Origin of the sequence: Brevundimonas sp. UBA2503, from assembly GCF_002341485.1 — a bacterium.
In the GTDB taxonomy this organism is placed as follows: Bacteria; Pseudomonadota; Alphaproteobacteria; order Caulobacterales; family Caulobacteraceae; genus Brevundimonas; species Brevundimonas halotolerans.
In genome coordinates this window covers 111,418-155,653 of the sequence record NZ_DDOD01000008.1, presented here as the reverse complement: position 1 = coordinate 155,653, position 44,236 = coordinate 111,418, and the positions used below count along the sequence as shown (strand labels likewise).

At 66.2% G+C, this 44,236-nt stretch carries 40 protein-coding genes, 1 other RNA gene and 1 pseudogene; 21 read left to right on the top strand and 21 right to left on the bottom strand.

Annotated features, from left to right (window positions below):
* Window positions 1–1,495 (top strand): asparagine synthase-related protein (locus B4K74_RS03440; RefSeq protein WP_286691761.1); only part of this gene is annotated, 1,495 nt, incomplete at its 5' end.
* Here the strand turns inward: B4K74_RS03440 and B4K74_RS03435 are convergent.
* The 9 genes and pseudogenes from B4K74_RS03435 to B4K74_RS03395 form a co-directional block, all read right to left on the bottom strand.
* Window positions 1,496–1,639 carry a hypothetical protein gene (locus tag B4K74_RS03435; RefSeq protein WP_286691760.1) on the bottom strand — a complete coding sequence of 48 codons (144 nt, stop codon included), beginning with the start codon at window positions 1,637–1,639 and terminating at the stop codon, window positions 1,496–1,498. It abuts the gene before it with no gap.
* A 23-nt stretch (window positions 1,640–1,662) separates the two neighbouring features.
* Window positions 1,663–1,929 carry a PqqD family protein gene (locus tag B4K74_RS03430; protein ID WP_286691759.1) on the bottom strand — a complete coding sequence of 89 codons (267 nt, stop codon included), beginning with the start codon at window positions 1,927–1,929 and terminating at the stop codon, window positions 1,663–1,665.
* Window positions 1,930–1,985: 56 nt separating this feature from the next.
* Entirely contained in the window at window positions 1,986–2,699 is a 714-nt protein-coding gene (locus B4K74_RS03425; protein ID WP_286691758.1) for a hypothetical protein, read from the bottom strand.
* Between the two features lie 68 nt (window positions 2,700–2,767).
* Window positions 2,768–4,021 carry a 2OG-Fe(II) oxygenase family protein gene (locus tag B4K74_RS03420; protein ID WP_286691757.1) on the bottom strand — a complete coding sequence of 418 codons (1,254 nt, stop codon included), beginning with the start codon at window positions 4,019–4,021 and terminating at the stop codon, window positions 2,768–2,770.
* A 14-nt stretch (window positions 4,022–4,035) separates the two neighbouring features.
* Window positions 4,036–4,956 (bottom strand): hypothetical protein, encoded by a 921-nt coding sequence (locus tag B4K74_RS03415; protein ID WP_286691756.1) that lies wholly within the window; start codon window positions 4,954–4,956, stop codon window positions 4,036–4,038.
* Entirely contained in the window at window positions 4,946–6,034 is a 1,089-nt protein-coding gene (locus B4K74_RS03410) for a 50S ribosomal protein L11 methyltransferase (RefSeq protein WP_286691755.1), read from the bottom strand. The genes B4K74_RS03415 and B4K74_RS03410 overlap by 11 nt, the downstream gene beginning before the upstream one ends.
* A 165-nt stretch (window positions 6,035–6,199) precedes the next feature.
* Window positions 6,200–6,884: pseudogene (locus B4K74_RS03405) on the bottom strand (IS6 family transposase).
* Window positions 6,885–7,036: 152 nt separating this feature from the next.
* Window positions 7,037–7,783, bottom strand: coding sequence for an anti-sigma factor family protein (locus tag B4K74_RS03400; protein WP_286691754.1), 747 nt, complete (start codon window positions 7,781–7,783; stop codon window positions 7,037–7,039).
* The gene (locus B4K74_RS03395; RefSeq protein ID WP_286691753.1) at window positions 7,780–8,283 is read right to left on the bottom strand and encodes an RNA polymerase sigma factor; all 504 of its coding nucleotides are present in this window, start codon (window positions 8,281–8,283) and stop codon (window positions 7,780–7,782) included. Before B4K74_RS03395 ends, B4K74_RS03400 begins: the two co-directional genes overlap by 4 nt.
* A 90-nt stretch (window positions 8,284–8,373) precedes the next feature.
* Between B4K74_RS03395 and B4K74_RS03390 the strand changes: the two genes are divergently transcribed.
* From B4K74_RS03390 to B4K74_RS03380, 3 genes are all read left to right on the top strand, one after another.
* Window positions 8,374–9,684 carry a S8 family serine peptidase gene (locus B4K74_RS03390; RefSeq protein WP_286691752.1) on the top strand — a complete coding sequence of 437 codons (1,311 nt, stop codon included), beginning with the start codon at window positions 8,374–8,376 and terminating at the stop codon, window positions 9,682–9,684.
* 88 nt (window positions 9,685–9,772) lie between these two features.
* Window positions 9,773–10,390 (top strand): hypothetical protein, encoded by a 618-nt coding sequence (locus tag B4K74_RS03385; protein ID WP_286691751.1) that lies wholly within the window; start codon window positions 9,773–9,775, stop codon window positions 10,388–10,390.
* A 290-nt stretch (window positions 10,391–10,680) separates the two neighbouring features.
* Window positions 10,681–11,298, top strand: a complete 618-nt coding sequence (locus B4K74_RS03380) for a transporter (RefSeq protein ID WP_164461941.1) — start codon at window positions 10,681–10,683, stop codon at window positions 11,296–11,298.
* Between the two features lie 133 nt (window positions 11,299–11,431).
* Here B4K74_RS03380 and B4K74_RS03375 read toward each other — a convergent pair whose 3' ends face one another.
* The 3 genes from B4K74_RS03375 to B4K74_RS03365 are packed head-to-tail and all read right to left on the bottom strand — an operon-like array spanning window position 11,432 to window position 17,182.
* Complete coding sequence (locus B4K74_RS03375) at window positions 11,432–12,775, bottom strand: hypothetical protein (protein WP_286691750.1); 1,344 nt, start codon at window positions 12,773–12,775, stop codon at window positions 11,432–11,434.
* The gene (locus tag B4K74_RS03370; protein WP_286691749.1) at window positions 12,756–15,818 is read right to left on the bottom strand and encodes a TonB-dependent receptor domain-containing protein; all 3,063 of its coding nucleotides are present in this window, start codon (window positions 15,816–15,818) and stop codon (window positions 12,756–12,758) included. Before B4K74_RS03370 ends, B4K74_RS03375 begins: the two co-directional genes overlap by 20 nt.
* 38 nt (window positions 15,819–15,856) lie before the next feature.
* Window positions 15,857–17,182, bottom strand: a complete 1,326-nt coding sequence (locus tag B4K74_RS03365; RefSeq protein WP_286691748.1) for a dicarboxylate/amino acid:cation symporter — start codon at window positions 17,180–17,182, stop codon at window positions 15,857–15,859.
* A gap of 268 nt (window positions 17,183–17,450) precedes the next feature.
* Here B4K74_RS03365 and B4K74_RS03360 point away from each other — a divergent pair, with 268 nt between their 5' ends.
* Together B4K74_RS03360 and B4K74_RS03355 are read left to right on the top strand one after the other, a co-directional pair.
* Complete coding sequence (locus tag B4K74_RS03360; RefSeq protein WP_286691747.1) at window positions 17,451–19,256, top strand: sensor histidine kinase; 1,806 nt, start codon at window positions 17,451–17,453, stop codon at window positions 19,254–19,256.
* Entirely contained in the window at window positions 19,253–20,593 is a 1,341-nt protein-coding gene (locus B4K74_RS03355; protein WP_286691746.1) for a sigma-54-dependent transcriptional regulator, read from the top strand. Before B4K74_RS03360 ends, B4K74_RS03355 begins: the two co-directional genes overlap by 4 nt.
* Before the next feature lie 6 nt (window positions 20,594–20,599).
* Here the strand turns inward: B4K74_RS03355 and B4K74_RS03350 are convergent, their stop codons facing one another.
* Window positions 20,600–22,816 (bottom strand): outer membrane beta-barrel family protein, encoded by a 2,217-nt coding sequence (locus B4K74_RS03350; RefSeq protein ID WP_286691745.1) that lies wholly within the window; start codon window positions 22,814–22,816, stop codon window positions 20,600–20,602.
* 275 nt (window positions 22,817–23,091) lie between these two features.
* Here B4K74_RS03350 and katG point away from each other — a divergent pair, with 275 nt between their 5' ends.
* A complete protein-coding gene (gene katG, locus B4K74_RS03345) occupies window positions 23,092–25,299 on the top strand; it encodes a catalase/peroxidase HPI (protein ID WP_286691744.1) in 2,208 nt (735 codons plus the stop codon).
* A 61-nt stretch (window positions 25,300–25,360) separates the two neighbouring features.
* Here katG and B4K74_RS03340 read toward each other — a convergent pair whose 3' ends face one another.
* Window positions 25,361–26,509, bottom strand: coding sequence for a JmjC domain-containing protein (locus B4K74_RS03340; RefSeq protein ID WP_286691743.1), 1,149 nt, complete (start codon window positions 26,507–26,509; stop codon window positions 25,361–25,363).
* A gap of 83 nt (window positions 26,510–26,592) precedes the next feature.
* Between B4K74_RS03340 and B4K74_RS03335 the strand changes: the two genes are divergently transcribed.
* On the top strand, window positions 26,593–26,949 hold the full coding sequence (locus tag B4K74_RS03335) for a nuclear transport factor 2 family protein (RefSeq protein WP_123287412.1): 357 nt from the start codon (window positions 26,593–26,595) through the stop codon (window positions 26,947–26,949).
* Window positions 26,950–27,013: 64 nt separating this feature from the next.
* Window positions 27,014–27,382 (top strand): hypothetical protein, encoded by a 369-nt coding sequence (locus B4K74_RS03330; RefSeq protein ID WP_123287415.1) that lies wholly within the window; start codon window positions 27,014–27,016, stop codon window positions 27,380–27,382.
* 6 nt (window positions 27,383–27,388) lie between these two features.
* On the opposite strand, the gene B4K74_RS03325 is transcribed toward B4K74_RS03330, so the two are convergent.
* From B4K74_RS03325 to B4K74_RS03310, 5 genes are all read right to left on the bottom strand, one after another.
* Window positions 27,389–28,210, bottom strand: coding sequence for a TIGR00282 family metallophosphoesterase (locus B4K74_RS03325; RefSeq protein ID WP_123286033.1), 822 nt, complete (start codon window positions 28,208–28,210; stop codon window positions 27,389–27,391).
* Between the two features lie 28 nt (window positions 28,211–28,238).
* Complete coding sequence (locus tag B4K74_RS03320) at window positions 28,239–28,784, bottom strand: 5-formyltetrahydrofolate cyclo-ligase (protein ID WP_286691742.1); 546 nt, start codon at window positions 28,782–28,784, stop codon at window positions 28,239–28,241.
* A 104-nt stretch (window positions 28,785–28,888) separates the two neighbouring features.
* Window positions 28,889–29,049, bottom strand: a non-coding RNA gene (ssrS, locus tag B4K74_RS13515) — 6S RNA.
* Between the two features lie 82 nt (window positions 29,050–29,131).
* Window positions 29,132–29,446: a cell division protein ZapA gene (locus tag B4K74_RS03315; RefSeq protein ID WP_123286035.1), complete on the bottom strand. Its 315-nt coding sequence runs from the start codon at window positions 29,444–29,446 to the stop codon at window positions 29,132–29,134.
* A complete protein-coding gene (locus tag B4K74_RS03310; RefSeq protein ID WP_123286036.1) occupies window positions 29,446–29,706 on the bottom strand; it encodes a hypothetical protein in 261 nt (86 codons plus the stop codon). The genes B4K74_RS03315 and B4K74_RS03310 overlap by 1 nt, the downstream gene beginning before the upstream one ends.
* Window positions 29,707–29,850: 144 nt before the next feature.
* On the opposite strand from B4K74_RS03310, the gene tkt reads away from it, so the two are divergent.
* Both tkt and purT read left to right on the top strand, forming a co-directional pair.
* Window positions 29,851–31,800 carry a transketolase gene (gene tkt / locus B4K74_RS03305; RefSeq protein WP_286691771.1) on the top strand — a complete coding sequence of 650 codons (1,950 nt, stop codon included), beginning with the start codon at window positions 29,851–29,853 and terminating at the stop codon, window positions 31,798–31,800.
* Window positions 31,797–32,996, top strand: a complete 1,200-nt coding sequence (purT, locus tag B4K74_RS03300; RefSeq protein ID WP_286691741.1) for a formate-dependent phosphoribosylglycinamide formyltransferase — start codon at window positions 31,797–31,799, stop codon at window positions 32,994–32,996. The genes tkt and purT overlap by 4 nt, the downstream gene beginning before the upstream one ends.
* 16 nt (window positions 32,997–33,012) lie before the next feature.
* Here the strand turns inward: purT and B4K74_RS03295 are convergent, their stop codons facing one another.
* A complete protein-coding gene (locus B4K74_RS03295) occupies window positions 33,013–33,735 on the bottom strand; it encodes an EF-hand domain-containing protein (RefSeq protein ID WP_286691740.1) in 723 nt (240 codons plus the stop codon).
* 125 nt (window positions 33,736–33,860) lie between these two features.
* Here B4K74_RS03295 and B4K74_RS03290 point away from each other — a divergent pair, with 125 nt between their 5' ends.
* From B4K74_RS03290 to fba, 9 genes are all read left to right on the top strand, one after another.
* Window positions 33,861–34,604: a response regulator gene (locus tag B4K74_RS03290; protein ID WP_286691739.1), complete on the top strand. Its 744-nt coding sequence runs from the start codon at window positions 33,861–33,863 to the stop codon at window positions 34,602–34,604.
* Window positions 34,601–36,094 carry an ATP-binding protein gene (locus B4K74_RS03285; RefSeq protein ID WP_286691738.1) on the top strand — a complete coding sequence of 498 codons (1,494 nt, stop codon included), beginning with the start codon at window positions 34,601–34,603 and terminating at the stop codon, window positions 36,092–36,094. Before B4K74_RS03290 ends, B4K74_RS03285 begins: the two co-directional genes overlap by 4 nt.
* A gap of 102 nt (window positions 36,095–36,196) precedes the next feature.
* A complete protein-coding gene (gap, locus tag B4K74_RS03280) occupies window positions 36,197–37,204 on the top strand; it encodes a type I glyceraldehyde-3-phosphate dehydrogenase (protein WP_286691737.1) in 1,008 nt (335 codons plus the stop codon).
* 20 nt (window positions 37,205–37,224) lie between these two features.
* Entirely contained in the window at window positions 37,225–37,638 is a 414-nt protein-coding gene (locus B4K74_RS03275; protein WP_286691736.1) for a hypothetical protein, read from the top strand.
* Window positions 37,639–37,929: 291 nt separating this feature from the next.
* A complete protein-coding gene (locus B4K74_RS03270) occupies window positions 37,930–38,283 on the top strand; it encodes an endonuclease domain-containing protein (RefSeq protein WP_286691735.1) in 354 nt (117 codons plus the stop codon).
* Between the two features lie 47 nt (window positions 38,284–38,330).
* Window positions 38,331–39,527, top strand: a complete 1,197-nt coding sequence (locus B4K74_RS03265; protein ID WP_286691734.1) for a phosphoglycerate kinase — start codon at window positions 38,331–38,333, stop codon at window positions 39,525–39,527.
* A gap of 82 nt (window positions 39,528–39,609) precedes the next feature.
* Window positions 39,610–41,589: a hypothetical protein gene (locus B4K74_RS03260; protein WP_286691733.1), complete on the top strand. Its 1,980-nt coding sequence runs from the start codon at window positions 39,610–39,612 to the stop codon at window positions 41,587–41,589.
* 62 nt (window positions 41,590–41,651) lie between these two features.
* On the top strand, window positions 41,652–42,134 hold the full coding sequence (locus tag B4K74_RS03255; RefSeq protein ID WP_286691732.1) for a hypothetical protein: 483 nt from the start codon (window positions 41,652–41,654) through the stop codon (window positions 42,132–42,134).
* Between the two features lie 80 nt (window positions 42,135–42,214).
* On the top strand, window positions 42,215–43,297 hold the full coding sequence (gene fba / locus B4K74_RS03250; protein ID WP_286691731.1) for a class II fructose-bisphosphate aldolase: 1,083 nt from the start codon (window positions 42,215–42,217) through the stop codon (window positions 43,295–43,297).
* On the opposite strand, the gene B4K74_RS03245 is transcribed toward fba, so the two are convergent.
* Window positions 43,298–43,933 (bottom strand): DUF2799 domain-containing protein, encoded by a 636-nt coding sequence (locus B4K74_RS03245; RefSeq protein ID WP_286691730.1) that lies wholly within the window; start codon window positions 43,931–43,933, stop codon window positions 43,298–43,300.
* 106 nt (window positions 43,934–44,039) lie between these two features.
* Between B4K74_RS03245 and B4K74_RS03240 the strand changes: the two genes are divergently transcribed.
* Window positions 44,040–44,236: S4 domain-containing protein (locus B4K74_RS03240; RefSeq protein WP_286691729.1), on the top strand; the 197-nt coding region annotated here is incomplete at its 3' end.

Genomic DNA, 44,236 nt, shown 5'->3' with positions numbered 1-44,236 from the left:
GGGTCACGAGCGATGGGGCGTCGAGGCTGCGACCCGCCTGGCCGGGGAATGGACGCTCGTACGCTGGGATGAACGCGCGCGCACCCTGACCCTGTTGATGTCCGAGTGCGCGCGCGACACCTGCTATTTTGCGGCCTCCGGGGGGCGTGTCGCTGTTTCGGCGGAACTGGTTCGTCTGACACGCCTGCCCTGGGTGGACGGGACCTTCGACCGGGATGCCGTGATCCGGACCATGGGCCGACATTCTTTGCGAGAGACCCTCGGCGACCGCTCGATCATCAAGGGGGCGCGGCAACTTCAGCCCGGTACGAGCGTCACGCTTCGCTGCGACGGGATGACCCGCGCGATCGCGACGCCTCATCCTGCACCGGCGTTGATCGATATCAGTTTCGAGGAGGCGATGCGGGAAGTCGAGACTCTGCTACGCCGGATCGTGCGGAGTCGGCTGGCGGGCCCAGTGCAGGCGGCGTTCCTGCTCAGCGGGGGGCTGGATTCCAGCCTGCTAGCCTGGCTCGGAGTCGAGGAGCGGCTCCCTCACCAGACCTTGCATTTCCTGTCATCGGCTGCCCCGGCTGGAAGCGGCATCAAGGACGAGACTGGCTGGGCGCAGCTCGTGGCAGACCATCTGGGGGCCTCCCTGACCCACGTGTGCCCTGCCCCCGACGCAGAGGTCTATGCGCCATCCGCGCAAGTGCTGGCGGAATGGGAGGCCCCCGTGCCCTCGCCCCGACACTACCTCTACCGGGCGTTTGAGGATGCCGCCGCAGCGTGTGGCTCTACCGTTCTGGTGGATGGGCTTTACGGCGAGCTATCGGTCACCAGTCATGGTTTCTTCCTCGAGCAGAACCCGTCTTGGCCTCACAGGCTAGTGCGATCTGTGCGAGGCGGCCTGGGAGCGGCTTTGCACGGGCCCGAAGCGCAAATCGCCAAAAACTTCCATGTGCAACTGTCCCGGTCGGCCCTAGCCGACATGGCCAAGATCACGACCGGAGGGGATCAGGCTCGTCAGCTCCTTCTGCCGGATGAGCCGTTTGGCTTCGAGCCCGGCTGGGAGAAGAGTGCGCTCCAGCCCACATCAACGGGGCACAGGGGGGTTCGGCTGGTCTACCCGCTCCGCGATCGGCGGCTGCTCCGCCTGGTCGGCACATTTCCAGCCGCATTCGCGCGCCACGATGGAGCGCCGCGATCCATGGCGCGCGCCCTGCTGAAGGGACGCCTTCCCGACACCATCGCGTTTCGAGAGTGCAAGATGCCGTTCTCGCCGACCTGGCCGATCATGATGCAGGACCAAGCCCCCGCCGCACGCGCGCTAATAGCGGCGCAGCGTGAAGCGGGGGCGGGAGAATGGCTGGACCTTGAGTGGCTGGACCGAAGCCTGGCCCAGGTGGCAAGCCAAACGACCGTCAGCCCTGGCCTGTCCTACAGGGTCCAGGCCACTGCGCTTGCTGCAGAATTCTTCCGCTGGTGGAGCGAAAGGGCAGCCGGGGAACCGTGATCAGGACAGCGTGCAGTCTACAAAGCGTCCGCCGTCACCGCCGCGCCCGGGGAAACCTTTGGTTTCTTCGACGGCCAGTTCGGAAACTTCGGGCTCAACCCACTCGCGGCGGGCCTCACCAGCGGTTTTTTTTATCTCAGTCATGGTTGTTCTCCCAGTCCAGGTTGTCAGGCGGCTTCTTCAACAAGCTCAAGCGACTGCATTCGATCCATTAATGAGGAAACTGATTGCTCGCTGGTCTTGAGGTCCACGTCGAAAATGCGGGTCATCGCTCCGGCCAGGGTGCCTTGATCACTCGGTTCTTCAAGCAGGTGCCAAGCCTCGGCAGCCGTGGCGTTCAACGCTATGTAGCGTCCGCTCTCGACGTTGATCATCACGAAGTGGTCTTCGACCTGGGTCCCTACCCAGTCGTCGCGACGCTTCCAACGCTTCATGTCGCCCTCACTCCGACCTCTAGGCAATGTCCGAAGTAATCACATAGCCAAAGCTCTTATCCTGTCAATCGAAGACTCTTCGCGATACGGGCCAAGGGATTGATAGCCGCTGCCTCAATTCCCAAGAGCCCGAGTATCCGGGGTCGGTGACGATGGCGAAGCAGAGCCGTCAGGGCAACCAGGCCGACTGCGTTACGCGCGCCGCCATCAGGCTCGATCAACTGCCCCATGGCCACTGGACATTCGCGTAATTGTTGTCCGACCGGCGTCGGCAGGAAAACGCGAGGGTCGTCCGGTCCGCTCGCCCTGCTGAAAACGCCGCCAGGCAGGCCGCTCGCCAGGACGCGGTCACCTTCAAGCCGCAGCCGGACTGAATCATCGGCGATGGCGTAAGCTCCGCTGCGGAGCGCCTTGACTAGGCGCGACGACTTTCCACTACCGGAATCACCTAGAATCAGCCATCCTGGGCCATCGACTGAACCAGAGGCCGCTGCGGCGTGGAGCACGGTATCGCCGCGCGCCCAGAGCAGGACAGGAAGGGCGGTCGCGACCAGCATTGCTGCGATCAGCGTCTCGTCCGCGCCCCTTTCCGGAGAGATCGTGATTCGTCGTCGGTCAGTGATCGTGTAGCGCGCCAAGTTTGGCATGGTGAAATCGAATCGATCCACGTCCCTGACACGGTATGGACCCCACGCGACAGTTTCAGGCCACGGCGGCGGCGTCCCGTAGTCCACTTCGACATCTACCGGCGCATCAGTCGTCGCGGCCATGGCACCGGGGATGGGCACCACGGTCCGGATGTTCAGGCCGTATCCGACGCACCGCATCGCCGAGCCCTTCAGCCGCGCTGAATGTCGAAGGCCAGGCAAATCCGGCGACCCTCGCTGCCGTGGGCAAAGGTGCGGTGGTAGGTATGTGAAGGAAACAGAAGCAGCATACCGGGTTTTGGTCGGATCAGGGTCTCTCCGAACTGGCGCGAGGCCTCCTGCCCGACGAGGTGTTCGGGCAGGCCGAAGGCGATGCAGCCCTCCCGGCCAGAACCGGATCTCACAGCAGCGGGGACGTCAACGTAATAGACGCCACTCATCCACCCTCCTTGGTGCACATGCCATTCTTCATAGCCTTCGGCGTCCGTCAGGACACACCAGTTATGAAGCATGCCCCTTTCGGGTCGCGCATTGGTCCAGGTTGAGGCCTGCTCCTCGAGGCGTGAGACTTGGTCAATCACTGCACGACGGATTTGCTCCTGCAGTGCGGGAATGGCGACGGACGAAGCGAAAGCAGGCTGATCGACCCGCCAGGTCTTGGTCGACGCCGTTCCGTACCGGTCAAAGCGAATATCGGGGTGACGCGTCAGTTCAGCACGAACGTCGGCATTTAGCGCCGCTAGGTCGGGCCAGCCAGGGGGCGCGGCAAGAAACTCCCGGTGGAGGAAGCGGTCCAGACCGACGGCTTCCCGCGCGTCGTCAATTCGACCTTGCGTCGCGAGCGCCAATACCCGTGCGACCAGGAGTCTCGAATGGCCGACTCCCGCCTCCAGGAGACGATCAGCCGTGTCCAGCGCGTCCTGCGTCGCGCCGGCTTGTAGATCAAGCGCCGCCAGACGCTTGTAAACATTGGTGTTCGAAGGGTCCGCCTCGAGAGCAGCGCGAAGCGTGGTCCTGGCTTCCTCTATCCGGCCCTGCCGGATCAGGGCCTTGCCGAGGGCGGCCTGTGCTTCGGCGCGCTGAAGCGGCTGCACAGTGAGAGCCACAGCCCGGCGGGCCATCTGCTCGGCAGCATGGTCGTCCTCCGGCGTTTCCTTCGAAATGTGGCATTCGGCAAGCATGATGCCCCACTCAGCCTGGGGGGCGTCCCGCATCAGCTGGCTGTAGAGGTCCAGTGCCTCGTCGAACTGGTCCTGGATGAACAGCAGCAGAGCCAGTTTGGCTCGTAATGGAATGGACCCGGGATTAACCGCAACGCCTTGGCGCAGCAGCGCGACCTCAAGCGACTTGGCCAAGGAAATAGGCGGTTCGATGTCGAGACTGAATTCACGCACGAGGAATGCATCACCGATGCTGAGGCCTCTGTCCACTGCCATGTCGCTCATCTCCCGGGCGGCGCTCACTGCCCGAGCCGGTGGGAAATGATCGAGCCGAAGCGGGCCATCACTCTCTCGGCCTTTTCTTCGACTGGCATCATGGACGGATCTGTCGCTGCTGGGGCCGTGAAGATGACAATGCGGGGCGCGGCATGAAGCAGCGTAGCCGAGCGCTCTCGCCCGAAGGGCAGAGCTTGCATCCATTGCGGACGAAACAGTTGGCGCGCCAGCATCTCGCACGCATGAGCCGGCCCCGAAGGGATGGGCGGGTCGCCAAGAACAACCATCGCCGCCAGCGGAACCAGACGGTCGGGGTCAACCGAAACCGCCCGCTGCAAAAGTTTGTCGTCCCCGGGCATGCCAGAGGGAGACACCATCCGGATGGCGTGACGTCCCGGTTGCAGCATCGGCTCGCCAGGTCGGGCCATGGTCATCATGGCCGTGAGATCATCCGAGACCAACCGTCCTCCACGCTCGACAAGTGCATGACACAATGTCGACTTACCCGCCCCGGAGGGGCCGACCACCATGATCGCCCGCCCCCCGATCTCGACCGAAGAGCCATGCAGCGGGACCAACCCCCGCCACGCCAGGATGATGGCGGCTACGGTGCCGTAAAAGGCGCTCGGCATCTCATGCCCATGCGGACACCACCAATCGACACGGCCCGCCCCGAAAGTGTCGAACACGGCGTCCCTGAATCGGAAACGCGCGCCATCGGCAAACACCACGCCGTTGTTGACGACCCGTCCGCCAGCCCTGTCGCAAAGATTCTCGACGCGCCTCACCTGCACATCAGCGGGCCCCGATTCCTTATCCGGCCGAAACTGGACAAGCGGATGATCGGACGACCACCGGAGGCCGAACGCCTGTGCGACGAACAGCTCCCGCGATGGATCCGAACGGTCGACGCGGCGAGCGCGCAGGGACCGGTCAGCCAACATGGAGCCGGGCGACATCAAGCGTGAGCAGCATACCCCGATGCCGCAAGGTCACATCCACGCGTTCTCCTGCCGCTGTCTCAATGGGCGATGGCAGGCGTCTGAAGGACACGCCCCAACTGGACCCGTCGTCGTGCGGCGACGGCGCGTTCTCGTAGATTTCATCGGGTCCGAACTGGATCGATATCCATTGCATCACTGCATCAATCCGTCCGCCCGTCGAGGTCAGGGAGACGGTCTCCGAGGCCGGCCCGAAGGGTGGCGACCGGTCGTAGTCCATGCTGAGCGCAGAGACGGGCTCGGAGCACATCTCCACCTTGTGCATCTGCCCTCGCCGGATCCATCGTTCCGGCTCCTGCAGCAAGTCGAACGCCGAAAGATCGAAACCCTCCACGTCACCGAGTGTGCGACGGTCACGCTCGCGATTGTCGCGCACCAGCGCGAGACGCACGCAGGCGCGCCCGGGGACGGAGCGTGCACCGGGCTTCAGCAGCCTCGCTCGCGCATCGCTGAGCGAGTGGGTTACGCCCTCGTCGAACAACTGGGGACCAAAGATTTCGTGAATCACCAGATCGGCGGGCTCCGCCAAATCACCGGGGATACTCAGATCTGTCGAAGACTTGGCCACAACGCGTATACGTTCCGACAAGCCGTTGCGGCGTATGATTTCTGTCGCTGCGGCAGCGATCATGGGCTTGGCCTCGCAGGTCACGACCCGGGCGCCGGCTCTCGCGGCAATCATGGCCAGCAGGCCCGCTCCGCATCCGATCTCGAGGACCGTCATACCCGGCCGAACAGCCGCCTCAATGGCCCGGGCGTATGCACGATTGCGATTGCCGTCCAGGAGCATCGTCCGGTGGAACGACTGAACCCCCTGCGCCAGCGCGCCCCGGACGGCCATGTCCACCGCAAGACTGTCAGGTGCCGCCGCGACAGCTCCCTCCCCGACCGCCAGCGCATCCTCCAACAGGCCCCTCTCGCGAAGCAAGCTGCAAAGCATCGCCATCTCTTCGGGGCGTCCCCGTACGGCCGGATATCGGTCGAGGATATCCCCGGTCTTTTCGCTCATGATCATGGTCATTGTCAGCTTATAGGGCACCTGTTCACGATCGCGCCAGCGCTCCTGCGAGCACAACAGGGTTGAGAACTCACACCTGCCCTTCCGACGACGAGAGCGAGCCAAGCTCCGCTTCCGGTACTGACAGTTAACTCCACCAAGTCGAGAAGTGCCCTTCCCTGCCGACAATCATGCGACTGCGGCCGCCCAGGCGTTCGCCGCCTCGACTCGAAGACGCCGAAGGCTTGGTCTGCTGATCAGGTGACGCTGGATGTTGAAGGTGATGTAAATCGCCGCGTGGGTGGTGAGGAATCTCCGGGCTGAGGCTTGGGATTTGAACCCCTGCTGTTGGCGTTCTCGTCGTCGGATCGGCAGGTGGGAGTTCTCAGCTCGGTTGTTCTCCCGGAGCCGGCCCCGGCCCGTGCAGATGCCTCAGATTCAGCTGTTCCAGAACTGCGCCGTACGACGCTAGGCCGTCGGTCGTGATCGTCTCCGGATCGACCGGCTGATTGTGCAGGAGGCGGTTCAAGCGTCTGATCGCCGCCTCTGTGTGCCGCCGGCGCTGGACCACGAGGTCCAGGACCTCGCCTTCGTCGTCGACTGCCCGCCACAGATACATCCGCTTGCCGCCGATCCAGCAGACCATCTCGTCCAGGTGCCAGCGAGGCGAAGGGCCCGGCCGGCGCCGCCTCAGACGCCGGGCGATCAGCGGCCCGAACTTGATGGTCCAGCACCGGGTCGTCTCATAGCTAGCCTTGATGCCCCGCTGCGCCAGCAGCTCCTCGACGTCTCGAAAACTGAGGCTGAAACGAAAGTACACCCACACTGCGTGGCGGATCACGTCAGCCGGAAGCCGGTGAGGTTTGAACGAAATAGTCTTCGCGAAAAATCACCCCCGACAGCGGCTTACGCCGACATTGCCGGAGACCTTTTAGCGTTGGCCTGACAGCACCGACTGACAGCACCGGTGAGTTCAACGAATCCCGACGGACAGTTGCCGGACTGACAGCCCCGCTCGGCCGGCCGTCAGTTCGCGGGGACCCGATCTGTTGGCCAGCCGGCATCGCGGGCCGCTGCCTCATCGAGGGGGGCGAGTGTCTCCGCGCTCACCATCTCATCAACCGTGTCGAGCACGGGTCCGGGGAGTGCCGATCCGGCTTGTCGCACCTCCGGGCCTGCGTCCGGGACCGGAGCCATGACCACGATCTGCCATGCCTGGCCGCTCCGGCACGCCAGACCAGCCAGTCCCGCAGCGCGCGCCTCGAACGTCCGGCACCAACGCGCGTCCTGATCCTGGAAGGTCAGGCCGACAGAACGACCTTCAGCGTCTGGCCCTTGGGCGGCGAGGCGCGTGTCCAGCACCCTCAAGAGGTCGCCATCGACCACAGTTCCGCCGGGCGCCATCAGCGCTCGGGCCGCGCGGCCTTCCAGACCCGAGGCCAGCAGCATTCCGCCGACGAATGCGGCAGTGACCAGGCCGGCCCATACCGCCGTACGTTGCGGGAGGGTGAATGTGTTTAGCGCCGCGCCCGCACGGGCGACCCAGCTCGCGGGTTGCCGAGCGGCGGATATCCGGGCTGCCAGGGCGAGGTCACGCGGGTCGGCCACACAGGGAAAGGCGTCTCGGGCCACAGTGTTCAGACGCCGAAGGCTCTCCGCGCGCCTCGTCATGGAAGGGCTGGCGTCTATGAGGGCCTTGATACGGTCAGCCTCCGCAGGCGGGAGCTCTCCGTCGATCCATGCCATCAGGATCTTGTCGTCCAGCTGGGTCATCCGGAAATCTCCTGACTGGACAATGTTTCAACAAGCGCCAGCCGTCCCCGTACCAGGCGGCTCGTCAAGGTTCCGACCGGTATTCCGAGAACCTTGGCGGCCTCCGCATAGGTCAATCCTTCGATCAGCACGAGCGCGACGGCATGCCTCTGGTCGTCAGGTAGACGATGAATGGCATCGCGCATCGCCATCGCGTCGGCGCGCGCGTCCTCATCTGCGATGGACCTGTCCGGGGCTCTGTCGTCGGTCTCACTACTTGGCGAAAGTATGCGAGACCAGCGGCGTGCCGACCGACCGTGATCGATAGCGATACGTCTCATGATCGTGAAAGCCCAGCTGTCGAGGCGCGTCCCCGGCCGGAAGGTATGGCGGCTGGCCAATGCCCGCTCGACGGTCTGCTGGACAAGGTCCTGCGCATCCGCATCCTCGGACCGCACCACGCGGGCAAATCGACGGAGGCGCGGAAGAAGGTCCACAAGTCCATTCTGAAACTCGTCCAATCGATTTCCCCGGCCATGGTGGATGAAACGAGCGAACCCTGTCGTTTCATCCCATAGTATAATCATGAGGCCGCATTCCGGAGCCAACAAATGGAGGATCTGAAGATGGGCGAGCAGTTTTGGCGGGTTCTGGCCGCATTGCTGACGGTCGTCCTCATGGCGCTGTCGCCGCCTGCTATGGCCCAGATTCCGGGCTTGTCGCGGTCGATTCCATCCCTGCCGCCACTGGGCGGAGATGGCATGCCTCCCCTGGCCGACACGGACCACTACGTCCGCGGAATAGTGGACGAAGCACTGCAGGCACCGCGCCGTCTGACACGCCTCGCCCGAAGGTCCGACCGGCGGCTGGACGTCGACCCGAATGGCTGGCCCGTCGTTGCCCGTGAGATTGTGGTGATCGACCTGGGCACGCGAGCCCGGCCGACGATCTTGGCAGCCGGCTATGTGATTGTTCGCGAGGAGCGGCTGGAGGCCCTGGGGATCACCTCGACCGTGCTGGCCCCGCCCCGACGGATGTCGCTGGACGAAGCGATGGAAATGCTTGAGCAGATGAATGTCGAGGCATCCGTCGGCTACAACCATATCCACGCGCCCGCAGGAGCCATCGCCGGTTCACCCTACGGGGGCCTGGCTCCTGCAGGCGTGATGCCTGTTCGCCCTAGGCTCGGATTGATCGATTCCGGCGTAGATCCTTCCCATCCCGCGCTCGCCGGATCGCCGATCGCCCAGCGCGGGTTTGCTGGCCCACCCAGGATGGGCGCACACGGCCTCGCCGTTGCCTCCCTGATGGTTGGACAAAGTGGCAGTTTTCGAGGGGGTGCACCCGGCGAGGCCTTGCTCGTCGCGGACATCTACGGTGGACAGTCGACAGGGGGCGCATCCACGACGCTGGCGCGGGCCCTCGACTGGCTCGTCTCGGAAGGCGTCCCGGTCATCAACATCAGTCTCGTAGGGCCGCGCAATGCCCTTGTAGAACGCGCCATAGCAAGGGCACAGGCTCTGGGGGTGACCATCGTAGCCGCCGTGGGTAACGACGGACCTGCCGCCGCCCCACTGTATCCGGCCTCGTACCCCGCCGTCATCGGTGTGACCGCCGTGACAGGTCGCAACAGCGTCCTTCCGGAAGCGGCCCGAGGGCCTCAGGTCGACTTTTCCGCGCCCGGTGCCGACATGGCCGCTGCGACGCAAGCGGGCGGATGGACCACGGTGCGGGGCACCTCCTTCGCCGCTCCGATCGTCGCCGGAATGCTGACGCGTACCACCCGTGCGACTCTCGCAAGAGACGCGCTGGACCTCGGCTTGCCCGGCCCGGATCCGGTGTACGGCGTCGGCCTGGTCGGCAGCGCCTCCCGCACTGAGCCGCGGAGTGTCGGGGCTCGCGGCCGCCTGCGCCTGCAATAATTTTTTGCGCGTAACGGGATGAAGTCGCCTGGTCCGCTCGTTGGACCTGTTGATGGCGGGATTGACCGCGATTTGCAGGAGACAGACGATGAAAAAAGTAATCATGATGGCCACGGTTGCTGCCGGCCTCGCGATGGCAAGCGCATCGCACGCGCAGGTTCTGGGCGGCTCCGGCGGCCTGACCGGCGGTCTGGGCGGGACCATCCAGCCCGGCGGTGTGTTTGGCGGAGCCGGCTCGATCGGTGGAAATCTGGGCGGCGTCGTTGATGGTTCTCGCGCGGTAGGGGCCCCGACCCGGGCCCTGTCGCGCGCCGAGCGCCGGGCCGCTGCTGCTCAGGAACGCGCAACGAGCGAAGTGGAAAGTGGTCTCGCCCGTGTGGAGAGCGCGGCCGCTCGTGTGCAGGACGAAGCGGGAACGATGACGACGGACGTTTCCGGGCGCGCGGCAGGCGTACTTTCCTCAGCGGCGTCAGAGCTCAACTCTGTGGAGGCTGATGCCACCGGTTCGCTGGACGCGGTCGCGACCGGGCGCGTCGAGGATTCAGCGCAGGGCGACCCCACTCCGGTGGTCGCTGACGACCGGTCGCGTCGCCGCGCACGCGTCAATCTGGATGCCGACGCATCCGCCTCGGCGGCCTCGGATGGTGACTCCACGTCCGCGTCGGCAGGCGCATCGGCCAATGCTCGCGCCCGCATTGACGACTAGCCCACGACCGGCGCCCGGCCCTGGCCCCGCAGTGAGACTGCCCGGCCGGGGCCAGATGCCGCTTGTCCATCGAGGACGCGCAGGTTCGCGAAACGGCCTGCCCTTTGAAACTCCGCCCTTTCAGGGAGACTTCCTTGCCCCACTCCAGCTCCGTTCGTATTTGTCTGGTCCTGATCGTTACGCCCCTGTCAGGACTGGCGACAACCGCTGTCGCCCAGGTTCGATGGGAGGCGTCCGCCAGCGTAGAATACACGACGGGATCGTACGGTGGCACAGAGGCGACAGAGGTTGTGTACGCCCCCCTCAGCGTAAGTGCGGTCGCATCCCGCTGGAGATTCGCCGCCGCTCTTCCCTACGTTCAGTTCGAGGGCCCGGGGGGAACAGTCTCCGGCGGAGTCGTTGTGCCTGGCACGGGGCCCGTCGTCAGGCAAAGCGGACTTGGTGACCTCTCCGTCGGCGCAGCCTATCAACTGGTCGAGCCCGTCCTCGGACGCACGCAATGGGAGTTGGCCGCGGCCGTAAAGATTCCGACGGCAGGCGAAAATCTGGGCACGGGTGAGGCAGACTACAGCCTGCAGCTCGGGGCGCGCCAACCTGTTTCTGACCGGTTCACTCTGGTCGCCAGCGTCGGCTATACGTGGCTGGGTGATCCGGCGGCCTTTGAGTTGCAGGACGGTCCGACCGCGACCGCCGGTGTCAACTTTGCCCCTGCGCAAGGCCGGAATCTCGGGGTACAGGTGTCTTACAGGCACCCGTTCCAGAACGGCCTTGAGCCCCAGACCGTCCTCAACCCTTATGTCCGGTCGGACTTCTCGAACGGCTGGTCCATCACAGGGTATGGCACGGCGGGGCTAACCACCAGTTCCCCCGACTACGGGGTCGGGCTTTCTCTGGGCCGATCCTTCTGAGCGCCCTCTGCCGCAATCGCTGTCAGTCGCTGAGTGGAAGACCCTCGCCGGGTAAGATCTGCGTCCCCTGCCCTACCTGCGGTGAGTAGAGACAAGTTAGCGTTAGACTGACAGCACCGCCATCGGGGGCCGATCAGCGGCCGTTAGCTGTTACGAAGAGGCAGGAGCGCCGGGGGTGTTCCGCAAGGCAGGCCCCCTGAAAGCCAGCAGGATCCGGTCGCTCGCCGGTGTCGATCCAGCGCTCAAGAGCGGCAAGCACCGTCAGATAGCCAGCATCTTGCAGCTTGCTGTGCTGGTCCTCATCGGTGGCGGCCTGCACCAGCAGATGCGAGCGACCGGCCAATGCCACGGTCTCGGCATAGGCGGCCTCAGCTCCGTAGAAGACCGTCGGGTCGTAGAGGGCATGCAGCGTCACCGTCGGCGCCACGATCTGGCCGGTCAGGTCGGCGTCATGGGCCAGCAGGGCCACCGCCTCCGGATCTGCGGTGAAGCGCTCGACCCCGGCATTCAGGGCCGCGTCGTCCGAAGAGCCGCTGTAGACCGTGCGGCTGTTGTCGAAGGGGTTGCGTCCACCAAGGCGCACCTGCACCAGGTCCTGAAAGGTGAAAGTGGCCCAGTTCATATGGGCGATCAGCTCATCTTCCTCGAGACCCGTGACGGCCAGGATGTCGCGCTTCCTGCGGGTCTGCTGGGCGGTACGGTCCCGACCCGACAGGCCGATGCCGGTGCAGTCGACGATCCGGCGGCGCAGCTCGGCCCGGGTCATGCGGGCGCCCGCAGGCAAGCCCTGCCAGACGGGATACTGGGGATCGGACGGCGCCGGGTGATTGCCACAGACGTACTGATAGACAGCCCGCAGGTCAGCCCGGAACTGATAGGCCTTCGTGCCGCCGTTCAGCACGCCGTTGGTCAGCAGCACGCCATCGTAGGTGAGCGTGCCTGCGTCGTCGAGGCCGTACAGTTCCGCCGCCTTGGCCGCGACATTGCCGCCCCACGACTGGCCGTGCAGCAGGGTGCGTTCCGGCCGCCCGAACAGGTCCCAGAACACGGTGCGGCTGCGGTCGACGTCCTCGGCGGCCGAGCGGACGCCATAGCCCCCGCGTCGGTACGACGACCCGATCCAGGCGTAGCCCTGACGTACCATGACCGAGAACCGATCGAGGTCTTCCAGCGAGTCCTCGCGTTCGGGCTCCCCCATGCGGGGTCCCCCGTGGGCATGGACGACCAGACGCCCGTTCCAGTTCTCGGGTTTGGCAATGATCAACCAGGCCCCGGCCTCATCCTGCAGCGACAGACAGGTGACGCCGGCGCCGACCGAACGGGGGCAGTCGATCGCGGTCGTCGTGGCGATCGGATCAGGACCCGTCTGCGCCGAAACAGGGGCGCAGCCGAACGCCAGCCCGGCCGCGAGGGCCGCCAGCCCGGAGAGAAGCCGACGGCCCGTTTGCGGTGTCAGGTCAGAACGACTTCCGGACATTGACATACCAGTATCGGCCCCAAGGATTATGGACCGAACCGCGATAGCCGCCGTCGGCAAGCGACGGGCCCTCATCGGTCAGGTCGCGCACGCCGATGCGGACGCGGGTTTCATCGGGGAATTCATAGTCGCCATAAAGATTGGTGACCAGCTGGTCCTCGACCAGGAAGGGTTCACCCGAGGTGCCCAGCAGGCCGGGCTGCTCAAAGTCACTGATATACTGGGTCGACACACCCGCGCGCCACGGACCCTTGCGCCAGGTGAAGGTGGTGCTGACCCTCCATTCCGGGCGCCCGTTCTGACGGATCAGGTCACTGGAGTCCGGCAGGGTCGTACCTGCGTTGATGGTCCCGGCCTCGCGGGCCGCGTAGAGCTCATTCACGATCGGACCGGGATCACGGGTAAACTCGGTCAGCTGGCTGGCGTTAATCGTCGCAAAGAACGAGCCCCAGGCCGTGCGGCGCAGGGACCAGTTGATCCCGAAGTCGAGGCCGCCGACCGTTTGCGGCTGCAAGTTGACAAACCGGTCGCTGACCGAGGTCGCCTCGCCGGCCACAGTCAAGAAGGTGCCGTCGAACAACAGGACATCATCGGGATCCGGCGCGGCGCGGGTTACCAGCGGGTTTGATCCACCCCCGACCCGAAGCAGATAGTCGAGAGCCAACGCCGTCTGAACGCCCAGAAGCCCGACGATCTGCTCCTGCTCAATGGTCCAGCGGTCGACCGTAAACGTGAACTCGCCGAGATATTCCGGGATGAAGCCGGGCTGCAGCACCAGACCATAGGAGGTGTTGACGCTCTCTTCCGGCTCCAGATCCGGATTTCCCGCGACCAGCAGAGACAGGCCGGACGTGTTGTGCGGACAAGCGGCGAAAGAGGCGATCCGCCCGGCGCGCAGGTCGGCCTCGCAGCGAATATAGTCGATCCCGCTGCCCAGACGCGCGTACTGGGTAGCGTTGGTCTGTTCCAGGTTCGGCGCCCTGAAGCCCTCGGAATAGGAGCCCCGGACACGCACTCCCGGCACGATGTCCCAGGCAGCCGCGATCTTGGGCTTGGCCACCGAGCCAAAGTCCGAATAGTGCTCGAACCGGCCCGCCAGCTGAACATCCAGCTGATGGATCAACGGTATGTTCATCTCGGGTGAGACGAGGGGAATGGCGAACTCCAGATAGGCGGAGCCGACGGTCCGATCGCCATAGGTGTCCGGGTTGGGGCTGACGGCCGAGACGTTCGACAGGCTGGTCACACCGGTGACCATGTCGGTGAACGTGAAGGTACCGTCGAGATTGGCGTCCCGGTCGTCCTCCTGGGTCTCGTGACGGACCTCGAAGCCGAAGGCAATGCCGACCGGTCCCGCCGGCAGCTCGAAGAAGTCCCCGCGGGTCAGCTTCAGGTCGGCCAGGGCGAGGGTCGTCCGCGAGACGCGCTGGAGGTCCATTACAATAGCGTTGATCGCGGTCTGGCTGCTGGGGGAACAGTCGCCATAGCTGGTTGTAGCGACACAGCCGCCGCTGAACGGATTGTAGGCATCGGGCGTCGACAGGGCCAACTGCTGCTGCAGGAGGGTCCTGTTGATGTTGGGCGAGGTGTCCTCGGCCTCGGCTTCCGAATAGAGCATGGCGCTTTCCCAGTCATAGCCGCGCCATTCGCCGCGCACCCCGCCCAGGAATCGCAGCTGGCGATTCTCGACTTTCACGGTCTGGAACCCCGCATCGACGAACCGATAGTTGGACATCAGCACCGGCAGGCCGGTCGTCGGCACATTGGTCAGGCCCGGCAGGCGATTGGGGTTAGCGGCACCGCCCGCAAAGGTCACAGGACCGAACGGGTTCCAGTAGTTGCTGGCCGGGATCCAGAGACTGTTGAGGTTGATCACCGGAGGCTGAACTGCCTCGCTGCTCGCTGAATAGTAGCCGATCTCGAAAAAGGCTTCGACATTCGCCGTCAGCTCACGGTGCCCTGTCAGGAACAGGTTCAGCCTTTCCACCGTGGGGCGCACCGTGGTCTCGTGGCGGGTGTCGTATCGCAGTTCACGATGGGTGGTGTTAAAATTGTGATTGCCGCTGTTGATGCAGATGCCGCGACCGACGTCCACGCCGCAACCGAAGCTGGCAGGCTGGAACCGGAAGGTCCCGGATGAGGTCGTGACCGCCGTGCCGTTCGACCGGATGACCGGCCGCGACCCGACGCTGAGGCGAGCCCAGGGTGTATGCGACGACCGGCCATCCAAGGCCGTAATTCCGGCGAAATCGGGGTAGTCGTCGAACAGGAGACGCAGGTCATCGGTGGAGGTGAAGTCCTGATCCGAGGCCCAGAGTGCGGTACGGTCCGTATAGTTGACGAACAGCGAGATATTGCCCCGGTCGAAGTCCCGGCCGGCGAAGACATTGATGTCCAGCTCGCTCATGCGGGTGCCCTCGGCCCCGCCGTAGCGCGTGCTGATGGTCAAGCCGTCGAAGTCGTCCTGAAGAACCGTATTGACCACCCCGGCCACGGCGTCCGCGCCATAGATGGCCGCGGCCCCGTCCAACAGGACCTCCAGACGGTCCAGGCCACCCACCGGAATGGCATTGGAGTTGTAGCTGATCACCGGGACAGTGCCGGTGTCCGATGTGCCCTGGCTGGTCGGGTGCGCGACCAGACGGCGACCGTTCAACAGGACCAGGGTGTTGCCAACGCCGAGCGAGCGCAGGTTGACCGAGTTGACATCCCCGCGCGCAGCATTGCTGGTCTGGGGGTTGTTGGAGGCGTCGAACAGGACATCGCCCATCTGTGGAATGGTGCGCATCAGTTCGTCACCAGACACCGCTCCGGTGGCGTCGATCTGCTCCTGATCGACCACCACAACCGGCAGGGCAGCCGTCGTCCGGCCCCCCCGGATGTTCGAGCCGACGACCACGATGTCATCGACCTGGGTGACGGGGGCGTCTTCGGGGTCCTGCGGTGTTGCAGGCGCAGACTGGGCAAATGCCCCGGTCGCAAAGACCGATGCGGTCAGCAGGGCCGTTCCGGCCATCAGCCACTGGCGTTTCGTATTGGACATGGTTTCCTCCCTCGATTTTCTTGTTTTCTTCGGCGGTGTCAGTCGTCCGCCAGAACCAGATCGTCTCCCGGGCCGGCAGCGGGATCGGGCGCAGCGGCCAGCGGCTGGGGCTTGCCGTTCAGCGCCAGGGCCAGGGCGTCGGTATCCAGCGCCTTTTCCCAGCGGGCCACGACGACGGTGGCCACGGCGTTGCCGATGAAGTTGGTCAGGGCCCGGCACTCGCTCATGAAGCGGTCGATCCCGAGGATCAGCGCCATGCCGGCCACCGGCACATCGGGCACCACCATCAGCGTGGCCGCCAGGGTAATGAAGCCCGCGCCGGTGATCCCGGCCGCGCCCTTGGAACTAAGCATGGCGACCAGCAACAGGGTCAGCTGCTGCCAGATGGTCAGGTCGATGTTCAGCGCCTGCGCAATGAACAGGGCCGCCAGCGTCATATAGATGTTGGTGCCGTCCAGATTGAACGAATAGCCGGTCGGCACGACCAGGCCGACCACCGACTTGGCGGCCCCGGCCCGCTCCATCTTGGCGATCAGACTAGGCAGTGCCGCTTCCGAACTGGAGGTGCCCAGCACCAGCAGCAGTTCTTCCTTCAGATAGCGGATCAGCTTGAAAATCGAGAAGCCGTTGGCCCAGGCGACAAGCCCGAGCACGCCCACCACAAAGACCAGCGAGGTCACATAGAAGGTGGCGATCAGGGCTGCCAGATTGGCGATCGAGGCGATGCCATAGGCGCCGATGGTAAAGGCAAATGCCCCCAGCGCCCCGATCGGCGCAGCCTTCATGACGATGGCGACCAGTTTGAACACCGCGAGGCTGGCAGTCTCGAAGAAGTCGATGATCGGCTGGCCGCGGTCCCCGATCAGGGCCAGGGCGATGCCGAACAGGATCGAGACGAACAGCACCTGCAGGATGTTGCCCGAGGTGAAGGCCCCGAACAGGCTGTCGGGGATGATGCTCATCAGGAAGCCGACGATGGTGCTCTCGTGGGCCGCCTGGGCGTATTGCGCGACCGCACCGGAATCGAGGGTGGCAGGGTCAATGTTCAGCCCGTCCCCGGGTCGGACGACATTGGCCACCGTCAGGCCGATGATCAGGGCCAGGGTCGAGAAGACGAAGAAATAGCCGAAGGCCTTGGCCGCCACCCGACCCACACGACCGATGTCGCGCATGCCGGCAATGCCGATCACAATGGTCAGGAAGATCACCGGCGCGATCACCATCTTCACCAGCTTGATGAAGGCATCGCCGAGCGGCTTCATGCTTTCGCCGGTCTCGGGGAAGAAGTGGCCGATCAGGCCGCCCACGGTGATCGCCACCAGCACCTGGAAGTACAGATGCTTCCAGATGGGCTGGCGGTGCACGGACGCACCTTGCTCGTGATGAACCTGGATCAAACCTCAACCTCCCTCGACGGATCATTGTCCGCGCTACGCCCACGTGCCGTTCGTCGGCATCGCAGGACGCCAGTATCGGAACCGGCAAGACCGATCGGCAAGCCGGGGCCCACATCGCGTTAACGCTATGGTTTTGCTTGATTCTTGTCCGCCTCTCGCCAAGAATATCCTGCAATTGTGCGGATTTACACACAAGCGCGCTGGTCATTTGTGCGAAAATCCGCATTGTTGACCGATGATCCGATCCCGCCTGTCCGAGACGATTCAGTGGCGCCTGTTCGCAGGCGTCTGGCTGGTCGTCGGCGTGCTGGCGATTAGCGTGGCCGGATGGCTGGCCCGCATGGATGCCGAAGCCGCTACGCGCGGGCAGGCGGAAACCGCCGCCGTGCTGCACGCGGCCGTCCTGACGAGCGAACTGGAACGTCAGCAGGCCGTACCCTCGGTCCTCGCTGTCGATCCGGAGCTGCTGGCGCTCGTGACCGCACCCTCAACCGGGCGCCGTGATCGGCTGAACCTGAAGCTGGAGCAGCTGGCCGGAGAGGTGCGGGCCGCCGCCCTCTATGTCCTGGATGCGGACGGCACGGCGCTGGCGGCCAGCAACTGGCGCGAGCCGACCAGTTTCGTGGGGTCAAACTATCGCTTTCGTCCCTACTACATCGAGGCCATGCGTTATGGTGAGGCGGCCTTCTTCGCTCTCGGCACCGTCAGCGGCAGGCCCGGACTGTACCTTGCACGCCGCATTGATCGCGGGGATGGGGCCCCCGCCGGCGTAATCGTCGCCAAGGTCGAGTTCGACGCCCTGGAGCAGACCTGGCGCAACGCCGGCGAGCCCACCTATGTCACCGATGCGGATGGCGTCGTCCTGATCACCACGACGCCCGAGTGGCGGTTCCGCACGACCCGGCCCCTCAGCGAGGCGCGGCGTCGGCAGCTGGCCGAGCAACAGACCACCGGCGAGCCTCTGCAGGACATGCCCTTCACGACCTCGGAGTCCGGACTGCTGCGGGTCCAGCGTGACGGTGCATCCCGGCTTTATGCGCACGAAACCGACACGAGTATGGGGCTGGGCTGGACGCTGCATCTGCTGTGGCCTGCCGATCAGATGATGTCCCGGGCGGTCGGAGCCGCACGCATTCTCGCCGGGCTGAGCATTGCCCTGCTGGCCGGTCTGACCGGCATCCTGCTTCGCCGCCGCCAGAGGGCCAGCAACCGGGCAATCGAGGAAGAAGCCGCGCGGGCTGAACTGGAACGACAGGTCGCGCTGAGAACCACCGAGCTCAGTGCCGCCAACCAGGCGCTCAGTCATGAGATGGAGGAACGCCGCAGCCTGGAACTGAGCCGTCAGGTTCTGGAAGACGAGCTGGTTCAGGCCAACAAGCTGGCGACCGTCGGTCAGATCGCCGCCGGAGTCGCGCACGAGATCAACCAGCCGATTGCGGCCATCCGCACCCATGCCGACACCGCCGGAGTCTACCTCGAGCGCGGCGACCACGATGCGGCCCTGCGGAGCCTGGCGTCGATTTCCGGCCTGACCGAGCGCGTCGGGACCATCACCGACGAGTTGCGGGCCTTCTCCCGGAAGACCCGGTCAGAGGTGGTGGCGGTCGATGTGGAAGAGGCCATCGATGGCGCCCTGTTGCTGGTCGCGGCGCGGCTGCGGGAACGGGGCATCTGGCTGGACCGCTCGGCCCTGTCCCCGGGCCTGAAGGTGAAGGCCGAACGAAACCGGCTGGAACAGGTCGTGCTGAACCTGCTGCAGAATTCCATCGAGGCACTGGAGGGTACCGCCACACCGACCATCGCCCTGTCATCGAAACGGGTTGGGCGAAAGGTCGTAATCCGCCTGACCGATAATGGACCCGGGTTGCCAGAGGATGTGCGCGAGCGCCTGTTCACCCCCTTCGTCACCAGCAAGGCGTCGGGCCTCGGGCTGGGGCTGGTCATCAGCCGCGATATCGTCGCCGGATTCGGGGGCGAGCTGTCCCATGAACCCTCACCGGCCGGGACCGTATTCCAGATTGCTCTGGCGCATGCACCATGAGCTTCAGCGCCCTTGATCGCGTCGCCCTCGTCGAGGATGACGCCCCGTTTCGCGATGCTTTGGCCGAACGCCTTGGGCTGGCGGGCCTCAAGGTTGCGACCTATGCCTCGGCCGAAGCCGCGCTCAAGGTCGTGGGCGCCGGGTTCGAGGGGGTGGTGGTCACCGACCTCAGAATGCCCGGCATGGACGGCCGCCAATTCGCCGATCGGCTGACCACGCTCGACCCGGACCTGCCCGTCGTGCTGATCACTGGCCACGGCGACATCGCCGACGCTGTCGAGGCGATGAAGCGCGGGGCCTATGACTTTCTGGCCAAGCCATTCGCGCCCGAGCGCCTGATCGAGACCCTGAGACGGGCACTGGAGAAGCGAGCTCTGATCCTCGACAACCGCCGCCTCGCCACGCTGGCGGCCGAGACGGAACAGTCGATCCCGCTCAGCGGCGAGAGCACGGCCATCATCGCCCTGCGCGGCGCCATCCGGCAACTGGCCGATGCGGAGGTGGATGTGCTGATCGAGGGGGAGACCGGATCGGGCAAGGAGGCTGTGGCGCGTGCCATCCACAATGCGGGCCGAAGACGGCCCAAGCCGTTTGTCGCCGTGACCTGCGCCGCCCTCACCGAAGCGGGGGTCGAGGCTCAGCTGATGGGCCAGGACGTCGGCTATGCCAGCGGCGTCACCCGGCGACGCGAAGGTCAGGTGGAACAGTCCCATCAGGGCAGCCTGTTTCTGGACGAGGTCGATCTTGCACCTCGACAAGCCCAACTAACCTTGCTGCGGGTGTTGGAGGAGCGCGAGGTGCTGCCACTGGGCGCCACCGAGCCGCGCGCGCTGGACCTGCGGGTGTTGGCCGCAACCCAAAGCGACCCCGCCGAGGCCGTCGCGCGCGGAGACCTGAGAGAAGATCTGTATTACCGCCTGAATGTGGTCCGGCTGCGCGTACCGCCGCTGCGGGAGCGGGCAGACGATGTGCAGATGCTGTTCGCCCGCTTCCTCGCCCGCGCCTCGGCCCGGATGGGTCGGCCCCTGCCGCCGATCAATCACGCCGTGCGCCGCCGCCTGATCGAGCACGACTGGCCGGGCAATCTGCGCGAGCTGTCCAACTTCGCCAATCAGGTGGCGGTCGGCCTGTCCGACAGCCCGCCCGATAGCAGACCGCAGGACGGTCTGGCCCAAAGGGTCGCCCGCTATGAAGCCGAGCTGATCCGCGAGGCCCTCAGCAACCATCGCGGGGACATCCGCAAGGTCACGGCCACACTCCGCCTGCCGCGCAAGACGCTCTACGACAAGATGGCCCGGCACGGCATCCAGCCGGCCGACCATCGCGACCGGGACTGAACAGTCCTACTGCGGAACGCCGGGCATGCCGAAGTCGAAGGCCGGCTCCTGACGGCGCGGGCTGCTGCCGAAGGTGTAGGTCAGGCCGATATAGTAGGTCGGCTCGCTGAAGCGGACGCGGCTGCGATCTTGGAAGTCAGGCGTGTCCGTGATCGCGGTGATCTCGGCCGTGTCCAAGATGTTGGTCCCCGTCAGCACCATGCTGAAGCTGTCGGTGAATTTGCGCCGATAGCCGATGTTCAGCATGCCGAACGAGCTCCGCTCGCTCTGGGCCTGGATTTGCTCGCCAACATAGAAGCCATTCAGCTGGAAGAAGTCGGTGTCCGTCGGGGACCAGTTTATCGAGGCGCGGGCGGTGCCGCTGGTGCCGCTGCGCTCGATGCCGCCTGCGATGCCCGGGATGCTGATGTCGTTCTGGAAGACGGTGCCCGAGGCGTTGTAGGTCACCTTGGAGCCAAAGCGGCCATTGACGATGAACTCGACACCGGTGCGCTGGCTCTCGCCCAGGTTCTCGCGGGTCGTCAGAACGACGCCGCCGCCGATATCCTGCGAGACATCCGTCACGCCACCGCTGCTGTCGCGATAGAAGGCCGTCACCGCATAGAAGGTCGGGCCTTTGCGCAACTGCCAGGTCAGTTCGAACGAGTCGGTGATCTCGGGCTCAAGATCCGGGTTCCCGCGCCGCAGGTTCTGGGGGTCGATATAGACGGTGTAGGGATTCAGGTCCTGGGGTGAAGGACGGCTGATCCGGCGGCTGTAACCCCCGCGCAGACGCTGGCTGTCGGTCATCTGATAGCCGAAGTTCAGCGTCGGATAGGCCTTCAGATAGTCGCGCTGGACGGAGATGGAGTCCGTGATCTGGTCCAGTTGGAAATCGACCTGCTCGACCCGCAGCCCCGCCTGGACGTCCAGATCGCCGAACGGCCGCTCATAGGTGACGTAGGCGGCGTGGACCCACTCTTCGTAGTCGAAGCGGTTGGTCAGGGCCGCGATCGGCACAAGGCCGGCCTCATCGGGACCGCGCGAACCGAAGGAGTCAAACGCGTCGATGTCCAGATCGCCCTCATAGCCGATCTTCAGCAGGCGTCGGTCACCCATCGGACGGGTGTAGTCCAGCTTGAAGCCGTAGGAGTCGCTCTCGTTGTCGCTGCCGGTGCGCTGCAGGAAGTCGGGCTCGCCCCCGATCTCGGTGGTCGAGGTCAGGTCGAGTTCGCGTTCCGACGTGCTGGCGTCCACCTCGAAATCAGCGGCCAGTTCGTGCTGGTCACCCTCGAACTTGCGGCGCCAGGACAGACGACCCCCGACGTTGCTGTTCGAGAACCCGCCCGTCTGCAGGCGCTCATAGCGGTCGCTGACCGTGCCGTTGCCATCGGCCCGCTCAAAGACCTGCAGTCCGTCGTTCTCGGCGTCGAAAGCGCGATAGCTGAGCTCGCCGCTGATCCGGTCGCGGGCATTCAGGTCGTAGTCGGCACCGATGCGCGCATTGCCGAAGGTATTGGTGTTGCTGCCCGTCGATACACTGTCTTCGACGATGGTGGCCGCCGGCGTCGCACCGGGCCGCAGTCGGCTGGACTCGCTTTCGACATCGCTGACGTTGTGGCGAAGGCCGATGTCACCGGACAGGGTCAGACCGTCCTTGGTGCGGCTGCCGCTCAGGGACAGGTTGCCACGCTCTCCGCCGTCCCAGGACGCGCGAACGCCGACGGAGGTAACAGAGGGCTGGGCTGTCCGGGTGACCAGATTGATGACGCCACCGCTACCTTCGGGGCTGAAGGCCGCCGAGGGGTTGGTGATCACTTCCACCCGCTCGATCTGGCTGCCCGACATGGCCTGAAGCACATCGGCACGTGAGGCGCCGCGCAGCATCGCCGACGGGCGTCCGTCGACGAGGATGGTGACATTGCCGTCGCCGCGCAGGCTGACGTTACCCTGGAGATCAACCTCGACACCCGGGACGTTACGCAGGACATCCGCGACCGATCCGGTCTGGGCCTGCACATCGTTCGAGACATTGTAGATCATCCGGTCGGCCGCCGTGATGATGTCGGTCCGCGTGCCCTGGACGAGGATCTCATCGACCTCGGTCGCCTCTTCCTCGGCCTCTTCGTCCTCGGCGGTGGCGGGCGGATCCTGATCGGCATCCTGCGCAAGCGCGGGCGCGGCGGCGAACAGCACGCATCCAAAGAGAAGCGCCGATGTCATCAGCAGCGTACGGTTCGACATGTTCAGCCCGATCGAGAGGAGGTCGCCGCGCGGGACGAAGCGAATTCGTCTTTGGCAACAGAGAGGTGCTTGCTTGCGCGTTATCACGTCGCCGGGCCGCGACAAGTTAAATCGGGGACAGGTTGAGGGCTATGCCGTGTTCCCGACCGATCATAAGCATAATCTATCTCCAACATCAGAAAATAGTCTTAGCCTATTGCCGGGGGTTTGATACCTTGGTGGATCACGTCCCCGGACTCACACCGGGGCTCAATGAATCCCCGGGAGATCAAGGCATGGACGGAAACGCAGGCGACCCCCTCAGCGACCCCAAGAAGGAACGCGGCGCGCTGCGTTCGCTTCTGGGCCGCACCAATCGCGACTGGTGGCCGAACCATCTGGCCATCGACATCCTGCACCAGCAGGGCCGGACCGGCGATCCGATGGGCGACGAGTTCGACTACGCCGAGGCGTTCAAGAAACTGGACTACGCGGCAGTCAAGCGCGACCTGCATGCCCTGATGACCGACAGCCAGCCCTGGTGGCCGGCGGACTATGGCCACTATGGCCCCTTCTTCATTCGCATGGCCTGGCACTCCGCCGGCACCTATCGCACGGCGGACGGGCGCGGCGGCGCCGGCGCCGGCCAGCAGCGCTTTGCCCCGCTGAACAGCTGGCCGGACAACGGCAATCTGGACAAGGCCCGGCGCCTGCTGTGGCCGATCAAGCAGAAGTATGGTGCCAATCTGAGCTGGGCGGATTTGATGATCCTGGCCGGGAATGTCGCCATCGAGTCGATGGGCGGGCCGGTGTTCGGATTCGGCGGCGGCCGCGCCGACGTCTGGGAGCCCGAAAAGGATGTCTATTGGGGCACCGAGGAAAAGTGGGTCGGCGAGGAGGGCAATGAGACCCGCATCCAGCCCGACAAGGACATGGCGCTGGAAGAACCGCTGGCCGCTATCCAGATGGGCCTGATCTATGTGAACCCAGAAGGCCCCGGCGGGGTGCCGGACGCCCTGCAGTCGGCCCGCGACATCCGCGAGACCTTCCGTCGGATGGGGATGAATGATGAGGAAACGGCGGCCCTGACGGCGGGCGGTCACACCTTCGGCAAGGCCCACGGCGCGGGCGATGCCTCCAAGGTCGGCACCAGTCCCGAAGGGGCCGACATCGCCCAGCAGGGCATGGGCTGGGTTTCGGGCCACGAGAGCGGCATGGGCGACCACACCATCACCTCGGGCATCGAAGGCGCCTGGACCCCCACCCCGGTTACCTGGGACATGACCTATTTCGACATGCTTCTGGATCATGACTATGAGCTGATCCGCAGCCCGGCTGGCGCCAAGCAATGGCAGCCGGTCGGCAATCCTGACGATACCCTGGCCCCGGCAGCGCACACGCCGGGCAAGCGGGTGCCGACGATGATGACGACCGCCGACATGGCGTTCAAATTCGACCCGGAATACCGCAAGGTCATGGAGAAGTTCCGGGCTGATCCGGCCTATTTCGCCGACCAGTTCGCCCGCGCCTGGTTCAAGCTGTGCCACCGCGACATGGGGCCCAAGGCCCGCTACCTCGGCCCTGAGGTCCCGGCCGAAGATCTGATCTGGCAGGATCCGATCCCGGCCCATACGGGACCGACCCTGTCGGGGGCTGACATCCGCGACCTGAAGGACGCGATCGCGGCCTCGGACCTGTCGATTGCCGACCTGGTTCGCACGGCATGGGCCTCGGCCTCGACCTATCGCGGGTCGGATCACCGCGGCGGCGCCAACGGCGGTCGCATTCGCTTGGCCCCGCAAAAGGACTGGGACGTCAATGAGCCCGAAAAACTGGCCCGGGTGCTCAAGGTCTATGAGGATATCAAGGCCAGCTCGGGCAAGAATGTCTCGATCGCCGATCTGATCGTTCTGGGTGGTTCGGTCGGTATCGAGAAGGCCGCAAAGGCTGCCGGCCACGATATCGAGGTGCCCTTCACCCCGGGCCGGACCGATGCCTCGCAGGAGCAGACCGAGATCGAGGGCTTCCACTGGCTGGAACCTCGCGCCGACGGCTTCCGCAACTATCTGCAGGTGCGGTTCAACGTTCCGACCGAGGAGCTGCTGATCGACCGCTCCCAGCTGCTGGGCCTCACGGCGCCTCAGATGACGGTTCTGGTCGGAGGCCTGCGGGCTCTGGGCATCAACCACAAGGACTCGAAGGACGGCGTGCTGACCGATCGCCCCGGCCAGCTGACGAACGACTTCTTCGTCAATCTGCTGGACATGGGCACGGCCTGGAAACAGGTGGACGAAAGCTCGGACGAGACCTTTGTTGGCACCTGCCGCAAGTCACACGAGCAGAAGTGGACCGCCACACGCACCGATCTGGTGTTCGGCTCCAACTCGCAGCTGCGGGCGCTGGCAGAAGTCTACGCCTCAGCCGACGCAGGCCAGAAGTTCGTGCGTGATTTCGTGGCTGCCTGGGTTCAGGTGATGAATGCGGACCGCTTTGATCTGAACTGATCCTGCGGCTCGAACCGACTAAAAGACACCCGGATGCAGGCCACTGCGTCCGGGTGTTTCTTTACGTCCCGGCGACCGGCTTGAGCGCGCCCGCCTTGACGGCGGCCTCGACTGCCGCGCGCAGGTCCGCCTCGGGAACGAAGTCGAACTGGGCGATCATGTCTTCCAGCACAAAGCGCGGCTGGGCCATGGCCCACTCCATGGCGACAGATGCCGGGCCGCGGACGGCAGGCGGCATCAATCCCGTCGGGCTGTAGCGCGTCAGCGATATCCGCTCCGGCAAATGATAGTCTGACGATCGCCCCATCAGCCGCTGCTGGGTCATGGCGATTTCCCGTGCAAAGGCTGGACTGGCCGACAGCGTGGCCAGCCTCTGACCCAGATCCGCCAGTTGCGCGGCCAGCGGTTTGCCGTCCCCCTGGGTCGCCGGCGGCAGCCAGGCCCGGAACGCCGGATCCTGCATGGCCGCCGACTCCAGCAGACGGAACAGGATGCGTCCGTAAAGCGGCGTGACGGACAGCGTCACATGCAGTGACGGCCCGTCCACTGCCAGGGCGTCGTGGTACCAGCCGCGCGGAATGTAGAGGACATCCCCTGGCCGCATACGGACTTCCTGCATGATCGGACCGCAGGCCGAGGCCAGATAGCGGCGAACCTCCTCGCCCTCGCCTGGATAGTCGATGGGGTCAGACTCGCGGTTTCGATACAGCCGCCAGATCTTTTCGCCCTCGGTCTGCACAGCGAAGACGTCATGGGTGTCATAGTGGGGACCGAACCCCTGCACCCCCTTGAACGAGCAATAGACATTGGCTGCCACCGAGGCGGCATAGGTGCTGCTCAGGGTGTCGCAGATTGCCCGCAATCCCGGCGTCAGCGCCCCGACGTCATTGGCGATGACCGTAGCCCCCATGGCCATCATGACCTGCACTCTGGCCGGGGACGGTCGCACGACAGGCCCGGACATGGTCTGGACCTCGGCGCAATAATTCTCCGCCGGAAGCTGGTTGCCGCTATGGACCAGTTGCAGGGTGGAATGGGTCCAGATCGAACTCTGGGACAGCAGGCCGTTGAAGGTGTCCCAGTCCAGCAGGGCGCGACGGGCGTCCCCCGTCTCGCCCTCGGCCGGAATGTGCAGCGGCGCTCGACCCTCGACCTCGGCCCGAAAGCGGTCGACGGTGACGGGATGGATCATGTCAGCAAGAGTCGGCATACCAGACGCTAGCGCCGCCTTACTTGCCTGTCGATCTGACCGGCCGGTCCGCGGTGCGGAATCTCACACGGAGGCCTCCCGCTTTGGCGCTCACCGCCCGCACCCTCATCGAACAGTCCCTGGCGGCCATAGAGATGGGCGATCACGATGTGCTTGAGGCATGTCTGCACCCGGAGGTGATCTATCGCCGACCTGGCCAACCGATCCTGTCAGGACGCAACGCCGTCATCGACTACTACCGTCGCCACCGCAGCGCCAAGACCTCGCAGATTCTGGTCGATGAGATGGTCTGCGAAGGCGACCGCGTGGTCGCCATGGGACTGGTGGAAGGGCGTGGCCACGACGGCGCCCCCATCCACGAACGCTTCGCCGATGCCTACCGGATCGAGGACGGCCTGATCCGCGAGCGCACCACCTACTTCTTCCGACAGGGATTCTGAGGCGGATTGCCACGGGCGTGCCCCGGAGTCAGAATGAGGGCGCAGCTTCGGGAGGACGAGACCCATGCGACTGGCCTTGACGATTACCGGCGCGATTCTGGCGACCGCGATGCTGGCGCTGGCCACACCTGCCTCGGCCCAGTCCGGCGCGCCTCCGACCGCTCAGCAGGCCAGTGGCGGCGCCATCGGCCGCATGAGTTCCGACGACCAGCTCCGCCGTCGTGAGGGCGACGAATATCGCGCCGGGGTGGAAGCCCAGCAGATGACCGTCGAGGAGGCCGAGGCGCAATATGGCGCGGACCGCGTGGCCCTGGCCGAGCGGGTGCAGGCGCTGATGGATGCGGGCCAATGCACCGAAGCGCGCCGGGTGGCCAGTGAAGCCGGTGAACGCGCCATGGCCCTGCGCGTGCGCCAGACCTGCCGCCGACGGTAGGGGCCCCTAGAGCACCGGCACAGCCTGGCTGAGGCGGCCACCGATGCGGATCGGCTCGACGCGGGTCGCCAGACCCGTGCGGTCGTCGGTCTCGACATAGACACCGCAGACCGTCGCGGGGCCCGAGGCCGGCTGGTAGCGGCCGCCGCTGAGCCGGGTGGTAAAGCGGCGCAAGGGCTCTTCCTTGTCGTTACCGATCACGGAATCATAGTTGCAGCAGCCGCCTGCGTCGGTCTGATACGCCGTTCCGCCCGGCAGGATCTGGGCGTCAGCGGTCGGCACATGGGTGTGGGTGCCGATCACCAGGCTGGCGCGCCCGTCGCAGAAGTGGCCCATGGCCATTTTCTCGCTGGTGGCCTCGCAATGCATGTCCACGATCACGGCGTCGGCGACCACGCCCAGCGGTGCAGCCTCCAGCTCGCGCTCTACGGCCGAGAACGGATCGTCCATCGGGTCCATATGCACCCGGCCCAGCACATTGATCACCAGCACGCGGCGGCCATCTGACGTGGTAAAGACATCGGCCCCGCGGCCCGGTGCATCCATCAACGGGGGATAGTTGGCCGGACGGATCAGGCGCGGTTCCCGCACGATATAGGTCAGGGCCTCGCGCTGGTCCCATGAGTGGTTGCCGAGGGTCAGGACGTCTGCGCCGGCGGCGAAAATCTCACGCGCGGTGTTCTCGGTGATGCCGAAACCGCCCGCAGCGTTCTCGGCATTGACGACCACAAAGTCGAGCTTCAGGTCGCGCTTCAGGCCCGGCAGATGATCGGACAGGCCGTCGCGACCGGACTTGCCGATCACGTCGCCGAAGAATGCCAGCCTCATGCGACCGGCCGGGGGGAATGAATACGCCTCATGCGAAGGCGGTATAGCCGGTCTCGGTCAGAACGCCATGCAGCGGAATGTCGTGCGGCTCGAACGGCAGGGCCTCAACCTGCTGTCCGGCGTAGGCGAAGCCGATCCGGATTGCGTCTGGCAGCGCTGCAAAGGTGCGGTCGTAATGGCCGCCGCCCTGCCCCAGCCTCCGCCCCTGACCATCAAAGGCCAGCAGGGGGGCGAGGATCAGGTCGGGCACCACCGTCCCGGCCACCGGAAAGGGGGCAGGGACGCCGGCCAGATCGGCTTCCAGCGGGTCGCCCGGGACCCAGTGCCGAAAGATCATCGGCGCATCCGGCGCCAGGGTGACGGGCAGACAAAGGTCCACGCCGCGCGCGACCAGCGCCTCGACCAGCGGGGCCGTGCCCAATTCAGAACCGATCGGGTGATAGACAGCGACACAGATAGCCTGTGGCAGGCGGTGCGCATGGTCAGCGGCGCGTGCAGCGGCCTGCAGACCGTCCTTCGCCAGGGCCATGCGTCGGGCCCGCATCTCGGATCGTAACGCGCGCTTGTCGGTCATAGGCCCTCAGACAGCGAGCCGCCAAGCGGCGAACGATAGGGCGAGCAGCCCGCCCTCAAGCAGCGAGGCCCCGCGGGCCGAGCGGTAGGGCAAGAATAAAGGTTGGCGGCGCCACAAGAACCGTGAAGAGCGTTTTAATCCTCTCAGACCTGGGTAGCCAGGTGGGCTCCATATGCCCAGGCCCTCGAGCCCGGACAGGGACAGATCCCTTTGAGTGAATTAAGGTCGCGAGGAATGTTGCCTTCGACGAGGGCCGCAGCAAGACCCGCCAGTGACCAAGATAGTCCTCGACCTGTGACCGGACAATGGCCATTGCGCCGGGCCGGTACGAATTCCGATGGCGGGTCTCAGGTGATGGTCTGGGCGATCTTTTCGATGCGGGCCGCGACGGCATTCAGGGCCTCGGCCACCCCGGCGTCGGTGGACGGTGCCTCGGCGGGACGGGCCGGTGCCTCGCCCGAACGGGCCTCCTGCAGTTCGTCGGCCAGGATAAGCCCGGCCATCAGGAACAGGCGAAGCTCGCCGACATGTCCCACCTCGGCGGCGACGCTGCTGACATGGCCGGCGAACTGGGCCGCCAGTTGCTTGACGCGCTCTTCCTGTCCGTCAGCACATCCGACGGCGTAGGGGCGACCATTGATCTCGACGGTGACGGTGGCCATCAGGCGCTCCCCGCGCTGTCCTGGTCGTCCGCAAGGATCGAGCGAATAGCCTTGGCCGAAGCCGCCAGCGCGGCGCGGGCTTCACGCCCGGCGTCTTCCAGCTCGGCCAGACGCCCGGCGTCGGCGCGCGGCGCGAACAGGTCATCGTCGCCGATCGGGGGCGCCGAAGCGGGGCGCGCCTTCAGGTCCTTCATGCGTCTTTCCAGCAGGGCGAGGGCCTTGTCGATGCGGGCTTTCGCAGCTGTGGTGGCGTCGGCCATCGGTGTCACTTCCTCCGGAATCCCTATAGAACCCGTCCGCGCGTCGGGGTAAAGCGGCCCCGCCCCCCTTTTTATTCCCCGCGTCCCGAGAGGTTGCCCGTGGCAAAAGCCGATTCCACCCCGCCGAAGGCTACCCCCAAGCAGATGGCCGATGCCATCCGGGTGCTGAGCATGGACGCCGTGCAAAAGGCCAACAGCGGCCATCCCGGCATGCCGATGGGCATGGCCGATGTCGCCACGGTGCTGTTTTCGAAGCACCTGAAGTTCGACGCCAGCCGCCCAGACTGGGCCGACCGCGACCGGTTCATCCTCTCGGCCGGGCATGGCTCGATGCTGATCTATGCCCTGCTGCACCTGACCGGTTATGAGGCCGCGACCCGCGAGGAGCTGTCGAACTTCCGCCAGTGGGGTTCGAAGACCGCCGGTCACCCCGAATATGGCCACATGCCGGGCGTCGAGACGACCACCGGCCCGCTGGGTCAGGGCCTGGCCAATGCGGTCGGCTTTGCCATGGCCGAGCGCCATCTGGCCGCCCATTTCGGCGAGGATCTGGTCGATCACCGCACCTGGGTGATCGCCGGCGACGGCTGTCTGATGGAGGGTGTGTCGCAGGAGGCCATCACCCTGGCCGGGCGCTATCGGCTGAACAAGCTGACCGTGCTGTGGGACGACAACGCCATCACCATCGACGGCGCCGTCAGCCTGTCGGATGCCACCGATCAGAAGGCGCGCTTCAAGGCCGCCGGCTGGGCGGTCAAGGCCATCGACGGCCACGACATGGGCGCGATCAAGTCCGCGCTGAAATGGGCCGAGCGTCAGAACAAGCCGACCCTGATCGCCTGCAAGACCAAGATCGGGCGCGGCGCCGCGACGATGGAAGGCAGCCACAAGACCCACGGCGCAGCGCTGGGCGAAGCCGAGATCGCGGCCACACGGCTGGGCCTGGGCTGGGATCACGCCCCGTTCGATATTCCGGAACACGTCGAAAAGGCCTGGCGCAAGGTCGGGCGTCGGGGCGCCAGGGCCCGCGAGGAGTGGGAAGCGCGGCTGGCCGAGGCCGAGCTTCAGGACGATTTCGTCCGCGCCATGGCCGGAGGTCTGCCGGACGACGCCTTTGAGGCCCTGGATGCCGCCATCGCCGAGGCGGTCCAGACCAAACCCGCCCAGGCCACGCGTCAGTCCTCTGGTGCGGCGCTCAGCGCCCTGTTCGAGGCCGTGCCCGAGCTGATGGGCGGCTCGGCCGACCTGACCGGGTCGAACAACACCCTGGTGGCGGGTACAGAGACCTTCGACGCCCCCGACTATGCCGGGCGCTATATCAACTGGGGCATCCGCGAGCACGGCATGGCCGCGGCCATGAACGGTATGGCGCTGCACGGCGGGCTGATCCCCTACGGCGGCACCTTCATGGTCTTCTCGGACTACAGCCGCCCGTCGATCCGGCTGGCGGCCCTGATGGGCATCCGCGTGGTCCATGTGCTGACGCATGACTCGATCGGTCTGGGCGAGGATGGCCCGACCCACCAGCCGGTCGAGCATCTGGCTGCGCTTCGCGCCATTCCGAATCTGCAGGTCTTCCGCCCCGCCGACACGGTTGAGGCCATGGAGTGCTGGCGCCTGGCGCTGGAGAAGGCCGACGGCCCCTCGGCGCTGGCCCTGTCACGGCAAAAGACCCCGGCGGTGCGCACCGAGGCCGTCAGCGAGAACCTGTCGGCCAAGGGCGCCTATGAGCTGCGCGCCGCCTCGGCCAAGGCCAAGGCCACCCTGTTCGCCACCGGCACCGAAGTGGCTATTGCGCTGAAGGCCGCCGAGCAGCTCGAGGCCGAAGGCGTGCCGACCCGCGTGGTCTCGGTGCCGTCCTTTGAGCTCTTCAACAAGCAGACCAAGGCCTACCAGACCAAGGTCATCGCCAAGGGCACAGCCCGCGTCGCCATCGAGGCCGGTATCCGCCAGGGCTGGGACCGCTTCATCGGCGAGGACGGCGGTTTCGTTGGCATGTCGAGCTTCGGCGCCTCCGCCCCGGCCGAAGTACTCTACGAAAAGTTCGGCATCACCGCGGAGGCGGTGGTCGCCGAGGTCAAGGCGCGGCTGTGACGGTTCGCCTGGGCACCCCCCTCTCCGACAGCGCCGTCCGCGTCATGCTGCTGGGCGCGGGCGAGCTGGGCAAGGAGGTCGCCATCGAGCTGCAGCGCCTCGGCGTCGAGGTGATCGCGGTCGATCGCTATGCCAACGCCCCGGCCATGCAGGTCGCCCACCGCAGCCACGTCATTCCGATGACCGATCCGCAGGTGCTGAACGGCGTCATCCTGGCCGAGGCGCCGCACATCATCGTGCCCGAGATCGAGGCCATCGCCACCGAGGTGCTGGCCGACATTGAGGCGGCCGGCCTTGCCACCGTCATCCCGACTGCGCGGGCGACGCAGCTGACCATGAACCGCGAGGGCATCCGCCGGCTGGCCGCGGAAGAGCTGGGCCTGCCGACCAGCCCCTATGCCTTTGCCGGCTCGGCCGCCGAACTGGCCGAGGCCGCGCACACCATCGGCCTGCCGGTGTTCATCAAGCCAGTCATGTCGTCATCGGGCAAGGGCCAGTCGATGATCGAGGCCATCGAGGATGCGGCCAGCGCCTGGGCCTATGCCCAGTCGGGCGGACGGGTCGATACCGCCCGGGTGATCGTCGAGGGCCGCATCGACTTTGACTATGAGATCACCCTGCTGACCGTGCGATCGATCCGCGACGGTCGTGTCGTCACCGACTTCTGCGCGCCCATCGGCCATCGTCAGGTCAAGGGCGACTATGTCGAGAGCTGGCAGCCGCAGGCGATGAGCGCGGCCGCGCTGGCGTCGGCGCAGGACATCGCCGGCAAGGTCACCGAAGCGCTGGGCGGTCTGGGCGTGTTCGGGGTCGAGCTGTTCGTCAAGGGCGATCAGGTCTGGTTCTCCGAGGTTTCCCCCCGCCCGCACGACACCGGTCTGGTGACGCTCGCCAGCCAGGTCATGAGCGAGTTTGCCCTGCACGCCCGCGCCATCCTGGGCCTGCCGGTCGATGTGACCCTGCGCGAACCGGCCGCCAGCGCCGTCATCTATGGCGGCATGGACGCCCAGGGGATTGCCTTCGAGGGTGTGGCCGAGGCCCTGTCAGTGCCGACCGCCGACCTGCGCCTGTTCGGCAAGCCAGAGGCCTTCGAGCGCAGACGGATGGGCGTGGCCACCGCGCGCGGCGTCGACACCGATCAGGCCCGTGAGCGCGCCCGCGAGGTCGCCGGGCGGGTCAGACCGGTCCGGGTCTGACCCGACATCTGCGCCCCTAGTTTTCTTCGCGGACTTCTACCGTCCGGGTCACAACGCGAGCACCGTTACCGCCGCGCTCGCCCTCTTCCAGAACACCGGAGCCGTCCGCGTCCATCTGGCGGAAGATCTCGCGCATGGGCGCGAGAAACTCGGCCTCGGTAACGCGACCGTCGCCGTCGGCGTCCATCTCGGCGCCCTCGCCTTCGCGGATCCATTCCACACGGTGCTCGCCCGTCATGGCGGACCCATCGCCGCGCCGGACCATGACCCGGACCGGGCCTTCACCCTCTGTGGTCACTCCGCCGTCCTCGCTAACAAAGACGAAGCTGTGGGCCTCGACCTCGAGGTCTTCACCGCCGACGCGCCGGACCTCAATACGGTGCGGGCCCGAGCCTTCGGGGGCCGAGCTCCAGCTCATCTCTGGCCCGCCCATGGTGATCACGCGCACATCATGGTCCATGCCCGGCGCCCCGGTGCGATGATGCAGTTCTTCCGGTGACAGGCGGCCGTCCCCGTTCGCATCCATGCCGGCAAAGGCCTCGTCCATCGGGCGGGCAAACTCGGCTCGCGAGACAAACCCGTCGCCATCCTGATCCAGGCCGTTCTCGCCGTCCGGGTCGGCGGCCACAAACACCACGCGGCTTTCCGTGCGGACGACGGGCGGTGCAGGCGGACGGGCCGGGTCCTGCAAACCGGGGGTGGTGGTCATGGCGAGGGCGAGCGACAGGGAAACCAGCATGGGACGTTCCTCCGGTGAATGATGCCCCCTTGGACCACACCCGGCTTGCGTGCGTATTTCAGGCGCGGACAGAATTGTTTCATCGGTGAAATGACGGCGGCACCGCCCCGCGTCACAATGGGCCGATGATCCCCGCGCCAATCCCCACCCCCCGCATTCTGGTCGTCGATGACGACCCGGGCCTGCGCGAGGTGCTGGTCGACTATCTGGGACAGCATGGGTTTGAGGCGAAGGGCGCGGCCTCGGCGGCCGAGATGGACCGGCAGCTGGAGCACCGACCGCCCGATCTGATAGTGCTGGACCTGATGATGCCGGGCGAGGACGGTTTGTCGGCCTGTCGGCGTCTGATCGCCCGCGGGGGCCCGCCGGTGGTGATGCTGAGCGCGATGGGCGAGGAGACCGACCGGATCGTCGGACTGGAGCTGGGCGCCGATGACTATCTGCCCAAGCCGTGTAATCCGCGCGAACTGCTGGCGCGCATCCGGGCGGTGCTGCGCCGGCGGGCGGGGCCGGGCGGTGTCAGCGCGCCCCAGTCCGAGCCTGTGCTGGTCTTTGACGGACGCACGCTCAACCTGTTGCGGCGAGAGCTGACGAGGCCGGACGGCACCGTCACCGTCCTGTCGGCCGGAGAGTTCGCCCTGCTCAAGGCCTTTGCCGAGTCCCCGCGCCGGGTGCTGAGCCGCGATCAACTGCTGGAACGCGCGCGTGGCTCGGACACTGAGGTCTTCGACCGGGCCATGGACGTGCAGATCAGCCGCCTGCGCAAGAAGCTGGCCGATGCTGACGGCCGCGACCCGATCCAGACCCTGCGCGGCGAGGGCTATATGTTCGACGCCACGGTCGAACGGCGGATGGAGCGGCCGGCATGAAGCGGCTGACCTCGCCCTCCATTCTGGTGCAGGTGGCGCTGCTGGTGGCGCTGGCGATGGGCCTGTCGCAGGCGCTCACGGCCGCCGCCATCCTGCTGATGCCCGAACCCCGGCCCTCCGGCTTTGACCTGGCCGCCGCCTCGGCCGCCCTGAAAGGGGAGCCGGCCCGAACGGCCGATGACCGACCCCTGACCCGCCGGATTACCGATCAGCCGGTTGCCACCGGGAACACCATCGGGGATCCCATGGCGCTGGCCCTGTCCCTCGCCCTCGCCCGCGTGCTGGAGGTCGAACCCGGCGACGTGCGGGTCCGGGTCTTTCAACCCACCGACCGTCCGATCCCGGGCATGAGCGAAGGGTCGCCCGCCAGCTATGTCTTCACCCGGTCGCCGTCCGGCTCCGATGTCGCGATCACCCCCCCCAGCATCACATGGACGGAAAAGCACACGATCGAGCGGGCTGATTCCGGGCCAACCACCGCGCCCGCCAGCGGCTCGGCGACGATCACCGTCGACCGGGAGACGCGCCGGGTATTCGTCGTCGCCGACCAGCTCACCTTTGCCCCCTTCGCCGCCTCCCTCCGGCTTGAGGACGGGCGTTGGGCCACGGTTGAACCGCCGCGCGACTGGCTGTCGCCGTGGCAGGCGCGCCTGCTGCTGGCCCTGTTCATCAGCCTGCTTCTGGTCGCGCCTGTCGTGTGGCTGATGGCGCGGCGGCTGACCCGTCCGATCCGCCTGTTCGCCGACGCCGCCCAGCGGCTGGGGGCCAATCCCGAGGCCGAGCCCCTGCCCGTCTCCGGCCCCAGCGAACTGCGCCGGGCGATCGGCGCCTTCAACGACATGCAGGCCTCGCTGCGGGCCCACATCGCCAACCGCACCCAGACGGTGGCGGCCATCGCTCATGACCTTCGCACCCCCCTGACCCGCCTGCGGTTCCGGGCCGAACAGGCCCCCGAAGCCCTGCGCGACCGGCTGGCGGCCGATGTGGAGGAGATGGACGCCCTGATCGCCCAGGCCATGGCCTATGTGCGCGGCGAGACCCGCCAGACCGCGCCCGAGCCCGTCGATCTGACGGCGCTGGTGGCCGACTGTGTGCGAGGCTTTGCCGAGACCGGGCATGCGGCGACGCTGGAGTCCGCGCCTCCGGTCACGATCCCGGGACACCCGACCAGCCTCCGCCGGGCCCTGACCAATCTGATCGCCAATGCCGTGCACTATGGCGGCCAGGCCGCGGTCAGCCTCAGTCAGACGCCCGACCGGGTTTCGGTCCATATCCGCGACACCGGCCCCGGCATTGCCTCCGATCGGATGGAGGAGGTGTTTCAGCCTTTCGTCCGGCTGGAGGGATCGCGCAACCGCTCGACCGGCGGGGTCGGCCTGGGTCTGGCCGTGGCGCGGCAGATCGCCCGGGCCCATGGCGGCGACGTGGCCCTGTCCAACCGGGCCGGGGGCGGGCTGGAGGCAACCCTGACCCTGCCCCGCAGCGGCTGAGCGACACAATCCATCACGCCTTGTTACACGGCGGGGGTTGATCCGGAACGCGCCCGGTTCCATTGAAGCGCCAATCATAACATCGCTTCAGGAGCCCCGCCCATGACCGTCCGCGTCGCCATCAATGGATTTGGCCGTATCGGCCGCCTCGTCCTGCGCTCGATCGTCGAGCATGGACGCCGCGATATCGAGGTGGTGGCGATCAACGATCTGGGGCCGGTGGCCACCAACGCCCACCTGCTGAAGTATGACTCGGTCCACGGCCGCTTCCCCGGCACGGTCGAGCACGGCGACGACTGGATCGACGTGGGCCTGGGCCGGATCAAGGTCACGGCCGAGCGCGACCCCGCCAACCTGCCGCACAAGGATCTGGGCGTCGACATCGCCTTTGAGTGCACCGGCATCTTTGCCTCCAAGGACAAGGCCTCGGCCCACCTGACCGCGGGCGCCAGGCGCGTGCTGGTCTCGGCCCCCGCCGACAATGCCGACAAGACCATCGTCTATGGCGTCAACCACGACACCCTGACGGCCGACGACGTGGTGGTCTCGAACGCCAGCTGCACGACCAACTGTCTCGCCCCCATCGCCAAGGTGCTGCACGACCTGGCCGGCATCGAGCGCGGCTATATGACGACCATCCACGCCTATACCGGCGACCAGCCGACGCTGGATACGATGCACAAGGACCTGTACCGCGCCCGCGCCGCAGGCCTCAGCATGATCCCGACCTCGACCGGCGCGGCCAAGGCCGTCGGTCTGGTCCTGCCGGAGCTGAAGGGCAAGCTGGACGGCTCGTCGATCCGCGTGCCGACGCCGAACGTCTCGGTCGTCGACCTCAAGATCGTCCCCGGCCGCGACACCTCGGTCGACGAGGTCAACGCCGCGCTGAAGGCCGCCGCCGACGGCCCGATGAAGGGCGTTCTGGCGATCACCACCGACCCGGTCGTGTCCATGGACCTGAACCACATCGCCGCCAGCTCGACCGCCGCCCTCCCCCAGACCCAGGTCATCGAGGGCAAGCTGGTGCGCGTGCTCAGCTGGTACGACAACGAATGGGGCTTCGCCACGCGCATGGCCGACACGGCGCTGGTGATGAGCAAGCTGATTTAGGGCCGATTGGGGAGTTGGCGATGGCAAAGCGCACAATGCTGACACCGCGACCGGGGGAGAACAGTGGGATCGCTCGTGTCTTGCTACTTGAGAAGCGGGACGAAGGTTTCCTTGTTTTAGACGTAGATCAACTCCACCATCATCCGGATATCCTGCGGCGTTTTGGAAGGGGCTACAGTGCGGCCAACAAGTTTTGGACCGCAGTCGGAACGCTAATCGCTCTTGCAGGCGTAGTCCTGTCGTTCACTTGGCATTGGTGGGCGTTTCTCGTCGGATTTTTGCTGAACTTCATTCTGTATCGGGCCAACAAGACCAGCACAGCCGACTTTGCGTTGGACATTTTGCGTCGTGAGCCGAGCGCGGCGAGCTATTTCACAGAAGTGGGGCTTACTTGGGTCGCTAGCACGGCGGAACTGGTTCCTGACAACACATAACTGATGATCGCTTGTATTCGCTCATCCTCGAACACTAGGTTGAGCAGGAGGAGAGAAGTATCACTTTCCGCACCCTGGCCGACGCTCCGGAATCCCTCTCCGTCGGGAGAGGGCTTGAGCGCACGGGAGCGTAGCGAGCGTCCTTGCGCGAAAGGGTGAGGGGCACACCTTCCCTTCGGCGTGAGCCGTCGCATCACCCCTGCCACGGCTTTCGCCGACTGATACCGCCGACCCTCATCCGGCGCTCACGCGCCACCTTCTCCCATCGGGAGAAGGGAATTAAGGTGGGTCATGACTATCCGGCGGATTACTCAGGCCCGGTCCCTACGCCAACGCTCAAGCCTGGCCGAGCAAAAGGTCTGGGCCTTGCTGAGGGGCGGCAGGATCGACGGGTACAAGTTCCGGCGCCAGCATCCGATCGGTCGCTATGTCGCGGACTTCGCCTGCGAACCATTGCGACTTGTGATCGAGATCGACGGCGGGGTCCATCAGCTCGACGACGTGGCAGTGCGCGATCACATCCGACAGGTCGATCTGGAAGCGGCAGGCTGGACCGTCATCCGCTTCACCAATGATGCGGCACTGGCCGACCCCCACCAGATCGTGACCGCGATTCAGGCGCACGCGCGCTTGATCCGGTCATGAGCACGGCTTAGGCCCACGTGAACGCTACTACCACCGCCGGAGACCCCATGACCTTCCGCACCCTCGACGACGCATCTGACCTCGCCGGCAAGACGGCCCTCGTTCGCGTGGACTTCAACGTCCCGATGGAGGACGGCAAGGTCAGCGATGACACGCGGCTGCGCTCGGCCCTGCCGACCATCCAGCGTCTGCGCGATGCGGGGGCCAAGGTCGCGCTGCTGGCCCATTTTGACCGGCCGAAGGGCCAGCGGGTGCCCGAAATGAGCCTTCAGCCCGTCGTCGATGATCTGGAGCGGCTGCTGGGCGCGCCCGTGCGCTTCGCCGACGACTGCGTGGGCGATGCCGCAAGGACCGCCATCGCCGATCTGGACGCCGGCGGGGTGATCCTGCTGGAGAATGTCCGCTTCCACGCGGGCGAGGAGAAGAACGATCCCGCCTTTGCCGCACAGCTTGCCGCGCTGGGGGACCTTTACGTCAACGACGCCTTTTCCGCCGCACACCGGGCCCATGCCTCGACCGAGGGGCTGGCGCGCCTGCTGCCCGCCTATGCTGGCGAGGCGATGAAGCGCGAGCTTGAGGCGCTGGATGCGGCACTGGGCAATCCCGTCAAGCCGGTGCTGGGCATCGTCGGCGGGGCCAAGGTCTCGACCAAGCTGGACCTGCTCAAGAATCTGGTCGGACGACTGGACCGGCTGGCCATCGGCGGCGGCATGGCCAACACCTTCCTGTTCGCGCAGGGAATCGACATCGGGGGCTCGCTGGCCGAGCGCGACATGGCCGAGACGGCGCGCGAGATCATCGCCGAGGCCGAGGCGAGGGGCTGCGAACTGCTGCTCCCGATCGATGTGGTCGTGGCCACCGAGGTCAAGCCGGAGGCCGAGACCCGCGCCGTCCTGACCCGCGAAGAGATCGGCGAGGACGAAAAGATTCTGGATGCCGGCCCGCTGACCGTCGAGAAACTGGTCAAGGCCATGGCCCTGTCGCGCACCCTGATCTGGAACGGCCCGCTGGGCGTGTTCGAGGTGCCGCCCTTCGATGCCGCGACCGTCAAGGCGGCCCAGGCCGCGGGCCAGTTGGCGACCAGCGGCGCCATCACCGCCGTGGCCGGCGGCGGAGACACCGTCTCGGCCCTGAACCACGCCGGTGTGGTCGATCAGATGACCTTTGTCTCGACCGCCGGCGGTGCCTTCCTCGAATGGATGGAGGGTAAGCCCCTGCCCGGCGTCGAGGCCCTGCGCGCCTGACGAAACCCGATAAACGGCGCAATTCCTTGTTCCGGGACCGCCCTTGACGCTACCTTGGCCATAAGGACGAGGGAGTGCGGGCATGAGCGACGAGACCACCGGTAGGGATGACGTCTTCATCACCGGAGCGGCCACGCGGGTCAGGCCGGTGTCAAAAGGTCAGGGCTGCCTGATCTCGGCAGGCCTGCTGGCCGGGGCCTTTGTCGCCTTTTTCCTGCTGATGTTCATCGCGATGGGCGCCATAGACCTGATCGTCGGCGACGACGACCGCCAGTCCATTCGCGGCATCCTGCTGCTGACGGCCGGGGTGGCCGTCGTTGTCTGGGGAGCGGGCTGGGTGTTTCGCTGGAACACCCGCCGGGGCCTGCGCGAAGAGGTCGAGGCGCGTCTACCCGGCTTCAACGGCCGCACCATTCCCGTCGGCCAGCTGCTCAATGGTCCGGCCGCTGCGGGCAAGCTGGAGGGCAAGTATCTGCTAGCTGTGGGGCAGGATCGCTTCCTGCTGATGCGCCACTTCCACAACACCGAGCATCTCGATGCCTTCCGGGCGCTGGTGATCGGCCAATTCATCAATGCCTATCGACCCGATGGTCTGGCGCGGGTGATGGACTTCGCCATCCCCTACGGCCACATCCGGTCCATCTCGGTCGACGCCCTGACGCCGGAGCAGCTACGCAAGGGGGCGTTCGGACGGGCGGTGGTTCATGGCCTCGCTTCGTGGGTCCTTGATGCCGCCTTCGGCACGCGCTCGACCCAGGACGTCAAGGCCGCCTTTATCCGCATCGAAATGATCGACGGCCAGTCTCTGGTCTTCTCGGTTCCCAGCCGGGTCAGCGCCGGTCTGGTGTCGGCGCTCGCCGCCTCCGCCGAACAGGCCAGTCGCGGCACCGGGCAGGAGATCAGCCTGGGCGAAGCCACCTGGGATGGCATCGAAACCCTGCTGTCCCGGAGCGGCCTGGTCGATGCGCCGAGCGACGGCTGGGACGACTTCTTCGCCAACCTGCGGCCGGACGGTCAGCGGGCGCGCAGTTTCGCGGGCCTCGCCGCCTGGCGCCTTCAGCAAGAGATGGACCGGGCCGCCGGCCGCACGCGACCCGTCCCGCCCGAGGCCATGCCCGCGCCTGCGGCCCCGTCCTCGCACGCCGCCTCTCAGCGATCCCGGATCACCCTGGCGCTGTGGGGGCTTGGGCTTCTGGGGCTCGCCACCCTGTTTATCGCGCTGAGCGACATCCTGCGTCGGGGCGGAAACGGGGATCTTGAGCTGGGCCTGATCGTCATCTTCGGCGGCATCGCCCTCGTCGTGGGGATCAATCTGTTTGCCGCCCGCAGCGGCTGGCTGATGGCCGGGATCAAGAGTGTGCTCAGCCTGGGGCTGGCGGGCATGCTCTCCTATGCTCTCGGCACCGACACGCTGCTGAGCCGGGGTCCGCTGAGCCCGGCAACAGAGGGGTTGGCCTCAGCAACGGCCGGGGTGTTCGGCCGGCAACACCGGCCCGGAATCCTCCCGGAGGAGACCGCCCCCTCTGAAGTCCCGACCGAGGGGGAGGCCGAGACTGCGCGTGCGGCTGAGGAGGCCCGCCTACAGCAGCAAGCCGCCGCTGCAGAGCAGGCACGGCAGGAGGCGGAGGCCCGCGCGCGTGCGGAACGCATCACCGCCGCCGAGGCCATCATCCGGCGCGTCTACGACGATGAGCTCAGCCTGTTCGGATCCCGCACCGAGCGGTCGGCCTGGCTGACCCCGGCCCTGTCGCGCCGCATCGATCAGGTGAACGAGGCGGCCAGCGAGTTCGGCGGTGCCGGGGCCGTGGTGGGCTTCGACCCTCTCATCGGGGGACAGGACGCCAATCTTGCCAATTTCGACTATGCCTCGCGCGAGACAGACTATGGCGTCGAGGTCCGGGTGCGCTTCACCAACTTCGAGACGCCCGTCGATCTGACCTACGAACTGGTCGAGACCGATGCCGGCTGGCGCGTACGCCAGATCCGGTCGCGGGGCGAAAGCCAATGGACGGCCACCGGACTTCTGGACCAGGCCGAGACAGATGCGAGGGATTTCGAATGAACCGCTCAACAAGACCCCTTATCGCTGGTGCCCTGTGCCTAGCGCTTGCGGGGTGCGCAGGCATGCCGGATATCTGGCCGTCCAAAGCGCCGCCCGCAGCCGCGCCCAGTTCGGTCGCTGGTGCCGAGGCCCTGATCCAATCCCTGTTCGAGGCCCCCGACTGGGAAGGCACGGGCGGCTCGCGGGCGGCGCGCCTGGGCTGGATGACCCCTGCGCTGGCCGAGGCCTCGCTACGGCTGGACGCCGCGACCGATGACATCGGCGTCGGCATGGAGCCCTCTGTGGGCAGCAACTACATCCATGTGACCGATGCCCGATATCAGACCCGCGCGACCCCCTGGGGGGCCGAGGTTCACGTCCGCTTCCTGAACACCGGCCAGCCCCGCGAAACCCGCTTCGAACTGGTCATGACTGATGCAGGCTGGCGTGTCGCCGACATCGTCGGCACCGACCTCGAGACCGGCCGGACCTGGCGCTACACCAACCTGATGGCTGAAACCTTCGCCGCCGTGGCCCGGGGCGAGGGCCCGCGCGATCCGTCCTGATTCCCTTGTAACACGGCGTGACTTCGCGCCCGTCCCGCGTTACATCCTCGGCAAAAGATCAAGGCTCAGGAGGCTACCCCATGGCGCGCATCACGCTGCGACAACTGCTCGATCACGCAGCCGAGGAAGGCTACGGCCTGCCCGCCTACAACATCAACAATATGGAACAGGGTCTGGCGATCATGGAGGCGGCCGAGGCGGTCAACGCCCCCGTCATCATCCAGGCCAGCCGCGGCGCGCGCAGCTATGCCAATGACATCATCCTGGCCAAGCTGATCGACGGCCTGGCCGAGCTGTATCCGCACATCCCGGTCTGCATGCACCAGGACCACGGCAATGGTCCGGCCACCTGCGCCACCGCCATCCAGTACGGCTTTACATCGGTGATGATGGACGGCTCGCTGGAAGAGGACGCCAAGACCCCGGCCAGCTACGAATACAATGTCGACGTCACCCGCCGCGTCACCGAAATGGCCCACAGCTGCGGCGTCTCGGTCGAGGGTGAGCTGGGTGTGCTGGGCAGCCTTGAGACCGGCATGGGCGAGGCCGAGGATGGCCACGGCTTCGAAGGCAAGCTGGACCACTCGGCCCTGCTGACCGACCCCGATCAGGCCGTCGACTTCGTCCGCGAGACCAAGGTCGACGCCCTCGCCATCGCCATGGGCACCAGCCACGGCGCCTATAAATTCAGCCGCCAGCCCGACGGCGCGGTGCTGGCCATGAACGTCATCGAGGAAATCCACCGCCGGCTGCCTGACACCCATCTGGTGATGCACGGCTCATCCTCGGTGCCACAGGACCTGCAGGACATCATCAACCAGTACGGCGGCCAGATGCCCCAGACCTGGGGCGTTCCGGTCGAGGAGATCCAGCGCGGCATCAAGCACGGCGTGCGCAAGATCAACATCGACACCGACAACCGGATGGCCATCACCGGCGCCATCCGCAAGGTTCTGGCCGAAAAGCCCGGCGAGTTCGATCCGCGCGCCTATCTGAAGCCCGCCAAGGAAGCCATGCGCAAGCTGTGCATCGAGCGCTACCAGCAGTTCGGCTGCGAGGGTCAGGCCTCGAAGATCAAGCCGCTGTCGACCGCCCAGATGGCCAAACGCTATGCCTCGGGCGAGCTCAATCCCCAGATCGGGGCCTCGGCCCGCGCGGCCTGATCACCAGCTGTAGCGGCTCTGGAAGTAGTAGCGCACGTCACGGGCACGCCGTTCGGCATCGTCCAGTTCGTCCTGGGCCCGCCGCCATTCGCGGATCGTGTCCTCGCGCTCGCGGCGTAGCTCCCGGGCACGGGACCGCGCGGCATCGCGGGCTTCCTCGGTCAGATCCCGGTCGCGGGCCTGCCCCTCGAAATAGGCGATCTTTTCGTCCAGCTCTGTGGCCCGGGCGCCCAGGCTGTCGATCCGGCTGCGCGCCTCACTGACCGCCTGCTCGGCCTGATAGATCTCTTGCCCATCGCTGAAGGCAGCCAGGAAGGCGCCCTCCATCGGGCCCCGGCACACGCCGGCATAGCCTTTGCCCCGGACCGCCTCGGCAAAGCCGCGCTCGGGCACGCAATAGCCCCGCAGCCCGTCCTCGCGCGCCGAGAAATAGGCACGGGAGTCCGGCACGACTCCGTATTTGGCACAGGCCTCCGCATGGGCCTCCAGCCGACTCTCCGACAGGCCGGCGTAGCCATCGCTATAGCCCTGCTCGCCCCATGCGCCGGCCAGACACTGGTCTTCGCTCATCGTGGCGCAGCTGCCCAGCGCCAGAAGCGCGGCCCCGCCAGCGCACGCCAGAAAAATGCGGTTCATGTGACCTCCCGGATCGGACAGCCGCCACCATGCCGAAGGTCAAGCTTCCCGGCAAATTCGGCACCCGCTATCGCCCGCCGCGGTGCATGCTAAGGTTACCCGACCCATGCCCGTGCCCACTCCTGACCTTGATGAAGACCTCGACGGGGCCACCGTGCTCGACGTCCAGGTCGACGCCCGCCATCCCCGGCTGGACAAGGCCCTCAGCGAGGCCCTGCCCGACGTCTCGCGCGCCCGGCTTCAGGCTCTGATCGCGGCGGGCGCCGTCACCCTCGACGGCCAAATCCTCTCGTCCGGTTCCAG

Excerpts from the sequence above, each read along its gene's own strand:
- B4K74_RS03410 (WP_286691755.1), bottom strand. The coding sequence starts at position 6,034 with ATGACCATGATCATGAGCGAAAAGACCGGGGATATCCTCGACCGATAT.
- B4K74_RS03420 (WP_286691757.1), bottom strand. The coding sequence starts at position 4,021 with ATGAGCGACATGGCAGTGGACAGAGGCCTCAGCATCGGTGATGCATTC.
- B4K74_RS03270 (WP_286691735.1), top strand. The coding sequence starts at position 37,930 with ATGACTATCCGGCGGATTACTCAGGCCCGGTCCCTACGCCAACGCTCA.
- B4K74_RS03415 (WP_286691756.1), bottom strand. The coding sequence starts at position 4,956 with ATGTTGGCTGACCGGTCCCTGCGCGCTCGCCGCGTCGACCGTTCGGAT.
- gap (WP_286691737.1), top strand. The coding sequence starts at position 36,197 with ATGACCGTCCGCGTCGCCATCAATGGATTTGGCCGTATCGGCCGCCTC.
- B4K74_RS03290 (WP_286691739.1), top strand. The coding sequence starts at position 33,861 with ATGATCCCCGCGCCAATCCCCACCCCCCGCATTCTGGTCGTCGATGAC.
- B4K74_RS03425 (WP_286691758.1), bottom strand. The coding sequence starts at position 2,699 with ATGGCCGCGACGACTGATGCGCCGGTAGATGTCGAAGTGGACTACGGG.
- B4K74_RS03385 (WP_286691751.1), top strand. The coding sequence starts at position 9,773 with ATGAAAAAAGTAATCATGATGGCCACGGTTGCTGCCGGCCTCGCGATG.
- B4K74_RS03330 (WP_123287415.1), top strand. The coding sequence starts at position 27,014 with ATGCGACTGGCCTTGACGATTACCGGCGCGATTCTGGCGACCGCGATG.
- B4K74_RS03295 (WP_286691740.1), bottom strand. The coding sequence starts at position 33,735 with ATGCTGGTTTCCCTGTCGCTCGCCCTCGCCATGACCACCACCCCCGGT.
- katG (WP_286691744.1), top strand. The coding sequence starts at position 23,092 with ATGGACGGAAACGCAGGCGACCCCCTCAGCGACCCCAAGAAGGAACGC.
- B4K74_RS03265 (WP_286691734.1), top strand. The coding sequence starts at position 38,331 with ATGACCTTCCGCACCCTCGACGACGCATCTGACCTCGCCGGCAAGACG.
- B4K74_RS03350 (WP_286691745.1), bottom strand. The coding sequence starts at position 22,816 with ATGTCGAACCGTACGCTGCTGATGACATCGGCGCTTCTCTTTGGATGC.
- B4K74_RS03245 (WP_286691730.1), bottom strand. The coding sequence starts at position 43,933 with ATGAACCGCATTTTTCTGGCGTGCGCTGGCGGGGCCGCGCTTCTGGCG.
- B4K74_RS03430 (WP_286691759.1), bottom strand. The coding sequence starts at position 1,929 with ATGAAGCGTTGGAAGCGTCGCGACGACTGGGTAGGGACCCAGGTCGAA.
- B4K74_RS03370 (WP_286691749.1), bottom strand. The coding sequence starts at position 15,818 with ATGTCCAATACGAAACGCCAGTGGCTGATGGCCGGAACGGCCCTGCTG.
- B4K74_RS03375 (WP_286691750.1), bottom strand. The coding sequence starts at position 12,775 with ATGTCCGGAAGTCGTTCTGACCTGACACCGCAAACGGGCCGTCGGCTT.
- B4K74_RS03325 (WP_123286033.1), bottom strand. The coding sequence starts at position 28,210 with ATGAGGCTGGCATTCTTCGGCGACGTGATCGGCAAGTCCGGTCGCGAC.
- tkt (WP_286691771.1), top strand. The coding sequence starts at position 29,851 with ATGGCCGATGCCATCCGGGTGCTGAGCATGGACGCCGTGCAAAAGGCC.
- B4K74_RS03310 (WP_123286036.1), bottom strand. The coding sequence starts at position 29,706 with ATGGCCGACGCCACCACAGCTGCGAAAGCCCGCATCGACAAGGCCCTC.
- B4K74_RS03340 (WP_286691743.1), bottom strand. The coding sequence starts at position 26,509 with ATGCCGACTCTTGCTGACATGATCCATCCCGTCACCGTCGACCGCTTT.
- B4K74_RS03320 (WP_286691742.1), bottom strand. The coding sequence starts at position 28,784 with ATGACCGACAAGCGCGCGTTACGATCCGAGATGCGGGCCCGACGCATG.
- B4K74_RS03255 (WP_286691732.1), top strand. The coding sequence starts at position 41,652 with ATGCCGGATATCTGGCCGTCCAAAGCGCCGCCCGCAGCCGCGCCCAGT.
- B4K74_RS03285 (WP_286691738.1), top strand. The coding sequence starts at position 34,601 with ATGAAGCGGCTGACCTCGCCCTCCATTCTGGTGCAGGTGGCGCTGCTG.
- B4K74_RS03275 (WP_286691736.1), top strand. The coding sequence starts at position 37,225 with ATGGCAAAGCGCACAATGCTGACACCGCGACCGGGGGAGAACAGTGGG.
- B4K74_RS03260 (WP_286691733.1), top strand. The coding sequence starts at position 39,610 with ATGAGCGACGAGACCACCGGTAGGGATGACGTCTTCATCACCGGAGCG.
- B4K74_RS03360 (WP_286691747.1), top strand. The coding sequence starts at position 17,451 with ATGATCCGATCCCGCCTGTCCGAGACGATTCAGTGGCGCCTGTTCGCA.
- B4K74_RS03355 (WP_286691746.1), top strand. The coding sequence starts at position 19,253 with ATGAGCTTCAGCGCCCTTGATCGCGTCGCCCTCGTCGAGGATGACGCC.
- B4K74_RS03390 (WP_286691752.1), top strand. The coding sequence starts at position 8,374 with ATGGAGGATCTGAAGATGGGCGAGCAGTTTTGGCGGGTTCTGGCCGCA.
- B4K74_RS03435 (WP_286691760.1), bottom strand. The coding sequence starts at position 1,639 with ATGACTGAGATAAAAAAAACCGCTGGTGAGGCCCGCCGCGAGTGGGTT.
- B4K74_RS03400 (WP_286691754.1), bottom strand. The coding sequence starts at position 7,783 with ATGACCCAGCTGGACGACAAGATCCTGATGGCATGGATCGACGGAGAG.
- B4K74_RS03315 (WP_123286035.1), bottom strand. The coding sequence starts at position 29,446 with ATGGCCACCGTCACCGTCGAGATCAATGGTCGCCCCTACGCCGTCGGA.
- fba (WP_286691731.1), top strand. The coding sequence starts at position 42,215 with ATGGCGCGCATCACGCTGCGACAACTGCTCGATCACGCAGCCGAGGAA.